Origin of the sequence: Mucilaginibacter calamicampi (assembly GCF_042676765.1) — a bacterium.
GTDB lineage: Bacteria > Bacteroidota > Bacteroidia > Sphingobacteriales > Sphingobacteriaceae > Mucilaginibacter > Mucilaginibacter calamicampi.
Genome location: NZ_JBHTHU010000020.1, coordinates 115,344 through 171,759 on the forward strand (window position 1 = coordinate 115,344; position 56,416 = coordinate 171,759).

General features: G+C 42.6%; 59 protein-coding genes (1 of these 59 running past the window's edge). 32 read left to right on the plus strand and 27 right to left on the minus strand.

The features are described from left to right. Positions 1-203: 203 nt before the first annotated feature. From ACFQZS_RS15370 to ACFQZS_RS15390, 5 genes are all read right to left on the minus strand, one after another. A complete protein-coding gene (locus ACFQZS_RS15370; RefSeq protein WP_377101799.1) occupies positions 204-752 on the minus strand; it encodes an NUDIX hydrolase in 549 nt (182 codons plus the stop codon). Then, a complete protein-coding gene (locus ACFQZS_RS15375; protein ID WP_377101800.1) occupies positions 752-1,150 on the minus strand; it encodes a hypothetical protein in 399 nt (132 codons plus the stop codon). Before ACFQZS_RS15375 ends, ACFQZS_RS15370 begins: the two co-directional genes overlap by 1 nt. A 114-nt stretch (positions 1,151-1,264) precedes the next feature. Next, a complete protein-coding gene (locus tag ACFQZS_RS15380) occupies positions 1,265-2,074 on the minus strand; it encodes a TPM domain-containing protein (RefSeq protein ID WP_377101801.1) in 810 nt (269 codons plus the stop codon). A gap of 10 nt (positions 2,075-2,084) precedes the next feature. Then, positions 2,085-2,519 carry a TPM domain-containing protein gene (locus ACFQZS_RS15385; RefSeq protein WP_377101802.1) on the minus strand — a complete coding sequence of 145 codons (435 nt, stop codon included), beginning with the start codon at positions 2,517-2,519 and terminating at the stop codon, positions 2,085-2,087. Between the two features lie 89 nt (positions 2,520-2,608). Continuing rightward, a complete protein-coding gene (locus ACFQZS_RS15390) occupies positions 2,609-3,187 on the minus strand; it encodes a LemA family protein (RefSeq protein ID WP_377101803.1) in 579 nt (192 codons plus the stop codon). A 161-nt stretch (positions 3,188-3,348) separates the two neighbouring features. Here ACFQZS_RS15390 and ACFQZS_RS15395 point away from each other — a divergent pair, with 161 nt between their 5' ends. Beyond that, complete coding sequence (locus ACFQZS_RS15395) at positions 3,349-4,026, plus strand: DUF1345 domain-containing protein (protein WP_377101804.1); 678 nt, start codon at positions 3,349-3,351, stop codon at positions 4,024-4,026. A 290-nt stretch (positions 4,027-4,316) separates the two neighbouring features. Here the strand turns inward: ACFQZS_RS15395 and ACFQZS_RS15400 are convergent, their stop codons facing one another. Beyond that, complete coding sequence (locus tag ACFQZS_RS15400; RefSeq protein ID WP_377101805.1) at positions 4,317-5,609, minus strand: MFS transporter; 1,293 nt, start codon at positions 5,607-5,609, stop codon at positions 4,317-4,319. 92 nt (positions 5,610-5,701) lie between these two features. Between ACFQZS_RS15400 and ACFQZS_RS15405 the strand changes: the two genes are divergently transcribed. After that, the gene (locus ACFQZS_RS15405) at positions 5,702-6,112 is read left to right on the plus strand and encodes a hypothetical protein (RefSeq protein ID WP_377101806.1); all 411 of its coding nucleotides are present in this window, start codon (positions 5,702-5,704) and stop codon (positions 6,110-6,112) included. A 12-nt stretch (positions 6,113-6,124) separates the two neighbouring features. On the opposite strand, the gene accC is transcribed toward ACFQZS_RS15405, so the two are convergent. Next, positions 6,125-7,603: an acetyl-CoA carboxylase biotin carboxylase subunit gene (gene accC / locus ACFQZS_RS15410; protein ID WP_377101808.1), complete on the minus strand. Its 1,479-nt coding sequence runs from the start codon at positions 7,601-7,603 to the stop codon at positions 6,125-6,127. Between the two features lie 155 nt (positions 7,604-7,758). On the opposite strand from accC, the gene ACFQZS_RS15415 reads away from it, so the two are divergent. Then, positions 7,759-7,956 carry a hypothetical protein gene (locus ACFQZS_RS15415; RefSeq protein WP_377101810.1) on the plus strand — a complete coding sequence of 66 codons (198 nt, stop codon included), beginning with the start codon at positions 7,759-7,761 and terminating at the stop codon, positions 7,954-7,956. Positions 7,957-8,026: 70 nt separating this feature from the next. On the opposite strand, the gene ACFQZS_RS15420 is transcribed toward ACFQZS_RS15415, so the two are convergent. Then, entirely contained in the window at positions 8,027-8,569 is a 543-nt protein-coding gene (locus ACFQZS_RS15420) for a c-type cytochrome (RefSeq protein ID WP_377101811.1), read from the minus strand. A gap of 157 nt (positions 8,570-8,726) precedes the next feature. On the opposite strand from ACFQZS_RS15420, the gene ACFQZS_RS15425 reads away from it, so the two are divergent. Genes ACFQZS_RS15425 through ACFQZS_RS15435 form a run of 3 tightly spaced genes read left to right on the plus strand, consistent with a single transcriptional unit; the run spans position 8,727 to position 12,740 of the window. Continuing rightward, positions 8,727-9,089, plus strand: coding sequence for a BlaI/MecI/CopY family transcriptional regulator (locus ACFQZS_RS15425; protein ID WP_377101812.1), 363 nt, complete (start codon positions 8,727-8,729; stop codon positions 9,087-9,089). Between the two features lie 5 nt (positions 9,090-9,094). Further along, positions 9,095-10,852 (plus strand): M56 family metallopeptidase, encoded by a 1,758-nt coding sequence (locus ACFQZS_RS15430; RefSeq protein ID WP_377101813.1) that lies wholly within the window; start codon positions 9,095-9,097, stop codon positions 10,850-10,852. Positions 10,853-10,904: 52 nt separating this feature from the next. Continuing rightward, the gene (locus ACFQZS_RS15435; RefSeq protein ID WP_377101815.1) at positions 10,905-12,740 is read left to right on the plus strand and encodes a M56 family metallopeptidase; all 1,836 of its coding nucleotides are present in this window, start codon (positions 10,905-10,907) and stop codon (positions 12,738-12,740) included. A 285-nt stretch (positions 12,741-13,025) separates the two neighbouring features. Here ACFQZS_RS15435 and ACFQZS_RS15440 read toward each other — a convergent pair whose 3' ends face one another. After that, positions 13,026-14,111: a DNA topoisomerase IB gene (locus ACFQZS_RS15440; protein ID WP_377101816.1), complete on the minus strand. Its 1,086-nt coding sequence runs from the start codon at positions 14,109-14,111 to the stop codon at positions 13,026-13,028. 109 nt (positions 14,112-14,220) lie between these two features. Here ACFQZS_RS15440 and ACFQZS_RS15445 point away from each other — a divergent pair, with 109 nt between their 5' ends. From ACFQZS_RS15445 to ACFQZS_RS15455, 3 genes are all read left to right on the plus strand, one after another. After that, positions 14,221-15,255, plus strand: a complete 1,035-nt coding sequence (locus tag ACFQZS_RS15445) for an aldo/keto reductase (protein ID WP_377101817.1) — start codon at positions 14,221-14,223, stop codon at positions 15,253-15,255. A gap of 150 nt (positions 15,256-15,405) precedes the next feature. Next, a complete protein-coding gene (locus ACFQZS_RS15450; RefSeq protein WP_377101818.1) occupies positions 15,406-15,786 on the plus strand; it encodes a VOC family protein in 381 nt (126 codons plus the stop codon). A gap of 426 nt (positions 15,787-16,212) precedes the next feature. Beyond that, positions 16,213-16,563 carry a DUF6686 family protein gene (locus tag ACFQZS_RS15455; RefSeq protein WP_377101819.1) on the plus strand — a complete coding sequence of 117 codons (351 nt, stop codon included), beginning with the start codon at positions 16,213-16,215 and terminating at the stop codon, positions 16,561-16,563. A gap of 101 nt (positions 16,564-16,664) precedes the next feature. Here ACFQZS_RS15455 and ACFQZS_RS15460 read toward each other — a convergent pair whose 3' ends face one another. Both ACFQZS_RS15460 and ACFQZS_RS15465 read right to left on the minus strand, forming a co-directional pair. Next, positions 16,665-16,871 (minus strand): hypothetical protein, encoded by a 207-nt coding sequence (locus tag ACFQZS_RS15460; RefSeq protein ID WP_377101820.1) that lies wholly within the window; start codon positions 16,869-16,871, stop codon positions 16,665-16,667. 245 nt (positions 16,872-17,116) lie between these two features. Continuing rightward, on the minus strand, positions 17,117-18,127 hold the full coding sequence (locus ACFQZS_RS15465) for a threonine aldolase family protein (protein WP_377101821.1): 1,011 nt from the start codon (positions 18,125-18,127) through the stop codon (positions 17,117-17,119). Between the two features lie 43 nt (positions 18,128-18,170). On the opposite strand from ACFQZS_RS15465, the gene ACFQZS_RS15470 reads away from it, so the two are divergent. Next, complete coding sequence (locus ACFQZS_RS15470) at positions 18,171-18,863, plus strand: hypothetical protein (RefSeq protein ID WP_377101822.1); 693 nt, start codon at positions 18,171-18,173, stop codon at positions 18,861-18,863. Here the strand turns inward: ACFQZS_RS15470 and ACFQZS_RS15475 are convergent. Then, on the minus strand, positions 18,860-20,074 hold the full coding sequence (locus ACFQZS_RS15475; protein WP_377101823.1) for a BaiN/RdsA family NAD(P)/FAD-dependent oxidoreductase: 1,215 nt from the start codon (positions 20,072-20,074) through the stop codon (positions 18,860-18,862). The genes ACFQZS_RS15470 and ACFQZS_RS15475 overlap by 4 nt on opposite strands. Between ACFQZS_RS15475 and ACFQZS_RS15480 the strand changes: the two genes are divergently transcribed. Genes ACFQZS_RS15480 through purE form a run of 6 tightly spaced genes read left to right on the plus strand, consistent with a single transcriptional unit; the run spans position 20,073 to position 23,858 of the window. After that, positions 20,073-20,693 carry an NADH-quinone oxidoreductase subunit A gene (locus ACFQZS_RS15480; protein ID WP_377101824.1) on the plus strand — a complete coding sequence of 207 codons (621 nt, stop codon included), beginning with the start codon at positions 20,073-20,075 and terminating at the stop codon, positions 20,691-20,693. The two genes, ACFQZS_RS15475 and ACFQZS_RS15480, sit on opposite strands and share 2 nt — an antisense overlap. After that, positions 20,686-21,165, plus strand: coding sequence for an NADH-quinone oxidoreductase subunit B (locus ACFQZS_RS15485; RefSeq protein ID WP_377101825.1), 480 nt, complete (start codon positions 20,686-20,688; stop codon positions 21,163-21,165). The genes ACFQZS_RS15480 and ACFQZS_RS15485 overlap by 8 nt, the downstream gene beginning before the upstream one ends. Next, positions 21,165-21,638, plus strand: coding sequence for a hypothetical protein (locus tag ACFQZS_RS15490; protein ID WP_377101826.1), 474 nt, complete (start codon positions 21,165-21,167; stop codon positions 21,636-21,638). Before ACFQZS_RS15485 ends, ACFQZS_RS15490 begins: the two co-directional genes overlap by 1 nt. A gap of 50 nt (positions 21,639-21,688) precedes the next feature. Next, positions 21,689-22,828, plus strand: a complete 1,140-nt coding sequence (gene purK / locus ACFQZS_RS15495; protein ID WP_377101827.1) for a 5-(carboxyamino)imidazole ribonucleotide synthase — start codon at positions 21,689-21,691, stop codon at positions 22,826-22,828. Positions 22,829-22,843: 15 nt separating this feature from the next. Further along, positions 22,844-23,359, plus strand: a complete 516-nt coding sequence (locus ACFQZS_RS15500; RefSeq protein ID WP_377101828.1) for an STM3941 family protein — start codon at positions 22,844-22,846, stop codon at positions 23,357-23,359. Positions 23,360-23,366: 7 nt separating this feature from the next. Next, positions 23,367-23,858 carry a 5-(carboxyamino)imidazole ribonucleotide mutase gene (purE, locus tag ACFQZS_RS15505; RefSeq protein ID WP_377101829.1) on the plus strand — a complete coding sequence of 164 codons (492 nt, stop codon included), beginning with the start codon at positions 23,367-23,369 and terminating at the stop codon, positions 23,856-23,858. Positions 23,859-23,869: 11 nt separating this feature from the next. On the opposite strand, the gene ACFQZS_RS15510 is transcribed toward purE, so the two are convergent. Continuing rightward, complete coding sequence (locus tag ACFQZS_RS15510) at positions 23,870-24,304, minus strand: hypothetical protein (RefSeq protein WP_377101830.1); 435 nt, start codon at positions 24,302-24,304, stop codon at positions 23,870-23,872. Between the two features lie 76 nt (positions 24,305-24,380). Continuing rightward, positions 24,381-24,944, minus strand: coding sequence for a YqgE/AlgH family protein (locus tag ACFQZS_RS15515; RefSeq protein ID WP_377101831.1), 564 nt, complete (start codon positions 24,942-24,944; stop codon positions 24,381-24,383). 121 nt (positions 24,945-25,065) lie between these two features. Here ACFQZS_RS15515 and pdxH point away from each other — a divergent pair, with 121 nt between their 5' ends. From pdxH to ACFQZS_RS15535, 4 genes are all read left to right on the plus strand, one after another. After that, a complete protein-coding gene (gene pdxH, locus ACFQZS_RS15520) occupies positions 25,066-25,713 on the plus strand; it encodes a pyridoxamine 5'-phosphate oxidase (protein WP_377101832.1) in 648 nt (215 codons plus the stop codon). Next, on the plus strand, positions 25,710-26,207 hold the full coding sequence (locus ACFQZS_RS15525) for an NADH-quinone oxidoreductase subunit C (protein ID WP_377101833.1): 498 nt from the start codon (positions 25,710-25,712) through the stop codon (positions 26,205-26,207). Before pdxH ends, ACFQZS_RS15525 begins: the two co-directional genes overlap by 4 nt. A gap of 65 nt (positions 26,208-26,272) precedes the next feature. Then, positions 26,273-26,647 (plus strand): four helix bundle protein, encoded by a 375-nt coding sequence (locus ACFQZS_RS15530; protein ID WP_377101834.1) that lies wholly within the window; start codon positions 26,273-26,275, stop codon positions 26,645-26,647. 91 nt (positions 26,648-26,738) lie between these two features. Next, positions 26,739-27,902 carry an NADH-quinone oxidoreductase subunit D gene (locus ACFQZS_RS15535; RefSeq protein WP_377101881.1) on the plus strand — a complete coding sequence of 388 codons (1,164 nt, stop codon included), beginning with the start codon at positions 26,739-26,741 and terminating at the stop codon, positions 27,900-27,902. Positions 27,903-27,960: 58 nt separating this feature from the next. Here ACFQZS_RS15535 and ACFQZS_RS15540 read toward each other — a convergent pair whose 3' ends face one another. Next, complete coding sequence (locus ACFQZS_RS15540) at positions 27,961-29,055, minus strand: trypsin-like peptidase domain-containing protein (protein WP_377101835.1); 1,095 nt, start codon at positions 29,053-29,055, stop codon at positions 27,961-27,963. A gap of 15 nt (positions 29,056-29,070) precedes the next feature. Beyond that, positions 29,071-29,643 (minus strand): RNA polymerase sigma factor, encoded by a 573-nt coding sequence (locus ACFQZS_RS15545; RefSeq protein ID WP_377101836.1) that lies wholly within the window; start codon positions 29,641-29,643, stop codon positions 29,071-29,073. A 197-nt stretch (positions 29,644-29,840) separates the two neighbouring features. On the opposite strand from ACFQZS_RS15545, the gene ACFQZS_RS15550 reads away from it, so the two are divergent. Beyond that, positions 29,841-30,029 carry a hypothetical protein gene (locus ACFQZS_RS15550; RefSeq protein WP_377101837.1) on the plus strand — a complete coding sequence of 63 codons (189 nt, stop codon included), beginning with the start codon at positions 29,841-29,843 and terminating at the stop codon, positions 30,027-30,029. 133 nt (positions 30,030-30,162) lie between these two features. Next, the gene (locus ACFQZS_RS15555) at positions 30,163-30,345 is read left to right on the plus strand and encodes a hypothetical protein (RefSeq protein WP_377101838.1); all 183 of its coding nucleotides are present in this window, start codon (positions 30,163-30,165) and stop codon (positions 30,343-30,345) included. A gap of 67 nt (positions 30,346-30,412) precedes the next feature. Here the strand turns inward: ACFQZS_RS15555 and ACFQZS_RS15560 are convergent, their stop codons facing one another. Then, the gene (locus ACFQZS_RS15560) at positions 30,413-30,868 is read right to left on the minus strand and encodes a PA2169 family four-helix-bundle protein (protein ID WP_377101839.1); all 456 of its coding nucleotides are present in this window, start codon (positions 30,866-30,868) and stop codon (positions 30,413-30,415) included. Positions 30,869-30,953: 85 nt separating this feature from the next. Further along, positions 30,954-31,118: a hypothetical protein gene (locus ACFQZS_RS15565; protein WP_377101840.1), complete on the minus strand. Its 165-nt coding sequence runs from the start codon at positions 31,116-31,118 to the stop codon at positions 30,954-30,956. 151 nt (positions 31,119-31,269) lie between these two features. On the opposite strand from ACFQZS_RS15565, the gene ACFQZS_RS15570 reads away from it, so the two are divergent. Together ACFQZS_RS15570 and ACFQZS_RS15575 are read left to right on the plus strand one after the other, a co-directional pair. Then, positions 31,270-32,766 (plus strand): ATP-binding cassette domain-containing protein, encoded by a 1,497-nt coding sequence (locus ACFQZS_RS15570; protein WP_377101841.1) that lies wholly within the window; start codon positions 31,270-31,272, stop codon positions 32,764-32,766. Positions 32,767-32,892: 126 nt separating this feature from the next. Next, positions 32,893-33,639: a QcrA and Rieske domain-containing protein gene (locus tag ACFQZS_RS15575; protein WP_377101842.1), complete on the plus strand. Its 747-nt coding sequence runs from the start codon at positions 32,893-32,895 to the stop codon at positions 33,637-33,639. A gap of 3 nt (positions 33,640-33,642) precedes the next feature. Here ACFQZS_RS15575 and ACFQZS_RS15580 read toward each other — a convergent pair whose 3' ends face one another. Both ACFQZS_RS15580 and ACFQZS_RS15585 read right to left on the minus strand, forming a co-directional pair. Further along, complete coding sequence (locus tag ACFQZS_RS15580) at positions 33,643-35,421, minus strand: cytochrome-c peroxidase (protein WP_377101843.1); 1,779 nt, start codon at positions 35,419-35,421, stop codon at positions 33,643-33,645. Between the two features lie 63 nt (positions 35,422-35,484). Next, positions 35,485-36,963: a hypothetical protein gene (locus ACFQZS_RS15585; protein ID WP_377101844.1), complete on the minus strand. Its 1,479-nt coding sequence runs from the start codon at positions 36,961-36,963 to the stop codon at positions 35,485-35,487. Between the two features lie 219 nt (positions 36,964-37,182). Here ACFQZS_RS15585 and ACFQZS_RS15590 point away from each other — a divergent pair, with 219 nt between their 5' ends. Beyond that, positions 37,183-39,462, plus strand: coding sequence for a GH92 family glycosyl hydrolase (locus ACFQZS_RS15590; RefSeq protein ID WP_377101846.1), 2,280 nt, complete (start codon positions 37,183-37,185; stop codon positions 39,460-39,462). 11 nt (positions 39,463-39,473) lie between these two features. On the opposite strand, the gene ACFQZS_RS15595 is transcribed toward ACFQZS_RS15590, so the two are convergent. The 3 genes from ACFQZS_RS15595 to ACFQZS_RS15605 form a co-directional block, all read right to left on the minus strand. Next, a complete protein-coding gene (locus ACFQZS_RS15595; protein WP_377101847.1) occupies positions 39,474-40,196 on the minus strand; it encodes a hypothetical protein in 723 nt (240 codons plus the stop codon). Between the two features lie 45 nt (positions 40,197-40,241). Then, on the minus strand, positions 40,242-41,300 hold the full coding sequence (locus tag ACFQZS_RS15600) for an AAA family ATPase (protein ID WP_377101848.1): 1,059 nt from the start codon (positions 41,298-41,300) through the stop codon (positions 40,242-40,244). Between the two features lie 348 nt (positions 41,301-41,648). After that, a complete protein-coding gene (locus ACFQZS_RS15605; protein ID WP_377101849.1) occupies positions 41,649-42,878 on the minus strand; it encodes a 3-deoxy-D-manno-octulosonic acid transferase in 1,230 nt (409 codons plus the stop codon). Between the two features lie 214 nt (positions 42,879-43,092). Here ACFQZS_RS15605 and ACFQZS_RS15610 point away from each other — a divergent pair, with 214 nt between their 5' ends. Genes ACFQZS_RS15610 through ACFQZS_RS15625 form a run of 4 tightly spaced genes read left to right on the plus strand, consistent with a single transcriptional unit; the run spans position 43,093 to position 46,911 of the window. Beyond that, positions 43,093-44,082, plus strand: a complete 990-nt coding sequence (locus tag ACFQZS_RS15610; RefSeq protein WP_377101850.1) for a UDP-glucuronic acid decarboxylase family protein — start codon at positions 43,093-43,095, stop codon at positions 44,080-44,082. Positions 44,083-44,084: 2 nt separating this feature from the next. Beyond that, positions 44,085-45,116 (plus strand): UDP-glucose 4-epimerase GalE, encoded by a 1,032-nt coding sequence (galE, locus tag ACFQZS_RS15615; protein WP_377101852.1) that lies wholly within the window; start codon positions 44,085-44,087, stop codon positions 45,114-45,116. Then, entirely contained in the window at positions 45,113-46,165 is a 1,053-nt protein-coding gene (rfbB, locus tag ACFQZS_RS15620) for a dTDP-glucose 4,6-dehydratase (RefSeq protein ID WP_377101853.1), read from the plus strand. Before galE ends, rfbB begins: the two co-directional genes overlap by 4 nt. Continuing rightward, complete coding sequence (locus tag ACFQZS_RS15625) at positions 46,165-46,911, plus strand: tyrosine-protein phosphatase (protein ID WP_377101855.1); 747 nt, start codon at positions 46,165-46,167, stop codon at positions 46,909-46,911. The genes rfbB and ACFQZS_RS15625 overlap by 1 nt, the downstream gene beginning before the upstream one ends. Before the next feature lie 107 nt (positions 46,912-47,018). On the opposite strand, the gene ACFQZS_RS15630 is transcribed toward ACFQZS_RS15625, so the two are convergent. Next, complete coding sequence (locus tag ACFQZS_RS15630; RefSeq protein ID WP_377101856.1) at positions 47,019-48,257, minus strand: ABC transporter permease; 1,239 nt, start codon at positions 48,255-48,257, stop codon at positions 47,019-47,021. 159 nt (positions 48,258-48,416) lie between these two features. Here ACFQZS_RS15630 and hemH point away from each other — a divergent pair, with 159 nt between their 5' ends. Continuing rightward, positions 48,417-49,442 carry a ferrochelatase gene (gene hemH / locus ACFQZS_RS15635; protein WP_377101857.1) on the plus strand — a complete coding sequence of 342 codons (1,026 nt, stop codon included), beginning with the start codon at positions 48,417-48,419 and terminating at the stop codon, positions 49,440-49,442. A gap of 375 nt (positions 49,443-49,817) precedes the next feature. Here hemH and ACFQZS_RS15640 read toward each other — a convergent pair whose 3' ends face one another. The 3 genes from ACFQZS_RS15640 to ftcD form a co-directional block, all read right to left on the minus strand. Next, positions 49,818-51,713, minus strand: a complete 1,896-nt coding sequence (locus ACFQZS_RS15640; RefSeq protein ID WP_377101859.1) for a DNA topoisomerase IV subunit B — start codon at positions 51,711-51,713, stop codon at positions 49,818-49,820. Between the two features lie 94 nt (positions 51,714-51,807). After that, positions 51,808-52,437, minus strand: a complete 630-nt coding sequence (locus tag ACFQZS_RS15645; protein WP_377101861.1) for a hypothetical protein — start codon at positions 52,435-52,437, stop codon at positions 51,808-51,810. A 137-nt stretch (positions 52,438-52,574) separates the two neighbouring features. Further along, entirely contained in the window at positions 52,575-53,606 is a 1,032-nt protein-coding gene (ftcD, locus tag ACFQZS_RS15650) for a glutamate formimidoyltransferase (RefSeq protein ID WP_377101863.1), read from the minus strand. Between the two features lie 242 nt (positions 53,607-53,848). On the opposite strand from ftcD, the gene ACFQZS_RS15655 reads away from it, so the two are divergent. After that, the gene (locus ACFQZS_RS15655; RefSeq protein WP_377101865.1) at positions 53,849-55,993 is read left to right on the plus strand and encodes a carboxy terminal-processing peptidase; all 2,145 of its coding nucleotides are present in this window, start codon (positions 53,849-53,851) and stop codon (positions 55,991-55,993) included. A 90-nt stretch (positions 55,994-56,083) separates the two neighbouring features. Continuing rightward, positions 56,084-56,416, plus strand: the 5' end (the start) of a protein-coding gene (locus ACFQZS_RS15660) for a ligase-associated DNA damage response exonuclease (protein ID WP_377101866.1). The gene runs 780 nt beyond the window's last position; only the first 333 of its 1,113 coding nucleotides appear in the window; its start codon is at positions 56,084-56,086; its stop codon lies beyond the right edge, outside the window.

Genomic DNA, 56,416 nt, shown 5'->3' on the forward strand with positions numbered 1-56,416 from the left:
CTAACGCTCGAAATGACAATTTCTGTGCATCCAAACGACACGCTTAAATAGGCGGGTTAAATGTCATCTCGAACGTAGTGAGAGATCTATACACAAGCCCGTCCTGTGGCTCAGCAGTGTATGGATTTCTCTGTCGCGCCATCCACAAGCCTCCCGCTGCTCCATCGAAATGACAATTTTTTTTAAGCTTAGTTATATATTCGTCACTTCCCCATTTTACCCAGGGCGTAAAACAAAGATGTACAATGCAAAGCTTGGGCTATCTTATTATCGGCCAAAAGCTGTTTAACTTCATCAATCGTGTATTCTTCAATGATAAGTTCTTCGTGGTCATCTAATTCCTGTTCCTGCACCTTTACCCCACCGGTGGCGAGGTAGCAAAACGTTTTGTTATTAGCGGTTGAGGGGTTGGCGTAAATGGTACATAACGGCTCCATGCTATCAAAACGGTAGCCGGTTTCCTCCAGCAATTCGCGGCGCATGGCATCTTCAGGCTTTTCATCGCCATCAATAACACCACCCGGAATTTCAAGAGAAACAATGTTTGCAGCATGGCGGTACTGACGCACCATTAGTATTTTACCCTCCTGAGTAACAGCTACTGCATTTACCCAATTAGGGTACTCTAAAACAAAATATTCAGGAACAATTCTGCCGTCGGGCATTTGGCACTTATCGGCACGTAAAGTGGCCCATGGGCCTTTATGTACATACTGTGAACTCAGGAGCGTCCACTTCAAATTATCACTCATTAACTGATATTAAAATACTTATAAATGGCATTTCGTTTGGTAATATTATCGAAAGTTTGAAAGCGATATTTTTGTTCTAAAACATCAAAAATAGCCATCACTTTTTTAAGCAGCGCTTGCGTGGCTTCGTCATCCTTAAACGGCTCAGCAAAAACATACAATATCTGACTTAATGCATTTAATTTTGCTGAGCTGTATTTGTCTGATTTAATAAGGTCTTCAAATTCATCCTGATTTAATGCCAGAATTGTTTCCAGTTCAGTTTTGTATTCGTTTCCAATCGCTTTTTCAAATTCCTTTTTATATTCCTGATGAGTACGGTCAACTTTGATCCCGAAAATCCTGGCTATTATGAGCCCGGTTTTCTCTATCTCATCCATTACTATATCCCGGTACATAATTATTTATTGAGTGATTTAGTGAATGAGTGATTTAGTGAATGAGAAAATGGTTAGATCAACAATAACTATTCACTCATTCACTAAATCGCTCATTTACTCATTAAAAAAACCCTACCAACTGCCGCCCGAGCCGCCGCCGCCGAAGCTACCGCCGCCGAAACCGCCGAAACCACCGCCGCCGCCAGAACCGCCGCCACCGCCGGAGAAACCTCCCCAGCCGCCACCGCCGCGATTGTTGCCGCTATTCATCATAGAACCGGCCAGCATCCACCAAAAAGCGCTTGAGCCACCACGACGGCCAATTACCTGGCCGCCACCACCGCCGCCTTTACGGAATATGGCTATCAGTATAATTATTATTATAGCTACTATAATGCCTATTCCTGAACCGCCGTCTCCATTACCATTGTGTTTTACACGCGCGGGTTTCGCATCAGCTTTGTATTCGCCTTTGTTGTACTTTATAATGGCATCCGTACCGGCATTCAGTCCGCCATAAAAATCACCCTCTTTAAAGCGCGGGTTCATTTCTTTTACGCGGATCTGCTGCGTAATTATATCAGGCAACTGCCCTTCCATGCCATAACCGGTTTGGATGGATAGTTTTCTGTCATCCTTAGCTACCAGTATCACTATGCCGGTGTTCTTGCCCTTATGCCCTACTCCCCAGCGGCGGCCTAACTCTGTAGCGTACTCGTTTACATCATGGTCGCCAATGGAATGCATCATCACCACCGCTATCTGGATGGATGTGGAGTCATCAAACGCAACCAGTTTGTCTTCCAGTCGCTGCTTTTCATCAGCCGAAAGGGTGTTGGTAAAATCGGTTACCAGTGTGCTTGATTTTTCAGGATAATCCTGCGCGAAAGAAACCAGGCCCATCAAAAGCAGACCAGAAAATATTAAAAGTTTTTTAAACATGGGTTTACGTTTATTCGCCGTCCATAAAAGCAACATCGTCTGATACCTCGTTCACATCATCGGGCGCGCAAGGGAAAAATGCACCCAGCTTTTCGCCGGCACGTGTAATTCCTGTTACTATTCCTTCAATTAAATTGCCGTGCTTAAACTGTTCCAGCATCTCGTTTTTGGTGGTATCCCAAAAATCAACCGGAACCATTTTATTTATCCCGGCGTCGCCAATAATGGCAAACTTACGATCAACAGTGGCCAGATAAATAAGCACGCCATTACGCAGCCTGGTCTTATCCATATCCAGCTGATAAAAATATTTGGCGGCGCGGTCAAGCACTTCATCCTTACAGGTTTTTTCAACGCAGATGCGTATCTCGCCCGAGGTGTTTTTTTCAGCCTTAGCTATAGCATCTTTTATCTGCTGCTGCTCGTCGTCGTTAAATAGGCTCATGGGTGTAATTAGTGAATTAGTGATTGAGTGAATTAGTGATTGCTGAATGCCGATATGAACATTCACAATTCACTCATTCACTCAATAAATTAAAACTTCACAGTTGGTGCTTTGTCTGATCCGGCTTCGGCCTGGAAGTAACCCTTCTCTGTAAAGCCGAACATTTTGGCAGTTAGGTTAGCAGGGAACTTACGTATTTTGGTATTGTAATCCTGCACAGCATCGTTAAAGTCTTTACGTGCTACGGTAATACGGTTCTCTGTACCTTCTAATTGAGCCTGTAAGCCCATAAAGCTTTCGTTTGCCCTTAATTGCGGATATGATTCAGAAACAGCTAACAATCGGCCCAAAGCTGAACTTAACTGACCCTGAGCTGCCTGAAACTGTTGAATTGACTCAGGAGTTAATTTTGTTGGATCAACCTGTACCGAGGTAGCTTTAGCGCGGGCCTCAATAACCGCTGTCAACGTACTTTTCTCAAAATCTGCAGCGCCCTTTACGGTGGCTACCAGGTTAGGTATCAAATCGGCGCGGCGTTGGTACTGGGTTTGTACAGCGCCCCATTTGCCTTTAACATTCTCGTCTAATTGCACCATGCTGTTATAGCTGCACGAGCTTAACGACATTGCACCTACTATTACTAATATTGCTGCGAGTAATTTTTTCATTTTTCTTAGTTTATGTTTTTTAATTTAGATTGCAAAAGGTGTACCGTTGTTACAAATTGTACAAAACCTGCCACATCGGCGTATTATTGTAAATATAACAAGTTTATTTAGTTCATGTTTCATACTATCAACCATAAACCATGAGCTAACAATCACTCAACATGAGCGCCAAACAAAACGAACGCCAACTATTTTTCAGGCTTGATGCGCATTACCGCTTTTTGATAGCGCTGATAGTGGCCATAGCTGCATTCTTTGTAACCCGCAGCAGCCAGTCTACGCCCGCAGCTATTTTAATGGTATGGATAGCGTTTGCCTTTACGGTTATTGTTATGGATTGGATCATCATATTTACATCTGATCCAAAGGAAGTGCGGAAAAATGCCAAGCTGGAAGATTCTAACCGTACGTTTATTTTCCTTTTCGTTATTGCTTCGTCTATAATGAGTTTGGGCGCTATTATATTTCTATTGCTATCGGCCAAAGGTAAAACCGGCGAGGGTGTGGCTTTTCCGGTAATATTAGCTTTAACATCGGTACTGGTTTCGTGGTGGCTGGTGCATACGCTGTTTACGTTGCGTTACGCCCATTTATATTATGAACCGGAGCATGCCAACAAACCTGTTGGTGGCCTGGATTTTCCCGGCGATGAACAAGATCCCGATTACCTTGATTTCGTCTATTTTTCCTTCGTTATCGGTATGACGTTTCAGGTGTCTGATGTAGAGATCTCCTCGCGCCGCATACGGCGGCTGGCGCTTTTTCATGCCCTTATAGCTTTTGCTTTTAATACGGCTATTGTGGCGTTGAGCATTAATATTATTTCGGGACTGGTGTAGTGAGCCGCCTCTAAATCTATCCCAAATGTCTTAAAGTTAAGAAGGTCGTCGAAAAAACAGGTGCGTCATAGACGCAAAAGGTCGGTAGAAATAAGTGGAAAGATAATCCTGCATGCCGTAGGTATGCCCCCTAAGTTGCGTACCTACGGCACGCTTTTCTCTGCTTGTGTTTTTTCTACCGACCTTTAACTCCTACCGGAGTTTCTTAAATTAATGACATCGAAATCTCCTCTGGGGAGGGGCGGACTTTCACCTGCTATTGATATTAAGTCTTTCTACCGGGGGAAGATTTAGGAGGAGCTTTCTTCTATCTTAGAATACTTCTTCGTATCCTTCATCATTACGTAGATAATTAACGACACCAGTATACACCCCGTAACATACCAATAAAACCAATCCTGATGACCTTTATCCTTAAACAACAACGCTACCGGTTCCGCAGTTCCGCCGAATAATGAAACTGCTATGCCATAAGGAAAGCCTACCCCAAGCGCACGTATGTTTGCCGGGAAAAGTTCTGCCTTTACCACAGCATTGATAGAGGTGTAGCCGCTTACAATTACCAGGGCAGTCATTATCAATGCAAAGGCAACCCAAAAGTTGTTGGTATGGCTAAGTGTTGTAAGTATGGGCACGGTTGCCCCAGCCCCCAATATGCCGAATGCAATAAGCAAAGGTTTGCGGCCTATCCTGTCAGACAACGCGCCAAAAGCAGGTTGCAGCAGCATAAAAAACACTAATGTTAGGGTGGATATCAACGTAGCATCGCTTTTGCTGAAGCCGGATGTGATAACCAGAAACTTCTGCATATAAGTAGTAAAAGTATAAAAGGCTAAAGTGCCGCCCATGGTTAAGCCTATAACAGTGAACACGGCTTTTGGATGTGCGGCCAACGCCCGCAAGGTGCCACGCGCTTGGGTTTCCTTACTATTCGTATCCAGCGTTACCGACTCCTGCAAACTCCGCCTTAAATACATAACGCTGACGGCCAAAACCGCGCCTATGGCAAACGGAATGCGCCAACCCCAGCTATGCAACTGTTCCTCGGTTAAAAAGGCACGTTGTAATATTACCAAAACACCCAGCGCCAGCAGTTGCCCCATTATTAAGGTTACATACTGAAATGACGAGTAAAAGCCGCGGCGTTTTTGTGTTGCCATTTCGCTTAAATATGTGGCGCTTGTGCCGTATTCACCACCCACGCTTAAGCCCTGTATAATACGGGCCAGTACCAATAGCACGGGTGCTGCAACGCCTATCCTATCGTAACCGGGAATTATGGCGATGATAAACGAACCCACACTCATCATTAAAACCGAGGCTGTTAATGCTTTTTTACGGCCTTTTTTGTCTGCGTAAGTGCCCATTACCCAGCCGCCTGTAGGTCGCATTAAAAAACCGATAGCAAATATTCCGGCTGTGTTAAGCAGTTGCACCGTTTGGTTTTGCGATGGGAAAAAAGCACCCGAGAAATATAGCGCGAAGGCCGAGTAAACATACCAATCATACCACTCCACCAGGTTACCTAATGAGCCGCCAATTATTGACCGCAAGCGTTGCGAGGTATTTAGGGCTTCGGGCATCAGTGTTTAGTGGTATTATTAATAAATATATCTTTAAAAAACTGCTTTCTTAAAAGAATAATGTAATTTAGGTAAACTTAAATCTAAATGCTATGCAAGGTATTTCATTCTCTCGCATTAATATCAAAACTTATAACGCCATTTTGTGTGTAGTGCTGCCCTTGGTTTTACTGATACTCCTGGCAGAATATATCCCTGCATTAATGAATAAGTTCAATGTTAAGTGGATTTTCAGTCTTGATTTTCTGCGGTTTATACTTGTAATATCATGCTATACGCTTCCGCTTACGTATTTTTTAAGCAAGGGCTATGAACTTGCAGATTTTAATAAAGCCACCTGGGGTAGTACCGTTTTAGGGTTTATTATTTGCTGTGTAGCGTTGTTACCACTGTCATTTATTTTGTTGGTGCTGTTTGCTAAGATCAGCTTTTTTATACCGATGGCTTTTACAGCGGCAATTATTTTTATCTACTTCCGCTCGCTTAAACGCGTAACGGTGTAACAAGCGGCAAGTCTATATTTCTTTTCGATTTTTTACCCATGCCGTTACTTCTGACGATGCAGCCGCTACCCTATTTTGCGGCTTACTTAATAAGCGCTCCATAATCAGCGCGGCTATCATAGCTTCCTGCTCATTATCTTCATTAAGCACCTCGGGCGTAAAATACTTTTTAACAAAATGCGTATCAAAATTACCACTGCGGAATGCTTCGTGCTGCATTACAAATTTACCAAAGCTTAAGGTTGTGGTAATCCCGGTAATAATGTACTCGTCAATGGCGCGGATCATCCGCTCAATGGCCTCCTCGCGGTCTTTACCATAGGTAACCAGCTTGGCTATCATCGGGTCGTAATAAATAGGGATCTCCATGCCTTGCTCAAAACCATCATCTACCCTAACGCCCGGTCCTTTGGGCGTTACATAAGTTTGCAAGGTGCCAATATCCGGTAAAAAATTATTGGCGGGGTCCTCGGCATAAACACGTAACTCTACAGCATGCCCGTTTATTTTCAGGTCATTTTGTGTAAAACTGAGCGCTTCTCCGCTTGCAACACGAATCTGCTCTTTAACCAGGTCAATGCCGGTTATCAGCTCGGTAACCGGGTGCTCTACCTGCAGGCGGGTGTTCATCTCCAGAAAATAAAAGTTGAGCTGTTCATCCATGATAAACTCCACCGTACCTGCACCGGTATAGTTTACAGAGCGGGCCACATCTACCGCGCACTGTCCCATCCGTTCCCGTATCTGCGGCGTTAAAACTGATGATGGTGCTTCCTCTACCACTTTTTGATGGCGGCGTTGTACAGAGCAATCGCGCTCAAATAAATGTACAATATTGCCATGTGTATCACCCAAAACCTGTATCTCAATATGTTTAGGTGATGAAACGTACCGTTCAATAAAAACAGAACCATCGCCAAATGCCGAAGTAGCTTCGGATACAGCCAATTGCATTTGTTCCTCAAAATCCTCAACCCTGTCAACAATACGCATGCCTTTGCCGCCACCGCCCGCCGCAGCCTTTATCAGGATAGGGAAACCCACTTCTACGGCGCGTTGCTTAGCTTCGTTAACATTGGTTATGGCTTCCTCGGTGCCGGGCACCATGGGGATGTTATATTGCATAGCGGCCGCTTTTGCTGATAGTTTATTACCCATCACCTCCATAGCCTCGGGCGATGGACCTATCAATATTAATCCCGCATTGCGCACGGCGCGGGCAAACGCGGCATTCTCGCTTAAAAAGCCATAGCCGGGATGTATGCCGTCTGCGCCTGTTTGCTTACACGCTGCAATAATTTTATCAATAACCAGGTAAGATTGGTTAGACGGGGCCTCGCCAATAAAAACGGCTTCGTCGGCATATCGAACATGCAAAGCATTTCTATCCGCGGCAGAATAAACGGCAACCGTTTTAATATTCATCTCGCGCGCGGAACGCATTATTCTTAACGCGATCTCGCCGCGGTTAGCAATTAAAATCTTCTGCATAGCCATAAATGTAACAGAATTGTTGTATTAATCTAATTTGTTAAAAGGCGATATTGAGGTCCCCGTTAGCATAACCATAAAAAATATTTACAATTTAATAAAACATTTAAAACAAGTTCTCCGTATTAAACAAAAAGCGATTACAACTTATAAGAATGGATAATCTTACAAACCGTACAGATAGCGTGCTTAAAACAAAGGAAGACCTGCAAAACTTTGTTTTAGTTGCCTTTGTTTTGTTTATTTTGTTTGTTAAATGTTATATGCTAATTGTAAACCCGACAGTTGGCAATACGGCAACCACCCAAAGAAATGCAGAGGTAGTAAAAACCCACGCGACCAATAATATTTAAAACCATAAACCTATTTAAACAAATAAGCTCCCCGGAAAACCCGGGGAGCTTATTTGTTTAAAGGCTTTGCTTATCCTTGTCTGGGGGCACCAGCCGGTGCGCCACCCATTGGCGGTGTGCCTGCCGGTGCACCACCTGCCGGCGGAGCGCCTTGCGGCCTGGCACCCGGACCACCAAAAGCGGGGCGTTTTGGCACAGTCAATTCAGGTTTTGATTTACCATTATGGCAGGTGTAGCAATTAACGCTTGTTAATTTAACCATGCCTAACGAGTCTTTGTCGCCTGCTTTAAAGAATTTTTTATTGATGGTTACCATCATTTTATACATATGGCGGGCCATTTCTTTCTCTGGTTTAGCATCGCTGGCATAATCAGTCCTGTTAGCCGCTTCATCGCGGGCGTGGCAATAATTACAACGTACACCTAATGATGATGCCCACTCATCCATTATTTTACTAACCTGCTGGCGGGTTAGTTTTTTTGGCAGCACTTTTAAGTTGCTTGGTGGTGGTTGTGGCGGGCCTTGTGGCTGTTGCTGCAATGTCATTGATGCTAAGACTGTAACAGCAAGAAACAAGCTGGCTATAACGGTAATTTTTTTGTTCAGGCGCATATTGTCATATTTAAGTCATTAAATGTAAGTACTTCAATTGAATGTTGCAACGGTTATTATAAAATCATTAAAAAGTTACAAAACTAAATTGTTAAAAAGTGTAAAAAAATTTGGATTATTACGAATTACTCGTAGATTTACGAAACAATCGTAAAAAATGGAGAAGTTATCACAACAGGAAGAGGAAGCAATGCAGGCCGTTTGGCAATGCGGTAATGGTTTTATAAAAGATTTTTTAGATCAGATGGCAGAACCAAAACCCCCATACACCACCCTGGCATCAACTATTAAAAACCTGGAGCGGAAAGGCTTTTTAAAGAGCGACAAATTGGGTAACTCCTACCAATATAAACCCCTTATAAAAGAGGAGGAATATAAAAAGAAGTTTATGAATGGCTTTGTGAGCGATTACTTTGAAAATTCATACAAAGACCTGGTTACCTTTTTTGCTAAGGAAAAAAAGATAAGCGCCAGCGAATTGAAAGAGATCATCAACATGATAGAAAATCCTAAAAAATAGCCGCCATGCCAGAATTATTCACGCTGCTAATAAAAGTAAACATAGCCTTGGCGCTATTTTGCCTGGGCTATTACCTGGTGCTGCGCAAGCTAACATTTTATACGCTTAACCGCGTTTACCTGGTTGGGGGTATTATATTCTCAAGTATTTACCCGTTTATTGATCTGTCGGTATTTGCGCAACGGCATCAGGATATAGTGGCACCTGTACAAAATGTAGTTATAATATGGCAGGCACCGGCTGAGCATTTTATAAAGCAGGCCGCTTATTGGAACTGGCTGGAGGTTTTGTTCTGGACCGGAGCAGCTTTATTTACCATTCGATTGTTGTTTCAATTGGTATCGCTGTATAAAATATATAGCCGCTCAACCAAACGGGAGATAAACGGACAAATTATTCGGGTTGTAAATGGCGATATCAGTCCTTTTTCTTTTTGGCAAAGCATTTATATCAACCCCGAAAAGCTAAGTGCCGGCGACCTGAACAACATTATAGAGCACGAGCAGGTGCACGTTAAAGAGTGGCATACCCTTGATGTTTTGTTAACAGAGATAAGCGTGATATTTTATTGGTTCAATCCGGGCATTTGGATGATGAAAAGGGCAGTGCGCGAGAACATTGAGTTTATAACCGACCGCAAAATATTGCAAAAAGGAATGGATAGCAAAGCCTATCAATACAGCTTGCTTAACGTAACCTTTAACCAACCGGCACCTGCTATTACCAGCAATTTCAATTTTTCAACCTTAAAAAAGAGGATAATGATGATGAACGCTAAAAGATCTTCAAACCTAAACCTTACCCGTTACGCGTTTTTAATGCCTGTAGTAGTGGTGTGTCTGTTTATTTTCAGTCTTTCTAAAGCCGAAACGGTAAAAGCCAGTCCTACTTTTAAGGCAGTTTCTGCAGCGGTAGAAAACATTAAAAGCATCGTTTTTAATGCAGACACTACCCCGGTTAAAAAAGCAGTAAAACAGACCAGCCCGACTAAAAAGGCAAATGCTGTTGGAAATAAAAGTGTAGCTACTCAAACAGCCTCAAATTTAACTCCTTCAATAAACATAAGAAACCTGGTTTCATCCGACTCTGTAGTATACGTAATTAACAACAGGATAGCTACAGTACAGATCTTTAATAAATTAGATTTTAACGAAATTGAATCAATAAATATAATTAAAGGTAATGCCACTGATTTTCTCTCAAAAATTTCGGACGCCGGTACCGCTCGGAGAGGTAACGCGAATGGCGCTATTGTAGTTACTTTAAAGAACGCGCTTAATGGTGGAGCATCATCGCTTAAGTATACCGATGGATATGGTAATGTTAGTAACGGCGTTGTAGCCAGAGCAGCACGCCCGGCCGATACCACCGGCCTTACAATTAGAGGAGCAACATTGCGCGATGACGCACCGTTGATAATAGTAGACGGAAGAGAAAGATCATCCATTAATTCTATAGATCCGAATGATATTGAAACCGTAAGTGTATTTAAAGACGCCCGTGCAATAAATGCCTACGCCTCTTATGGTGAAAGAGCCAAAAACGGGGTTATAGTTATTACAACTAAAAATGGGAAGTATAGCAACGGGGATTTATATGACAAGCTTATTGTAGTTGACGGAAAAATTGAGACAGAAAGAAGTTTGAAAGAAATAAGTGCCGACCGGATTGAGAGTTTTACATTGCTAAAAGGGGCCTCTGCTGTGCCGCTATATGGCGAAAAAGCCAAAAATGGCGCTATCATCATTACTACCTATAAATAGGTAGTTGATCAGTGATTGGATAATCAGTTGTTACGTATAAATTATAATTACCATGCCTGAGTTTTTCGCCATTCTGATAAAAGTAAACATAGCCCTGGTGCTGTTTTGCCTGGGTTATTACCTGGTGCTGCGCAAGCTTACCTTTTATACGCTAAACCGCGCTTATTTAGTAACGGGTATTTTAGTATCAAGTATGTATCCGTTTATTGACCTGTCTGTATTCGCGCAACGGCATCAGGATATTGTGGCTCCCGTGCAAAACGTGATAATAGTTTGGCAGGCCCCCGCCCGGCACTTTATACAACAAGCCGCTTACTGGAAATGGTTGGAACTACTTTTTTGGACCGGCGCTGTGCTGTTTGCTTTGCGACTGCTGTTTCAATTGACATCGTTATATAAGATCTATAACAGATCAACGCCTACCAGTATAAACGGGCAAAACATTCGTGTTGTAAAAGGCGATATCAGCCCTTTCTCGTTCTGGAAAAGCATTTATGTAAACCCCGAAAAACTAAGCGCAACCGACCTTAAAAATGTGTTGGCACATGAGCAGGTACACGTGGATGAATGGCATACATTGGATATTTTATTGACCGAGATAAGCGTGATATTCTACTGGTTCAACCCCGGCATATGGATGATGAAACGGGCCGTGCGCGAGAACATTGAGTTTATAACCGACCGTAAAATATTGCTGAAAGGGATGGATAGCAAAGCGTATCAATACAGCCTGCTTAATATAACTTTTAACCAGCCCGCCCCCGCCATTACCAGCAATTTTAATTTTTCAACCTTAAAAAAAAGAATTATGATGATGAACGCTAAAAGATCCTCAAAAATAACACTTACCCGCTACGCGTTCTTGGTGCCGCTGGTTATGGTAAGTTTGTTCGCCTTCAGTCTTTCAAAAGCCGAAACGGTGAAAACCAACCCGGCTTTTAAAGCTGTTGCGGATGCGGTGAAAACTATAAACAATGCGGTGTTAAACAACGATACCGTACCGGCAAGCACCCGCACGGTAACAGGCACTGTTACTGTAAAAAAAGGAACCAACGGCACAACAAAAACTATCACCCTAAAAGGCACCGGTGTTAACAACCTTACCTTTACTATAGACAGTCCACGAATTGAGCGCCAAACAGTAACCGTTACCGGCAAAAGACCCGGTCAAAGAGATTCTGTTATTACTTTCACTATTGGAGGTGAGCCATTGGGAAATTTCGATCCTATTGCGTACAACTTGAGGACAACACAGTTTAAAAACGCGGATGTTGTTTACAGGATGAATGCTGAAGCCAAGGCGCTGCAAATGCATGGACTTACTTTTACCTCAGCACGCGACTCTGCAAATAGAGCAAATTACACAACCGAGAAAGTAGTAACCGGTTATGGGATATCTTCAGCCGGCAAAAACATAACCGAGAAAGTAGTAACCGGTTATGGAACATCATCAGCCGGCAAAAACTTAACCGAGAAAGTAGTAACCGGTTATGGAACATCATCAGCCGATAAATACATGAGCCGAACAACCAAAAGCTTAACGGGCGATACCCTCAATAATAAAAGGATTGCTTATGGCAACAATTTAGCGTTATACAACTCTGCCGCGGAAAACCTGCTTGGCAAAACGTACAACTACCTTCCGGGCCAGGCAGTTCAAGAAGCTAATGGTTTGTGGCACGTAATAACTACTGATGCTAATGGCAAGCAAACCACGCCTGTTCAACCGCTTTATGTAGTGGATGGTAAAGAGGTTAATCAAAAAGACCTTAAATCTTTCAATGGGTCTGTAGTTTATTTATCCGGCAATACAGCTACCGAAAAATACGGAGAAAAAGGTAAAAACGGCGTATTGGTTATTACCACAAATAAAGACAAACAGAAATAAAAAAATTTTATGTAACCTTTTGTGTCACAACGTAGTCTTATCGCCACTTGGTTTAAAATCAATGACGATGAAAGGCTCAAGTAAAAGGTTGCTGATTTGCTGACCACAAATTAACGACAAAAAGAAAACCCGCCGAAAGCGGGTTTTTCTTTTTATCACCCCTCACATAAATAAAAGTTGTCATTGCGAGGTACGAAGCAATCGCGAACTAATGTAGTCCGCTTTTCTCCTTGCGATTGCTTCGTACCTCGCAATGACAAGATTGACGGTTTATTAGTTTGGAGTTTAACTTGCCACCGCCAGTTTCTCTTTTTCCAACAGGGCCAGCAGCGCTTTTTCGGCAACATTTAATTCTGATGCTTTTATATCCTGGTGCTCATCAATTTCCTTAATGTAATTAAACAGTGTGCCCTCCTCGTAGCTTTTTATTACTGTGGGGTGCACGTAGTACTTTTTACAAACCGTGCGAGTGTTGCCTAAATTAATGGCTACCTCATCCAAAACACTTACTATTTTCTTTTTGCATTCGCTTACGGTTTCAAATTCGCCTGCTTCTTTAAAAGCATACAGCGCGCTTACACTGCCTGCCCAGGTGCGGAAATCCTTAGCCGTAAAGTCCTCGCCGGTTATCTGCTTAAGGTAATTGTTTACATCGCCTGATCCTATAACACAACGGGTTCCATCCGCATTGTAATACTGAAAAAGATCTTTACCCGGAATGTCCCTGCACTGCTTAACCAGGCGTGCCAGCTTGCGGCTTTGCAGCGCTATTTTATGCATTACGCCTTTTTTGCCTTTAAATTCAAATTTAAGCTGGGTGCCGTCAATTTTAACGTGCCTGTCCTGCAAAGTAGTAAGGCCGAATGATCCATACAGCTTTTTGTACGACTCGTTCCCTACCCTTATACTGGTCAGCTCCATTAAACGCACTACCAATGCTACCACCTTATCATGGTCAAGATTAGGGCGGGCCAGGTCCTTGTCTACCTGCATTCTTATTGATGGTAAATGCGATGCAAAAGTTTGCAGCCTATGGTATTTTGATTGATTACGAATACTGTTCCATGCGCTGTGGTAGCGGTATTGCTTGCGGCCCGCGGCATCAACACCGGTAAATTGCAGGTGGCTGTTTTCAAAAGGGGATATCCATACCCGCGTGTAGGCCGGAGGGATAACCATGGCGTTAAAGCGCTGTATTTGCTCCTTATCCTTTACAAGTGTTCCTTCCGCATCATAATAACTCCAGCCCTTACCGGCTTTTTTACGTGTGTAACCAGGGTTAGAGTCGCTCACATAGCGCAATCCAACGGCTTTGGCGGTTATTTTAGGGTCGCGGCCTATTTTTTCTAATTTCTTTTGTAAGCGATTCATAACATGCTAACAACAGCCACCATAGTTTTAAGTTTGACCTTTAACTAACCATTTTATTAGAGAATTTTCCGAATTTTAGTTTTTATCTTCACAACAAATTATCTGATTTATGAAATACAATCTCTTAGGAAACACAGGCATTTATGTGTCTGAAATTTGCTTTGGTACCATGACCTTTGGCGGCAGCAACGGTGGCGTATGGACCAATATGGGCAACGTACAGCAGGAAGAAGTTAACACCATGATGAAAACCGTAGTAGACGCGGGAATTAACTACATTGACACTGCCAATATTTACTCTTTTGGCGAATCAGAAACGCTATTGGGTCAGTCTATAATTGATCTGGGCCTTAAACGTAACGATCTGGTTATTGCTACCAAGGTGCGGGGCCGCATGAGCAAAGGCGTTAACGATGTTGGCTTAAGCCGTTTAAACATTTTTCAGTCTGTTGATGCCAGCTTAAAGCGTATGCAGATAGACCATATTGATCTGCTATATGTGCACGGCACCGACCTGAAAACACCAATTGAAGAAACCGTACGCGCGCTGAACGATATTGTAATGACCGGCAAGGTGCGCTATATATCCATTTGTAACTGGCCCGCCTGGATGGTAATGAAAGCACAGGGCATAGCCGACAAATACGGCTGGAATAAATTTGTAGGCATGCAGTATTACTACTCGTTATCCACCCGCGATATTGAGCGCGAGGTTGTACCATTGTCTATTGACCAAAACATGGCCATTATGCCATGGAGCCCGCTGGCAGGTGGTTTCCTATCGGGCAAGTTTACCCGCAGCGACGCTACCGACAGCGATTCGCGCCGCGCCAAGTTTGATTTCCCGCCGATAAATAAAGACAGGGCCTATGATATAATTGATGTGCTGACCGAAATTGGCAAACAGCACGGCGTATCAGTAGCGCAAGTAGCATTGGCATGGGTACGTTTGCAAAAAGGCGTTACCAGCACCATTATAGGCGCTAAAACTGTTGCGCAACTGAATGACAATATAAACTCTATAAACGTGGCCTTATCTGCTGAGGAACTTAAACGCCTTGACGAGATAAGCGCACTGCCACCGGAATACCCGGGCTGGATGGTTATAAGGCAATCTGCCGACAGGGAACCGCCTGTTCAGTAGGCAGTTTTTAGGTGGCAGTTGGCAGGTCCAGGTCACGTAATATCAATTTGTTATTCTGAGCGATAACATATTATCAATAGCGATGGGTTTGAAACCCATCGCTATTTTTTTGTCCAAAAAACCTAAATTGCATTGCTAAACGTCTATCCCATGTACAAACCCGAAAACTACAATTCCCTTTCTCCCTACCTTATTGTTAACGGCGCGCAGCGCCTTGCCGATCTGTTAATAACAATTTTTGACGCTAAAGAGCTGCGAAAGTATAATCGCCCGGATGGCACTGTTATGCATATGGAAGTATTGATAGACGATAGCGTATTGATGATAAGCGATGCTACCGCCGACTATCCGGGTCAAAAAACCATGCTGCACCTTTACGTGCCAGATGTTTTGAAAACATTTAAACTGGCTATTGAGAACGGCTGCGAGCTGATTGAAGAACCGGTAAACAAAAACGGCGACCCGGATAAACGCGGCGCTTTTTATGATTTTGCCGGCAACTATTGGGCGGTGAGCACGCAAATGGAATAATAGCTATCTTAGCGGCATGACAGCATTCACGCAGATCCTCCGCGCCATATTCATTGTTTTTTTATGTGTAAACCTGTTTACGTGGTTTACAACCTATGCCTTAGGGCGCGCTGTACCGGGAAAAACCGACATGTTTTTTGGGTCGAATGGGATGGTGTTGCTGGGGTTGGTTATTTTGTTTAATTATTTGCATAATAAGAATAAGACACGGAATGGTGCGGGAAAGTAACCCGCTTAGCACTTTTTTTACTATCACAATTTCAACTATAGTGGCCGGAAGCCATAACATTTACATCTTTCCTTCAGATTTTATTTTTATTTGGATTTATTCTAAATAAGGCCTTACTTTGTTTCGTTCTCTTTAAATAAGAGTAAAAAACTAAAGTCCTGCCTGCCGCTGTTTAATGCGGAAACGCTTAAACGGGTATGGCAGGCACTATTTACACTATGTGCGAAACGGTTATACTCAGTAAAATTGGTGCTACTATAATAAGTCAATGCATGGATTGTAAGATCCTTACCTTGTGGACACGCACCCTTTTACTTAACTTTTCGCCTGAGCAATTTATAAGTTTTAAGAATTTTACGGCTAATCTGGAGGTGGATCTAAGCCTGTTCCCTTTTCCGGATGGTGAAGAGCGCCTGGTGTTACGTACACCGCACAGCGATATTTGTATGACGTTCAGTATTGACGATTGGGACAACTTTCAGCAAGCGATGGAAGAAGCCCGCTATATGATGGAGGTTTATAACTTAATAACAAAACCCGGAGAATAGCTTGACAGCATTTCAGGTTGCTTTACTGTGTTGGTTATAAATTACAAACGGCTCTGTTCGTAGTCTTCAGGGGAGACTATATACCTGTTAGACCAAACCTGTTAATTGTACGCAACAATAAATTCAATTGCCGTTAATGCAATTATGGCAAAAAACAAGCAAGCAAATACTATTAATGCCTTTTTCAGTTTCTTTTTATCACTATTCTTCAACCACAACATCAGGTTTGAGAACACTATAAGCATGCTTGGAATAATTATAAGAACTTTTACTATTGTCAATATGGTATAAATCGCAGTTTTATTCATTGTAATTACTTTTTGGTTTTTTCCACGCTGACGCTATTGGTTTAGTGGGACAAAAAATACCTGATCTTCAAAACATTGAATACCAGATAATTAACATAATTTTACAGCTAACTTTCCTGACGAATAAGTAGTCTCACTTTGTCCCAACCCAAAACTGCAAACTACTAACTGCCAACTCATTATTGAAAATCTTGTCCCACTTTGTCTCAACTTGTCTCACTCGCACGCGGGACAAAACGCGCACATCAAAGCGCCTTGAGGGCGTTAACTGCATACTCCACTTGTTCAGGGTGTACATCCAGGTGCAGCACAAAACGTATGCGGTTAGGCGCGGTAGCCATGGCCTTGATACCCTTGCCCGCCAGCCGCTCAATTACCGCAGAGGCGGGTTGAAGGGTATCAAACAACACAATATTGGTCTCGGCCGGCAAAACACCGCTCACCCAGGGGCACCGGCCAAGCGCTTCAGCAATTATGGCGGCATGCTTGTGGTCAATCTTTAAACGCTCAACGTGATGATCTAAGGCATAGATACCAGCTGCCGCCAAAAAGCCCGCCTGCCGCCATCCCCCACCCAACACCTTGCGAATACGCTTCGCCTGTTTAATAGTATCCGCATCCGCCAGCAACACCGATCCCACCGGTGCCCCCAACCCTTTTGATAGGCACACGGAGATGCCATTAAAGTAATGGCCATAGTCGGCCGCGCTATCGCCGGTATGGGTCAGGGCGTTAAAGATGCGGGCACCGTCTAAATGCAGTTTAAGTCCGCGCGCCTGGCATAGTTCAGCAATGGGTTTTATCTGCTCCAACGTGTAGCAGCTACCTCCCCCACGATTACTGGTATTCTCCAAAACAACCAAACTGGTGCGCGGGTAGTGTATGTTATCGGCATTGATCTCTGGCGCTATCATGTCAGCTGTTATCAACCCACGGTAACCATTAACCAACCTTGCAGACGCGGCCGAGTTAAAAGCTATACCTCCACCCTCGTAACGGTAAACGTGGGCGGTTTGGTCGGCTATCAGTTCATCCATAGGCCGGGTAAAGCATTTAATGGCAATCTGGTTGGTCATGGTTCCTGATGGGCAAAACAAACCCGCCTCCATTCCAAATAAAGCGGCGGTCTTTGCCTCCAATTGGCTAACGGTTTCGTCTTCGCCAAACACATCATCGCCAACCTTGGCGCTCATCATGGCCTGTAACATACCCGGTGTAGGTTGGGTAAGGGTATCGCTTCTTAAATCAACGGTCATACTATATTAAATATGCCTAAAATTACGTTATTTGTGTTTTAGTATGATACGCCATATTACACCCATTTTATTATTGAGCCTGCTAAGCTTTAGTGCCATTGCCCAAAAATGGCAGCAGGGCTATTTTTATGATAAGCGGGGTGTAAAAAATGTGGGCTACGTAAACCAAACTCCATCGGGCAAGGGGCCTATAAAAAACGAGGCCTTTATTGAGTTTAAGGAATACGAAAAAGACAAGCCCATGAAACTTAGTGCCAGCGACATGAAATCGTACGTGGTTGGCCGGGATAGTTTTGTTGTTTCCGTTTCACTTACAGACGATTGGGCAAGCGAGCAAATGGACTTTATACGCGTAGCCATAAACGCACCCTTGAAATTGTACATGGCAAAGGTAGGCAACATAAACGCCAGGCAAAAGGCAGTCTCTGTAAACCCGGCCCTGAGCACAGGCTACGGTAGCGGGGGTTTGGGTGGCGGCTTAGGTGGCGGTGTATCTATCAACTTAGGCCGTAACCGCGGTGGCGGGGGTACGCATATAGCCTACCTATACGGCGAAAGCACCAACGGAATGAAAGCCATTACAGAAGAGAACTTTATTGATGTGATGATTGAGGTGATGGGCGACGAACCCGCTGCAGTTGAGCAATTACGAAGTGGCAAAGTAACGCTTCGCGATATGGAGAAGATAATAGCTTACTACCACAAGCTGGAAGATGAGCGCGCGCGTCGCCGCTAAATATTTTGGGCTATTACAAACCCGCTTGCCCAGGCCCACTGAAAATTATAACCACCCAGCCATCCGGTAACATCAACGCATTCGCCGCCAAAGAACAGGCCCGGTATTTTTTTAACTTCCAGTGTTTTTGAGTACAGTTCCTCAGTCGATACACCTCCGCGCATTACCTCGGCCTTATCATAACCCTTATCGCCGGCAGGCTTTACCTTAAAATTGTGGATGAGGTTATGAATGCTCTCCAGATCAGTTTTACTTAACGATGCCAGGTTCTTTTCAACCGGCAAATGGTTGCTCAACGCCTCAACAAACTTGCGGGTGTAAAAGGTTGTAAGAAAATTCAAAAGCATCTTTTTGCCGTTGACCGTGCGCTCCTCTTGTATAAGTTGGGTAATATCCTGATCAGGCAACAGATCGATATAAATAAACTCGCCCGGCCGCCAATAGGATGATATCTGCAAAATAGCAGGCCCGCTCAAGCCCCAATGGGTGAACAAAATGTTCTCGTCAAAGCTGGCCCTGTCATTCCACACCCGGCAAAAAATACTGTTGCCGGATAGCTGCTCATACCAGGGTTGATCTTTCCCGGTAATGGTTAGCGGTACCAGCGCCGGCGCTGTATTAACAATATTCAGGTTGAATTTACGCGCGGTGCGCAGGCCAAAATCTGTAGCGCCCATTTTAGCTATGGGCAGGCCGCCTGATGCTATAACCACCCTTGGCGCGGTTAGTTCTGCTTCCTCGCCATAGCTTTCGTAAACTATCTTAAAACCCTCGGCTGTTTGCTCAACTTGTTTTACGTCGGCATTGCATTGAATCTGCTGACCAAGATCGTGACATAGATCAGTAAACACTTTTACTACATCGCGTGCCTTATCGCTTTGCGGAAACAACTGACCCAACGTTTTTTCTTTGCCCGTTATGCCATAGGTTTCAAAAAAACTAATGGTGTCGTCCACAGTCCACTGCGCAAAAGCCGACTTTACAAAATGTTCGTTCTCGCTTATAAATTGCTGATGCGATGCATATAAGTTAGTGTAGTTACAGCGCCCACCACCACTGATCAATATCTTCGCGCCCACCTTATCGTTTTTCTCCAAAATAAGGGTTTGCTTACCTAAAAAACCAGCCTGAACTGCACACATCAAACCACATGCGCCTCCGCCGATAATTATAGCATCAAAATGGGTTTGTTTTATTAATTTTGCAGACATGGGTGAAGTTTCGCAAATATCAGAATTTGGCAAGATACTTATCTTTTTAATTGCGGGAATAATTATGGTTTGCGTTGGCTTCCTGGTTAACCGTATTTTATCTACCAATAAACCTAACCCAATTAAGCTATCCTCCTACGAATGCGGCGAGGAGCCAACCGGCAATGCCTGGCTGCCATTTAACTCACGTTTTTATGTTATCGCGTTGGTTTTCTTGTTGTTTGATGTGGAGATGGTATTTATTTTCCCCTGGGCAACGGTGTTCGGTAATCACGAAATTATTGCGGCCGCACCAAATTGGGGATGGTTCTCTTTAGCCGAGATGTTTATATTTTTGGGTATATTAATATTAGGTTTGGTTTACGTTTGGGTAAAAGGCGATCTGGATTGGATAAAACCCAACCCTACTGTGCCAACTACCAATGTAAGTATTCCGGCAGCATTGTATGAAAAAGTTAATCGGCAGCAAAGTGCTTACACCGTTAAAAAGTTTGAGGTAGCACCTGCTGTTGTTTCTGCCGTAGTTGCTGCCCCGGTTGCTGAACAGTCATCAGGCGATGCACCCGTAAGAAAGCCCATGTTTAAACCAAGTTTTAAAAAACCGGCAAGCGATGAGTGATATCAGCAACGAAGGCGGTGGTTTTGTAGTAACCAAACTAAATGATCTGCTTAACTGGTCGAGGTTATCTTCCGTATGGCCATTGCAATTTGGTATTGCCTGCTGCGCCATTGAAATGATGGCTTCATATGCTTCAACTTATGATCTGGAACGTTTTGGCGTCTTCCCTCGTGCATCTGCGCGCCAGGCGGATGTTATCATCATAGCCGGAACAGTTACTTTTAAAATGGCCGAGCGCATTAAACTACTATATGAGCAAATGCCCGAGCCAAAATATGTTATCTCTATGGGATCGTGCTCTAATTGTGGTGGGCCGTATTGGCAGCATGGCTACCATGTGGTTAAGGGTGTTGATCGGGTAATTCCTGTTGATATATACGTGCAAGGCTGCCCGCCCCGCCCAGAAGCTTTGATAGGTGGTATATTAGAGCTTCAAAAGAAAATAGAAGGCGAACAATTGATCAACCTATAATGCCGAATTTAACCGCATACAGAAAGAACGCCTTAAAAAACATCCTTTGGGTGGGCTTTTTGGTAGGCTCTTTAGATGGACTTGCGGCACTATTGCTTAACTACAACGTGGGTCCCGCGCCTATTTTCAAGTTTATTGCCAGCGGCGCATTTGGTCAGGATGCATTTAAAGGTGGCGCGGAAATGGTAGTTGCGGGTATTGTATTTCACTACCTTATTGCCTGGTTGTTTGCAACAGCATTTTACATGCTTTATCCTTTTAGCTTGTCGATTTTAAAAAACAAGTACGTTGTTGCCAACGTTTACGGCGGCATAACCTGGCTGGTTATGAATATGATAGTGGTGCCGTTAAGCAAAATAGGTCCGCACAAATTTGAAGCGTTTGCTGTTATAAAGGCCTTATTAGTTTTGATTATCTGTGTTGGGTTGCCGATTGCGCTGATAGCGGATAAGAAGCTGCATGCAGACAGATAGCAGAACACCTTAGGCTTTTTAACCTATTTTGGGTAAACTTGCAGTTGCAAATGAAAACATTTTACGGAGACCTTAAACTGGGCATTTTGGGCGGCGGACAACTGGGCCGCATGCTGATACAACAGGCTATTAATTATAACGTTACGGTTAAAGTGCTTGACCCTGATCGCGAGGCGCCTTGCCGCAAACTGTGTGATGAGTTTGTGGTTGGTGCACTAAACGACTACAATACCGTTTACAATTTCGGCAAAAAGGTTGACCTGCTTACCATTGAGATAGAGAAGGTAAATGTTGATGCGCTTGAGCAGTTAGAAAAAGAGGGTGTAGTTGTGTACCCGCAGGCACGCGTTATAAGGCTTATACAGGATAAAGGTTTGCAAAAGCAATTCTTTAAACAAAATGATATCCCAACCGCGCCTTTCCAGGTGATCTCTTCGCCGGCTGAACTGGAGCAAACAACAATGCCCTTTCCTTACATTCAAAAATTAAGGCGCGATGGCTACGATGGGCGCGGAGTTTATAAAGTAGTGGATGAATCTTACCTGAAAGATGCTTTTAAAGAACCGAGCTTAATTGAGCAATGGGTAGATTTTGAAAAGGAAATAGGCGTTATTGTAGCACGTAATGAAAGCGGCGATATCAGCGCCTTCCCGATGGTGGAGATGGAGTTTAATCCCGATGTTAACCTGGTGGAGTTTCTGATAACACCCTCTACCCTGCCGTTTGAAATACACCAGCAAGCTGAAACAATTGCTAAAAAAATAGCCGACGACCTGAAAATTGTAGGTTTATTGGCCGTTGAAATGTTTTTAACCAAAGACGGGCAGATATTGGTGAACGAACTGGCACCGCGCCCCCATAACAGCGGGCATCAAAGTATTGAGGGCAATGTAGTATCACAATTTGAGCAGCATTTACGGGCGATATTTGATCAACCTCTGGGCGACACCGCCTGTCTTAACAACGCCATAATGGTAAACGTTTTAGGCGAAGAAGGCCACGAAGGACCGGCGGTTTATCAAGGCATTGAAAAGATATTAAAATGCCCGGGCGTATATGTACATTTATATGGCAAAGCCTTAACCAAGCCTTTCCGTAAAATGGGGCATGTTACTATTATTGACGCAGATAGAGAGAATGCTATTGAGAAGGCAAGGTTTGTGCAAAAAACATTGAGGGTTATTAGTTAGTAAGTTTTTAAGAATTTGATTGAACTAAAATTTTACAAATCATCGCTTAAAGCACTTAAGTTGTTGCTGTTGGCTTCGCCCTTTATAGCTTTTAGCCTTTTCGATATTGTAAATCATGCTAACACAATGCCTTTATGGTTTGCGTGGTTCAGCCTTTGTTTTTTTGGACTTGCCATACCTGTAGCTTTGTTTCATCTGTTCGACCGCAGACCGCAGATCATTATTAATGAACTTGGTATTTTTGATCGCATGGCGTATAAAGAAATGGTAAATTGGGAATTAGTTCAAGACGCCTATCGGGCCGATATTCACGGTCAAAAATTTATATGTATTGTATTAGACGAAAAAGCGATTCCGTTACTAAAAGGAAATAAAAATCTAAAAAATTTATCCAAAGCAATGGGCTTTCAAGAAGTGAATTTATCTTTAGGGCAGTTAAAAAAAAGCGATCAGGAAAAGATTGAATGGCTGATAATAAATTTGATGAACGCAGATCCTTTGAAAAGAAAACAGTTAATGCTTGATAACTAAACACAACATGACCCAACCAAAAGTAGGAATTATAATGGGCAGCAAATCGGATCTTCCGGTTATGCAGGATGCCGCAGATGTTTTAAAAGCGTTAGGTGTTGAATATGAGATAACCGTGGTATCTGCCCACCGCACACCCGACCGTATGTTTACCTACGCCCGCGAAGCTGCAGGGCGTGGTATTAAGGTAATTATTGCCGGTGCCGGTGGTGCGGCGCATTTACCGGGTATGGTGGCATCATTAACTCATTTGCCTGTTATTGGTGTTCCGGTAAAGTCAAGTAACTCTATTGATGGCTGGGATTCTATCCTTTCTATCCTCCAAATGCCTAATGGCATTCCGGTAGCAACAGTAGCGCTTAATGCCGCTAAAAACGCGGGCATATTGGCTGCGCAGATCATATCAACCGCTGATGAAACAGTTGTAAAGAATCTTATCGCCTTTAAAGAGGATTTGAAGAAAAAGGTGGAGGAATCGGCTGAAGAAATGGGGAAGTAATTACCACCCGTCTAATCAAACTTAATAACCTGCGGCCCCGATATCCGATATACATGGCAACTACATCCCCCTGATATTTTATAAGTGGCGGTTTTTGTTTGCCCATTTGTTGGATTAGTTGCTGTTACAACTATGTCATCACCTTCGCTTGACAATTTGCTGCGCATACCGTCGTGAACAATCATATAGTCACCTGCATCGTTAATTTTTGCACTTGTTACGGTCAAATTTTCTTTGGTTCGCTGATTAACTACAGTAAAATCTTTTACTGTAATCACATTTCCATCCTTATCCTGAAACTGCACAGTTATTGAGGCAAAGTTCAGGGTGCACATCTTGGCAGGGCAATCTATTACCTCGGTTTGTCTTTTTTTACAGCCTAAACAACAGGCTATCATCAATAATATAAATATCTTTTTTGTCATGGCAGATGATTTGTTGAACATGTTTTACTGTGAAACGGTAAAATATGGTTCTACGCTACACCACCATCAACTAATACACCACTAACCCCGCGAACGCTTAATTCAGCTGTGGATTCTCCGGAAAATTAGCAATATGCGCAAAGCGCTGCCCCATGCTAATTATAACCTGTTTCCACATTTGCTGATCGTTGCTGTTAAACAACATTTCGCTGTTAAATTTATCTGTTACCAACCAGCTGTTCTCTTGTATCTCTCCGGATAGTTGTTCGGGTGTCCAGCCTGAATATCCCATAAAAAACTTTATCTCTGTTTCGTTCAATTGGTAGCTGCTTACTAACTCTTTTACCTGTTCAAAATCGCCGCCCCAATAAATTCCGTCAGTTAACTCAATACCGCCTTCAATTTTCTCAGGCGCACGATGTATAAAATGCAGGGTATTTGCCGCTACCGGTCCGCCGGTAAAAACCGGGATCTCTGAATAGGAAACATCAGGCAAAACATCGCCCAATAAATAGTCGCTTTGATGGTTCAGGATAAATCCCATCACACCAATATCGGCATACTCGGTCAATAAAATAACCGATCTTTTAAAGTTAGGGTCCATCATAAAGGGCTCTGATATTAGCAATCCGCCCGCTGTTGGTGTAACTGAATTTAACATAGTCTTTATTTTTATATAATATAGACGCAATTAACAAGCCAAAAGTAAATTATTGCCTAAACTATATTTTGCTGTACAATATTAAGTATTAGGCCTTAATTAATTTGTAAGTTTGCGTTTAATGAACCGCGAAGAACTACAAAATTTAAGGCAGGATTACAGCGCCGCATCGCTGTCTGAAAAGGACAGCGACGCTAACCCGATTAAACAATTTGATAACTGGTTTAATGAGGCGGTAGCCGCAAACGCGCTTGAGCCAAACGCCATGACGCTATCCACCGCTACTACAGATGGGCGGCCATCTGCGAGGATAGTTTTATTGAAGGATTACAACCCGGATGGTTTTTCGTTTTACACCAATTACCTGAGCCGAAAAGGCCGCGAAATAGCTAAAAACCCTATGGGCGCGCTTACTTTTTTCTGGGGCGAGCTGGAACGCCAGGTACGCATAGAGGGTACTATAGAAAAACTAAGCAAGGTACAATCCGACAGGTATTTCAACTCAAGACCCAAAGGTAGCCAGATAAGCGCTGTTGTTTCGCCACAAAGCCAGGAAATTGGCAGTCGCGGCGAGTTGGACAGCCGGATGGTGAAAATGGAAAATGAGTACAAAGACAAGGATGTGTTAAAACCTGCACATTGGGGTGGATATATTTTAAAACCCCGTGTAATTGAGTTTTGGCAGGGACGGCCAAGCCGCCTGCACGATCGTATTGTTTATAAAAAAGTTGACAATAAAACCTGGAAAAAAGTACGCCTGGCACCATGAGTTTTGAAAATATCAAACAAGTAATAACGGATAAGTTTGGTGCAGCGGCAATAGTTGGCGAAGAAACCGGGGGCCTGCAACCCGCGCTGCTGATAGCACCCGATCTGATAGCTGATGTTTGCCTGGAGCTGCGCAATAATCCGCTAACTTATTTCGATTTCCTATCATGCCTTACCGGCGTTGATCATGGTGAAGAAGACGGTCGCTTTGAAGTGGTTTATCACCTATCATCCATCCCCTACCAATTACAGCTTACCTTAAAAATAAGCAAAATACATAACAGGGGGAGCGAACAATTACCATCATTCAAAAGCGTGGTAGATGTTTATCGCACAGCCGATTGGCATGAGCGCGAGGCTTACGACCTGGTAGGGATATTTTTTGAAGGGCACCCTGACCTGCGCCGTATTTTATTACCGGATGATTGGGAAGGGTATCCGTTAAGGAAAGATTATACAAATGCTGAGTATTATAAAGGGATAAAGATTGATTGATTTAATATAGATTGATTTCGGAGTTCGGATGTTCGATTTCGGATTTGTATTGATTTGTTATTTATATGGATAAAACTGAGCTAAAACGCAGATCGCAAAAATTTGCAGTTGACATAATCAGGTTTACTGGAAACTTGCCAAATAGCCGTGAACTCAATGTTTTATGTAATCAAGTGATAAGGAGCGCAACTTCTGTTGGTGCTAACTATCGGGCAGCCTGCAAAGGTAAATCAACAGCCGATTTCATAAACAAAATTGTAATCTGTGAAGAGGAAGCAGATGAATGCATTTACTGGCTTGATTTGATGATTGAAGCAGATTTGGTGCGCCCAACAGTGATGGCGCAGTTGAGAAATGAAGCAAACGAACTAACTGCTATATTTACAGCAATAGGCAAAACAGCAAAAGAAAACCAAAAATTAAAAAATCAAAATAAATAAATCCGAAATCGAACATCCGAAATCCGATATAAAAGTGACAGAAGCACTACAAGCATACCACGAAAAAATTTCCACAGCTGCTGTAGAAGACATGGTGCTCAACATGGGGCCGCAGCATCCGTCTACGCATGGGGTTTTGCGGTTGGAGTTGATAACTGATGGCGAAATTGTTAAGGAGTGTATCCCCCATATGGGTTACCTGCACCGCTGTTTTGAAAAACATGCCGAACGACTTACCTATCAGCAAACCATACCGTTTACAGACAGGATGGACTACCTGGCGTCAATGAATAATAGCCACGCCTGGGTAATGGGCGTAGAGCGTATGTTGGGCATCGATAAGGATATTCCTAAACGGATAGAATACATTCGCGTGCTGGTTTGCGAGCTTAACCGTATCGCCTCTCACTTAATTGCAGTTGGCACATACGGTATTGACATTGGGGCCTTTACACCCTTTTTATGGTGTTTTCGCGACCGCGAACATATAATGGGTATGTTGGAGTGGGCCTCAGGTTCGCGCCTATTATATAACTATATATGGGTTGGCGGTTTGTTTTACGATCTGCCGGTAGGGTTTGAAGAACGTTGCCGTCAATTTGTTGATTATTTTAAACCCAAAATGGTTGAGCTGAATGAGTTGCTCACCAATAACCAGATCTTTATCAGTCGCGCCGCAAATGTTGGGGTATTGCCGCTTGATGTAGCCATAAATTATGGCTGCTCCGGACCAATTGTCCGGGCATCCGGCTTAAAATATGATCTGCGCCGGATAGACGGCTATTCTGTTTATCCCGAACTGGATTTTGACATCCCGGTAGGCAAAGGCGAGATGGGCAGTCTGGGCGATTGCTGGGATAGATATAAAGTACGTATTGATGAAATAGGCGAATCTTTAAAGATAATTGATCAGTGTCTGGACCGTTTACAAAAAGATTTAAAACGCACACCTGAGTTTGACCCACGCGCCAAACTACCGCGTAAGCTTGTTCCCAAACCACAGGATTATTATGTGCGTTGCGAAGGCCCCCGGGGCGAATTAGGCTTCTATTTCATCCACAAACAAAATAAAGAGCTTAGCAAAGACGGATCAACACGTATGATGGATACCGAGGTGCCTTTCCGTGCTAAAGCGCGGGGGCCGGGCTTTAATAATTTATCAGTACTTCCGGCATTATCAAAAGGTGTAATGATAGCCGATCTGGTGGCCATAGTAGGTTCTTTAGACTTTGTTTTAGGCGAAGTGGACCGCTAAAACAAAAAGAGACGCTTCTGATACAGAGGCGTCTCTTTTGTTTATTACTTAAAAAAAGCTATTGCGCGTATATTTTCACCATAAAGGTAAATTTCTTTACCTTTTCTATCTTATCTACCGAGCTTAAACCGGCAAGCGAGTTCTTTTTGCTAAGCGTGATCTTTTTGCTTAATGAGTCTTCAGGAATGTTGCTGATTGCATCCAGCAGATATTTTGATTTAATGGCATAATGCGCACCTTCAAACTGCGATTGTTTGGCATCAGTTATGCCTACAACATTTCCTTTGCTATCTAAAAGCGGGCTGCCGCTATTACCGGGGTTAATAGGAATATCAATTTCATAGTGTATGCTATCACCACGAAAACCTGATTTAGATGCAAGGTAACCATTACGATAAACCGCTGTGCCACCCGGATAGCCGTACGTAAACAATTGTTCAGCAATTGAGCTTTCTGCACGCCTTATAGCGTAAGGAATAGTGCCCAGATTGGTAAAAGACTCATCCACTATTTTAAGGATGGCAACATCATGCTGCGGCTCGGTATACAAAACTTTAGCTTTAAATGATTTACCTTCTTCATTTTGAACATAAACCGAATCCGCATCTCTTACAACGTGATAGTTGGTAGCAATAAGGCCGTCAGATGTAATAGCGAAGCCTGTACCCGTACTGCTGTAACGATCAGCAGGTGTTGCTTTTTGCGATTTAATATCCCTGATAGAAGCTTTTAGGTTAGCGTTTGATCTATCCAATTGATCAACCTTACGATTAAGCGCTTCTATGTTGTTCCTGCTTTCAAATTTACCGGTAGCAAATAATATACTTAACGCAGCAAATATGGCCACAGAAGCAGCAACAGATATCTTGGAGTGATGATTGCGCCACATACGCACCACCCACGATGGATGCGCCATAAGGCTTTCCTTCAGATCATGCACATCTATTTCCTGGTGTATGGCGTTTAAACGGTTTTCAAGTTCAACACGTTCGCTGTATTGCTTAAGCAAGCCGGCAAAAAGCTGATGCTCCACAACTTTCGCGTCAAATCCGGCGTCAGCTTTGCGCTTTGCCTCAAATTCCTTACGCTCAGTGGCATTCATTTCGCCACTGTAGTAACGCTCAATATTTTCTAAGAGTTGACTCTCGCTCATCTTTTTACCCTCCGTTTATTGTTGCTGAAAAAACAACTTTTTCAGCCTTTGCAGGCATTTATATTTTTGTGTTTTAGCATTATCAGCATTAGTGTAGCCAAAACGTTCGCAGATCTCCTGCATTGATCTGTTATGTATGTAAAAATCTTCCATAATGGTTTTGCAGGGTTCACCCAGCAATTGCAATGCGCTTTCCATCTTTTTGAACTGAATATCCCGGTCGGCATGCCTTTCAGACTCATCTTCCTCCACCGGAAGAAATTCCTGAAAATCCTTAATATCGCCGCCATAACGGTTTATCTGGTTCAGTCTTTTTAACCACAAACGCCGGCAAACCGAATAGATGTAAGTTTTAAGCTTACTGCTCAGCTCAAAATCGCCTGCTTTAACCTTATTATAAAGAACAATTATAGCTTCCTGATAAATATCCTTTGCATCGTCCTCGTCGCCGCTATTATTTACAATCAGCTGTAATATCATCGGAAAATACGCAACGTAAAGCTTTTTTAATGCTGTTTCAGAGTTGTTGAGTATACCAAGAATAACTTCGCTGTCTGTTGGCGTTGAATCTTTTAGCTCTTTATTCACTACTTAATACCTTTTATATAAAATTGTAACCCAACGCGGGCGATAAAAAAATAAAAGTATAAATATTATTACAATGTGCTATGCAGATTAAGCACCGGATTTTTCTTTACTCCAATTTTGTTTTTCTGAAAAAGACTGGGTTACCTTTTTTTCTTAAAGGTATTAACAGTTACATATAACTTAAAAACATTTCTATTATGAAAAACTTATTTAAACTGGCTTTCGTAGCCCTGGCTTTGGCTACTACTGTTTCTGCATGCGATGGTAAAGGTGATAAAGGTGCTGACACTACTGTAGTTGAGTCAAACGTTACTGTTGATTCAAACGTAACCGTTGACTCTAATGTGACTGATACTGCACATGCAGACACTGCTGCTAAAATGTAATTTTTATTTTTTAGCGCTGATTATTAGCATTTTTTAAAGGGTAACCTGCTTTTTTTAAAATAAGTGGGTTACCTTTTTCTTTTTGCTGTATTAAGAGCAAAACTATATAGTCACTTTTAAAATTTTAAAAAAAATGAAAAACTTAAAAATCGCTTTCTTAGCATTAGCTATCGCTACTTCATTCGCTGCTTGTAAAGGTTCAGAAGAAAAAGTTGCTGATTCTCCAGCTGTTGATTCTCCTGCTGCTGCTGATACTTCAGCTGCTGACACTGGCGCTGCTGATACTGCTGCTAAAGACACAGCTGCTAAAATGTAATCCATTTTTAGCTAAACAAAAAAGGCCTCCGAGTTTGTCGGAGGCCTTTTTTGTTTTTAGGCAGTTGTTAATTCACTGTGCTATCGCGTAACGCTTTTATCTCGTCATGCGCGGCTTGTAGAACTACAAGCTGGTCATTCAAAATATCCCTTACATAAGCAGGCAAATGCTCCTCTTCCAATGCGCTTTTGTAAGCTTTTAAAATAGCGTCCTCGCCAAATTCGCAATCTTCTAAAATAGTGTGCTCGCTGTGGCCGGTAAACTTGGCACGCACATCTAACCAAGTACGGTGCAATGTGCCGCTAACGCTTGTTCCTGTTTCAGCATCCTGTCCCAGGGCTTCTACTTCTTTAGCTAATTGCATTTTTAAATGATGACTTTCGCCTATTTTTTCTGTAAAGGTCGCCTTTAGTTCAGCATCGTCCTCTACATCTTTTAAGGCATTCTCAAAACCTTTTATGCGGTCGTTATTGATCTCTATCAGATCATTCAAAATCCCAACTGTTTCCTTTGTGTTTTCCATGATATTTAGATGTTTTTATTAAATAACCTTAGTATTTGCAAACTGTTTTAACTTTTAAAATATTTATTTTCTTATTTATAAATATTTATTTCGATCGGAATTTAGACAGTAGCCATATTATCAAAATAACAACAACCACAACAGCAACAATTCCGGTTACTGCACCGGCTTTAAATATTCCGGTTATAACGTCGCATCCGCTTAGCGTTGCTACAAATAAAATAAGGATGGGTAGGCTTAACTTTTTCATAGGTCTAAATTTTAGCAAACACATTCAAAAACCACGCCTTTTTAACGGCTACGTTTAAAACCTGTTTCCGCATAAAATTTATTGTAGGGTTATCACTACAGTTTGTTTTATTATTAGCTTATCAACGATATATGACTATTTTTACGGCCCTATGCAACCACTATTTTCTATTACGCATGCTACCGTAAGGCTGTTTAACAACACGGTGTTCGCCGATCTGAATTTCACTATCAATAAAGGTGAGCATTGGGCTATTGTGGGCGAAAGCGGATCAGGTAAAAGCGCGCTGCTGCAAACCATTGCAGGGAATTTAAATGCCGCCGGGGGAGTTTTGCATTACCATTTTTTTGAAGATCACATCAACCAACACCCCGATCAGAAAGGTTACATTACCCATCACAAACTGATAGCGATGGTTGAACCGAGGCATCATTTCAGAAATCTATCCAACACTACTGAATTTTATTACCAGCAGCGCTATAATTCGTCAGACTCTGAAGACGCGCTTACTGTTTCAGAATATTTAAAATCTGTAAAACCCTTAACAGATAGTAACACCTATTGGAGTTTTGAAAAGATAACCTCCGTTCTAAAACTCGAAAGCCTTAAAGAAAAACAGCTCATTAAACTCTCAAATGGCGAGGGCAAGCGCTTGCGCATTGCCGCCGCGCTGATGAAAAACCCTGTTTTATTATTGTTGGATAGCCCATTAACCGGTTTGGATATAGAAACGCGGCAGGAGTTTAATAATATTATAGCGGAAATAGCGGCATCGGGCATTACTATAGTAATGGCTACCGCGCCGAATGAACTGCCCGATATTATTACCCATGTAGCAGTGCTACAAAATGGCACCGTCAACTGGCAGGGGCCTAAAAACAAGTTTGAAACAAACTTTGCTGCGTTACCTCCTAACACCAGCATTGATAAGAACGAGATAAAAGCACTTTTAAATCTAACTCCTGCAGCAACCTATGACGTTATAGTCAGCATGAAAAATGTGACTATAAAATATGGCAAAAATGTAGTATTGGATAACATAAACTGGGAGGTAAGGCCAGGCGATAAGTGGGCTTTGCTGGGGCACAACGGCGCGGGCAAATCAACTTTGCTGAGCCTGGTTAACGGCGACAATCCACAGGCTTATGCTAACGATATTGTATTGTTTGACAGAAAACGCGGCAGCGGAGAAAGTATATGGGACATCAAACAAAAAACAGGATTCGTGTCGCCCGAGTTGCACCAGTATTTTCCAACAGACAGCAGTTGCCTGCAGGTAATTGAGTCGGGTTACTATGATACGCTCGGCTTGTTCAGGCCAAGCAACCCAAAGCGTGCCGAAACAGCATTGCGCTGGATGAAGGCCTTAGAAATTGACAAGTATGCACGTGTACTGCTAAAAAACATCCCGGCCAGTGCTCAGCGACTTTGCCTGCTGGCCCGCGCGCTTATAAAAAACCCGCCCTTATTAATTTTTGATGAACCATGCCAGGGAATGGACACCCACCAGGTGCAGCATTTTAAAGCCCTTGTTGATACCATTTGTAGTTTAAGTAATGTTACGCTGATCTACGTTACCCATTACCGGCACGAAATACCCGATAGTGTTGATAAGGTATTAAAATTGGAAAAAGGGAAAGTGGTTTAGGCTCAGCCTGATAAAATTGTCCGGCGGATTTGAAGTTAAAGTTATCTGTAGGCTAACCTTGTATTAATATTCGCCCGTTATTTTAAGGCCATATCCAACTATGCACACGTAGGGGGACCGCTTTAAATGAAAAGAGACGAATTTATTGCCAGCCTAACCCTTGCGGGTGGTGCATTATGCATGGGGTGTTTGCTGGCTTGCAGCAAAAAAAATGAGCCCGAGCCTGAGGATGCGAACATCCTTTTAAAAATAGATCTAAGCAGTAATTTGATTGATCTGGGGCAAAGTAAAATTGAAAAAGGAGTAATTGTTGTAAGAGCCGGTAGCGGTTCAGAAGCGTATTCATTCCGCGCGGCAGAAGCGGCCTGTGTTTTTTCCGGCGACAGCATTCAGTTTAACAGGCAAACCAACCGGTTTTCATGTCCGGCGCATGGTAGTATATTCGATCTTGAGGGCAGGGTATTGAGCGGTTCGGCAAAAGCTAATTTGAAGATGTACACCATCAAAATTTCAGACAATATTCTTTTAGTTTATGGCCCGGGTACGATAGAACCTTTATCAGAACCGGTCAATTTTAATGTAGACCTTACTGCCGAACTAAAAAACGTTGGCGAGTTTAAGCGGGTAAAAGATGTAATAGTTTTACGTACCGGCACCGCTGCAGCGGCCGATTCATTTGTCGCGCTTAGTTCTGTTTGCACCCACCAGGGATCAACCATTGATTACAAGCCCCTGCAAAATCAGTTTGTATGCCCCACGCACGGAAGCACCTACAGCCTATCCGGCGAAGTTGTAAAAGGGCCTGCTCCGCTTGCGCTAAAAAAATACAAAGTCACCCTATCACTAAATACCCTTAACATTTCTGAAGCCTGAGCGCTACTTTACTCCCTCATCCGTCAACGATTTTAGAAAGGCAATGATGTCATTCTTCTCTTTAACGGTAAGGTTAAGCTTATCGGCAGGCAGCGTTTGGTTATCCAGATTAATACCAATACCCGCACCGCCGCCCAGATCATAAAAGTCTATTACTTCCTCCAGGTTTTTAAAAGCGCCGTTGTGCATATAGGGTGCAGTTAAAGCGATATTCCTTAATGTCGGCGTTTTAAACGCATACTTTATCTCACTGATCTTGCTATGGAAAGAGCGACCTTCATCAGGGTCAACCACCGGGTGTTTAGCACGCGGATCGGCAGGTACGCCTAAAACTTCGGCCTCGGTGTTGGCAAAAACAGGCGGGGCCGTACCATTAAAAAGCGGTGTAAAATGGCAGGTACCGCATTTGGCTTTACCCATAAACAGGTTAAAACCGTTGATCTCATCCTTACTAAGTTTTCTGCTATTACCCCTCATATATTGATCAAAGCGCGAGTTAAATGGCGCAAGTGAGCGCACATAACTTGCCAGCGCGATCATTACATAGCGTGGCCGAATAACGCTGTCCATTCCCGGGAAGGCCGTTTTAAACTGTTTAAAATACTCCGGCTTTTTTTCAAGCCGATGCGCCGCGTCTTCTACCGACGCATGCATCTCATCCTTGTTAGCAATAACGTCTGTGGCCTGGCCCTCAAGGGTCTTTGAACGCATATCGTAAAACTGATTATTCTGCAAACCGGCGTACATCAGCGTTGGCGAATTACGCTTAACAAACTTTCCCTGTGTTAAAGCTACGCTTTTTGGCAATCCATCGGTAAAGGCCAGTTGCGGCTGATGACAATTGGAGCAAGCACGCGTAGCGCCCGATATAACCGGATCAAAAAACAACAATTTACCCAATGCTATCTTTCTGGCGTCGGGAATGGCTTCGGCGGTATTTACAAAGTGTTTAACATTAAAAGCGTTCTTATCAAAAAGCGTAGCGGTGCTGTTGTGTAATGCCAGTTCTGTATTTAAAGGCTTAATGGCAAGTTGGTTTTGCCAGTTTAATATGCCGCGACTAACAACGTTGGCGTGCCTGATGATAAACTCCGCTCGATCAAATTTGTCAAAATCCGGCGATTTACCAATGTATAGTATGGCCGCGTTAATTTGCTCTTGCAGGGTTGGGTTCTCACCAAATAATTTCAAAACGTCTGCAATAGCAGCTAATGATATTGCAGCTTCTTCTACCCCCGTTTTACATATAGGCGTATCAAACCCCGATATGCCCAGCCCAATTATCCTGAACACCTCCAGCTTGCAGGCATCTAAAATATGCGCTTGCGTAAACTCGGTATCATTTAGTATTACACGTAATCTTACAAGGCTTGACTTGAAGGAATTTATTTCTCTTACCAGATCAGTTTTAGCAGCCTTATCATACGGATAAATATACTCCTCAATTACCTGTAATCCCGAAGGCTCAAAAACTTTGGTCTCTTCTATTTCTATCTCTGGCAGTGGTGCTCCGTTTAGTTCCCTTGAAGTGGTTGGGGCGTAGTATTCGCTAAACCATTCCATTTTTTTATAGGCTATTCTTGTATTTAAAAAAGCCTGCTGCAGGTTAGCCTCTGTGCTGTTGGCGGCAGCCAGTAATTGTATTGTGCTATTATCAAGCGTGTCCAGCTGTTTTAGCAGATGAGCTTTAACATCTTTATTAACGTCGCTGCTTTTTAAAGTACAATAAGAAAGCAATACAATAAATAAGAATAGTATAAATGGAACTGTTTTTTTGAACATGTTATAAAAAAAAATGCAGGTCCCCATTTTAATGAGCGACCTGCTAAAAAGTGATTGCTGTTACTATTTTTCTAAACCGGTAAGTATAACTACCTGGCCGCCTTCTTTGTTGGTTGTTAAACCACCACCATCGGCATTTAAAAATTTGTTGTCTGTCCAGGTATGCGGGTGTACGTTAACCACAAACGTGTTGGGTTTGCCGGTAACGTCAGATATATCATACATAGCGCCGTATTCCCAGGTGCTTAAACGGGTATCGTTAGCAACATTATATTTTGAATTGAACGCGGTTTCTGTACGGCGGTGATTCATTTCAAGCATCGGCTTTAAAGCTTTGGTTGCTATGTTATATTGCCAGATTCTGCCGTCATGTTTAACAGCTGAGTAGAAAGAGTCGCCATCTTCCTGTATGTAAACAAAGTTTTTGGTTACGCAAATGTTGTCAGGATTTACAAGGCTGTTACCCGGATCAATACCACCGTCAACCAATGGCGTTAACTTACCTTTTAACGGATCAGTAGCATCAAGCTCCAGTTTGTAAACTCGGCCCCACATGGTCAGGCCCGGAGCCGGGTTAACCCTGTCAGGGCTAACGCCTGTTGCAGTAAAGTATAGGGTTCTGCTGGCAGCACCGCCGCCTTTACCGTAGTCAAGATCTTCTACGCGTGCAAACTGAATAGCGCTTTTTGCAACCGTTTGTGAAGCAAGTTGTGCACCGGTGCTGGTTTTAACGTCGGTATATTCTACAAATTCAACATCGTAAGCAGAATTTACAGCCATGTCTGTTTCAACAACGTTCAGATCTTTTCTGCGTAGCATATATAATTTGCCGCCATTCAAATCGCCGGTTGCACCAAGATATAAATTAACCTGACCCAAACCCTGGCGGCTGCTTTCGTCCTCGCCAATAAAGATGGCGGTTTTGCCTGTGTAAGCGTCTTTAGGAAGTGGCACCGCGTTTTCAGCGCTGCATTTACCCAGAGCGGTAAGTGTTCTGTTAGCTTTTTTGTTATAAACCGGGCCAAGCGGGTCAATAGCATGTATCATTGATTCACCATCAGTTTCGCCTGCTGTAAGGAAAACCGGACCAAAACCATAAGTACCCTGGTCTACCAAGGTAGCAGAGCAAAGGCGCATTTTACCACCTTCAGAATCAACAATATATTCACCTTTTACAGGTTTTAGATTTTTGTCAAGGTAAACGCGTGATACTGAAAACAATATCTCGTGGTTATTGATCATGATATAACCATCGCTGTTAGGGTCTTTCATTATACCTGCACCGTCTGGCTGCGCGCCAAATACAAAATCAGGAGAACCCGCAAGCACATCATCGCTGCTGATAAGGGTAGTGATCTTAACGTTTTCAAAACCCGATAAGGTTTTTACCAGTGAAGGGTTAACAGAATAATTTGGCAGCTCCGTTACTGTGGGCTCGGGCTCCTCTTTGTTGTCGCTTTTGCGGCAGGCTACAAAAGTGACAGCCATTAGCGTGGCCAATGATACGGCCAGGGTAAATTTTGTGCGTAAATTGTGTTTCATACTTTTTTGTTGGTTGCCACAAAAGTATTTTGGCCGCGTAAAGTGTGCGTGAACCCGACTTTAACTTTGTATTATAAAAAGCGCACATATTATTAATATAGATTAAAACATGTTGCCTTATTGTTAAATTCCACTTCATTAATACATCCTGATCCTATCGCCCTATTAATCCTGCAGATCTTAGTTTATATTTACACCACATTAACTGATCGCATCCTGATGAAGCAATTCATATTTTTATGCATGGCCCTTTCGGGCTTTGTCGCCACCGCTCAAACCCGCCTTATTCAATATGTTAAACCCATTGTAGGCACCCAGCGTATGGGGCATACTTTTCCGGGTGCAACGGTTCCCTTCGGCATGGTGCAGCTAAGCCCAGAAACAGATACCATTAGCTATGAGCTGAACGGAAAATACAACCCCGATGTATATAAATATTGCGCGGGGTATCAGTACGAGGATAAAACAATAACAGGTTTTAGTCATACCCACTTTAGCGGTACAGGCCATTCAGATCTGGGCGATATTTTGTTGATGCCCACCATCGGTAAACTTAAATTGAACCCCGGCAGATCTGATCAGCCCCACAGCGGATACCGCTCGCCCTTCTCGCATCAGAACGAGATCAGCGAAGCCAATTATTACAAGGTAAAATTGGATGAATACAACATAACTGCCGAGATGACCACCAGTACCCGCGTGGGATTTCATCAGTATACCTTCCCTAAAACTGATAGCGCGCATATTATATTAGATATGGTGGCGGGCATTTACAATTACCCCGATAAAAACGTGTGGACCTACCTGCGGGTGGTGGATGACACTACCGTTATTGGTTTCCGCCAAACCAATGGCTGGGCACGCACCCGTACCCAATATTTTGCCATTGCATTTTCTAAAGCTTTTATTGCGCATGGCTTCGCCAATTATACGTTGCGTAATGTGTATGGTGGTTTTTGGGGCAGGTTTGACCAAAGAAACAATTTCCCCGAGATTGCCGGTAAACAGATAAAAGCCTATTTCGATTTTAAAACTAACGAGGGCGAAAAAATAAAGATCAAGGTTGCTTTATCACCTGTAAGTATGGAGGGCGCGCTAAACAATATGCGCGCCGAGGTACCCGGCTGGGATTTTGAAAAGGTAAAAGCAGACGGGCAACAGCAATGGGAAAAAGAGCTGCATAAAATTGAGATAAAAGGGAATACGATAACAAAAGAGAACTTTTATACCGCCCTATATCATACCCTTATTAACCCAACGGTTTATATGGATGCAGACGGGCAATATAAAGGCCTTGATCAAAACGTGCACCGTGCCGAAGGCTTTACCAATTATACCACCTTTAGTTTGTGGGATACCTACCGCGCGTTACACCCGCTGTTTAACATTATTGAACCCGAACGCAATGCAGATATGGTGCGGTCTATGCTGGCGCACTATCAGCAAAGCCCTGAGCATTTTTTACCGGTGTGGTCAAACTCGGCTAACGAGAATTGGTGCATGAGCGGGTATCATAGTGTTTCTGTAATTGCCGACGCGGTTATTAAAGGCAATGCACCTTTTGATGCCAATGCAGCTTTGGATGCTTGTGTAACCACAGCGCGGGGCCGTAAGTACATGAATATTGGTTTATATATAGATAAAGGCTACATCCCTGATGAACGCGATGGCAATTCGGTATCATCAACTTTAGAATACGCTTATGACGATTGGTGCATTGCCCAAATGGCCAAAAAGTTAGGCAATACCGCCATTTATGAAGAGTTTAGCAAAAGGGCACAGAACTATAAAAACGTTTACAACCCGGCAACCGGCTTTATGCACCCCCGCCTGGCCGATGGTACTTTCCGCAAAAAGTTTGATGCGCTAACGACAATAGGCCAGGGATTTATTGAGGGCAACGCGTGGAACTACACCCTGTTTGCGCCACATGACCCCGCCGGACTAATAAAACTGATGGGCGGCAACAAACGCTTTGTCGGTTATCTTGATTCGCTTTTTACGATGCACCTGCCTGATAAATTTTTTGAGGAGACAGAAGACATTACCCGCGATGGCATTATCGGCAACTACGTGCACGGCAACGAGCCATCGCACCATGTGGCTTATTTGTATAACTGGACAGATAAACCCTGGAAAACACAGGAGCGCATCCGCATGATATTGCCTAAAATGTATAAACCTACACCTGATGGTTTGGGCGGAAATGACGACACCGGGCAGATGAGTGCCTGGTATATTTTCAGCTCACTTGGTTTTTATCCGGTAGCGCCGGGATCTGATCAATACGCCGTCGGCAGTCCGGCAGTTGATGAGGCTGTTGTTCAATTAGGCAAGGGCAAAACGCTTAACATCAAGGTAAATAATCAGAGCGAAAAAAATGTGTATGTGCAAAAGTTGTTATTGAACGGCAAAGAGATTAAGACACCATTTTTAACTCATGCTGATTTAATGGGCGGTGGCGAGCTTACTTTCTTTATGGGGCCGAAGCATAAGTAATTTACGAGTATTTATTCGTAATTGTATTTGTAAAACTTTAAACTTCCCGTAGTCAAATCTAACATCGCTACCCCTCCTCGCATTCCTATAAAAACATCTTTATCGTTAAGTACTGCAAGTGAGTTTGGATATAAACCATCCCAAAATGCCTTTTCAACAACAAGCTGTTTTTTGAAATTGGACACTGTATAAAAATTATCATAGGTAGCTATCAAAAATTTGTTATTAAAAATAGTGAATGCTAAAGGAGCATCCCCAAAATCAATAAGCTTTGTAGTACTAAAACCATTTTTAGCTGGTATTAACTGGAACAATGCGCCCTCACTGATACTTAGATGAGCTAAACTTTCAATAAAATATATCTTATCCCTATATCTGAAGATAAATTTGATATTTCCTTTATGAACTTCAATGTTCTTTTTCTTACCGTCGTTGGGCTTAAATAATAATTGTCCGCCCCATTCTCCATTGTCTATACCAACTAAAGTTCCGTTTGATAATTTGAGGTTGCAATTAGTATTTTCATTACCCTTCTTAATAATTGTAAGCTTCCCTTTATTTATAGCTACCTCAAATTCATTGTTAGAGTGATTAAGTGAAACCGCTACTTTACTTGGATATTTTGGCAGGTCAATCTGTGTAAAATTGGATTGAAGTTCAAAAAATGTTTGAGCTTTGCTTGTATTCAGGCAGAAAATAGCAGAAAAAAAAAGTATAGTGAGTTTAGGGGGCATAAGTGAGTTTGACCAATGCACTAATTTAAATAAAAAACATCTATTCTAATTATACCTCTTCACCGTAGCTATACTTATTTTCAAATTATCGGCAATTTGCTTTTTAGTAAGACCCTGTCGGCTTAGTTCAGCAATTTGCAATTTATGTTCTTCGGATATGCCAATACCCGGTTTTTGCAAATGGTTGATCTCTTGATCGTAGCCTAAAAACTCAAGGTTTAAAAAGCTTACATCTTGTTTAATTACAAAAAGGCAAACGTTATCGCCGCCATAATCATTAGCGGTGTTACGCTGCTTTATTTGCTTTAAATAACGCACGCCGGGTTGAATATGGCTTTGGCCTATGGCAAACGCGCTATCGGCAAAATTGATAAGCATTTTACTGCCTTGCAGGTCGTTAACGGTAATGGGGCGATAAACGTTGCGTTTGGGTGTATGTGCAAGCACCAGTACACTTAACTTATATTTTGCTTTTATCGCTTTCAAATTATTCATTAACGGTAAGGCCCCTGTGGTATTACCGGTTTGGCTGCCAATGCAGGTAATGTTATCTATTATTAACACCTGTGCTTTGGTATTCTTAATAGCGCTCTCAATATTGTCCCGCACATAAGCATCATACTGCTCATATAACAAAGGGTTGCTGCCTGCCGGATTAAATTCTGCCCTTATAAAATGATCTCCGAAATGATGTAAACCATATTCTCTATGCGTGTACCTCGCCCGGAATTGCGCTGAACTTAATTCAAAATCAATATACAATACTTTAAGCGCCTCGTTTACCTGGCTGCCAAACGGCTCCATCATGGTTTGCTTGGCAAGGCCGCTACCAATTTGTACCGCCAGAATAGATTTGCCCAAATTTGTGTCGGCAAATAAAATGCAAAGCTCATGTTCATGCCACAAGCTACCTATTAACTTGCGGGCAACAGGTTTGCCATAATCATCATTTAACCATTGGTCTGCTGTTTTAATTTTAAACAAGTCATTATCCGGGTTGCGCCGCAACTGGGTGCGCATAGAATTTTGCATACGCTGACGATGAGTGGTTGCCTGTACTTCAGCGCGAATTTCTTCAATAAGAGGTGGTTGGGTAAAGGTCATATCAATAATATTTGTACAATAATAAAGAAATTTCTTTAAAAATACAATAAAAATAAAGATTCTTTATAATTACTAGGGGGATAGGGAAATCGCTTTTAAAAATCAACCCATATTTGGCTAAAGCCCGCATCATTTTGATTCATCCGCCCCATAAATGGGGCGGCAATGAAATTTAAGTTAAAGCTCATTGCCGTTGGTTTCAACCAACGGGATAGGTTCTTGTGGATGAATTGGCTTTAGCCAAAACGTAAACACTTCTGTTTTTTAAAACAATTTCCCCGAGGGGGGGGCTCACGGGGGCTCACAGGGGTTCTTGGGGGTTCATGCAGACCCTGAGCCCCCCCTTTATCAACCGTTATAAGTTATAATAATATGCTTCGCTATCATTTCGGTAGCGCCAACATTTTGTTGCACGTAGTCTTGGGCCTTCTGCCCGGCGCTTTTCAAAGCATCCGGATCGTTCATCAGCTTAGCCGCTACGTTCTTTAACTCGTCTTCATTCGCAATGGCAAAACCGGCTCCTTCAGTTATCAGGTTGCAAGCCTCGTTAAAGCGCCGGTAATTCGGACCGAATATTACCGGCAAACCGAATGCTGCTGCTTCCAACGTATTATGTATCCCAGCGCCAAACCCGCCGCCTATATAAGCAATATCCGCATATTGATACAATGACGACAGCATGCCTATGTTGTCAATTACCATTGCCTGGTTTGCTTTAAGTTGTAGGTTTTGAGCTTTTAGGTGTGAGTATCTTATAGTTTCGCTCGCGGGCAATAGGTTTAACAGGTTGGCTATTTTATCCTCTTCTATCTCGTGCGGAGCAAAAATAAATTTCCAATCGGGGTACTGTTTTACCAGTTCAACCAGCAACGCCTCATCAGCCGGCCAGGAACTGCCTGCAATGAATAATTTTTGTCCATTTTTAAATTCATCAATAAACGGAATATTTTGGGGGTGTTGCGCATTTGTCCAAACGCGGTCAAACCGGGTATCGCCGCTAACTGTGGCATTGGTAATGTTTATCTCCCTCAGTAATTGTACAGAGCGCTCATCCTGCACAAAAAAATGGTTTACAAAGCCAAGGATTTTACGGTGCAGCCCTCCATACCATTTAAAAAACACCTGCCCCGGCCTGAATATGCCTGATATTATATATAATGGGACTTCGCGCTTATTCAGCTCAGCAAAAAAATAGAACCAATATTCGTACTTGGTAAAAACGGCTATAGCGGGGTCTATTTTTGCAATAAAATTGCCGGCGTTTGCGGCGGTATCTAAAGGCAAATAATAAACCGCGTTGGCCAATGGGGTATTCTTCCTTACTTCGTAACCCGATGGTGAAAAAAATGTGATAACAATTTCCTGATCCGGATGTTGTTGCTTTAGCTGTTCAAGTACGGGCCGCCCCTGCTCAAACTCGCCCAGCGAAGCAAAATGGAACCACAAGCTCCTGGTATGTTGTTTAACTACCTGTTTATTACGCCCGCGCACCCATAAAGCTGCCTTATTGTTGAATAAGGATGCCAGGCGAATAAGCATGTAATAAATACGAATGGCTATGTTATAAACAAACAGCATTAAAAGCTAAATTACTATTCTTAGTTTCACACGGATTAAAAAATTATTTTGAGCAGCGACTGATCTCATAAAAAACAGGGTTTCTGATCAAAATTAACAGTGCAAAATTAACTTTAACAGGCACATTTACTTATAAAATCTTTAACGTAAATAAGTACCTTAGCAGCAACAAAAATTGACTACCCACGTATAAAAAGTGACATTATAAAGCATTATGGCTCGCAAACGAATATTAATTACCGGCGCCGCCGGTTTTTTAGGGTCGCATCTCTGCGATAGATTTATTAAAGAAGATTTTCATGTTATTGCAATGGATAACCTGATAACCGGAGACCTTAGAAACATTGAACATTTGTTTAAACTGGAAAACTTTGAGTTTTACAATCACGATGTTTCTAATTTTGTACACGTACCCGGCGAGCTTCATTATATACTGCACTTCGCATCGCCGGCAAGCCCTATTGATTATTTGAAAATACCCATACAAACCCTTAAAGTAGGTTCGTTAGGTACACACAATCTGTTAGGCCTGGCCAAATCAAAGAATGCGCGGATGCTTATAGCGTCAACATCAGAAGTATACGGCGACCCAAGCGTTAACCCACAGCCCGAAGAATACTGGGGAAATGTTAACCCGGTGGGCCCGCGCGGTGTTTATGATGAGGCAAAACGTTTTCAGGAAGCTATAACCATGGCTTACCATACCTTTCATGGCGTAGAAACGCGCATAGTACGCATATTTAACACCTACGGCCCACGTATGCGCCTTAACGACGGGCGTGTACTACCCGCTTTTATTGGCCAGGCATTACGTGGCGAACCGTTGACCATGTTTGGGGATGGATCGCAAACGCGCTCTTTCTGTTATGTTGACGACCTGATTGAGGGTATTTATCGCTTGCTTTTTAGTGACTACCCACACCCTGTTAACATTGGCAATCCTGACGAGATCACCATCCGTCAATTTGGCGAGGAGATTATAAAACTTACCGGTACCGATCAAAAATTAGAGGGCAGGCCATTACCTACAGATGACCCTAAACAACGCCGCCCTGATATTACCAAGGCAAGGGCCATTTTAAACTGGGAGCCTAAAGTATCCCGCGCAGAAGGTTTAAAGATCACTTACGAATACTTTAAATCACTGCCTAAAGAAGTACTTGAAAAAGTAGAACACAAAGATTTTAAGCGTTATAGTAGATAATCATGAGCAAAATATTAGTAACCGGCGGCACAGGATATATCGGATCGCATACGGTTGTTGAGCTTTTAGAAGCCGGGTATGACGTTGTGATAATAGATAATCTTTCCAACTCATCCCGCGATGTATTAAACCGCATTGAAAAAATTACAGGCAAGCGCCCTGCTTTTTTCAGAACCGAAATGTGCAATTACGATGAGTTGGAGCATGTTTTTATAAAGCATCCGGATATTGATGCTGTTATACACTTTGCTGCTGTTTTGCAAGTATTTGAGTCGGTTACAGAGCCATTAAAATACTTTGAGAACAACCTGTATTCGCAGATCAACCTAATGAAATGCATGCGTAAATTCGGCATTAAGCCGCTTGTGTTTTCATCATCATGTACGGTTTACGGAAACCCCGAAACATTGCCTGTAACAGAAGCCACGCCTATACAAAAAGCGGCGTCGCCTTATGGTAACACCAAGCAAATGGGCGAAGAAATAATTGAGTTTACTACAAAGGCCGGGCATATTAACGCTATATCTTTGCGATACTTTAACCCGGTAGGTGCGCATAAAAGTGCGCTTATTGGCGAGGTACAGCACGGCATTCCGCATCACCTTATACCTTACATTACCGAAACAGCTTTGGGCAAACGCGAAGCGCTTAATATTTTTGGCAGCGACTACAATACGCCCGACGGCACCTGCGTACGCGATTACATACATGTAAGCGATGTAGCCCGCGCCCACATTAAAGCCGTTGAGCGGTTGTTTAAAGTAAACAAAGAACAAGGTTGGTATGATGTTTTTAATATAGGCACCGGCGAGGGCTATTCTGTATTGAACATGGTGAATGCTTTTGCCGAAGCTACAGGTATCAAGATCAACTATAAATTGGTTCCCAGAAGAGGTGGTGATGTTGAAGCGGTATACGCCGACACCACTAAAGCAAATGAGCAGCTTGAATGGGAAACCGTATATACCCTGCCAGACATGATGCGATCTGCATGGGTATGGGAGCAATCTTTAAAAGCCAACCCTATAAAATGAAAAAGATAATTATTACCGGGGGTGCGGGCTTTATCGGCTCGCACGTGGTACGCAGGTTTGTAAAAAACTACCCGCAGTATAATATCATCAACCTTGATAAGCTGACTTATGCCGGCAATCTGGCTAACTTAAAGGATATTGAAAACGAACCCAATTATAAATTTATAAAAGGCGACATAGTTGACATAGCTTTTATTAACCAGCTTTTTGGCTATGAAAAACCCGATGCGGTGATACACCTTGCTGCAGAATCGCACGTAGACAGGTCAATTGCCGACCCGGCAGAGTTTGTTTTGACCAATGTGGTGGGCACTGTTAATTTATTGACCGCCGCGCGCGAGACCTGGAAAGACAATTATGATAAAACGCGTTTTTATCATGTTTCTACAGATGAGGTTTACGGCAGTTTAGGCGAAGAAGGTATGTTTACCGAACAGACCGCTTATGACCCACACTCTCCTTATTCTGCATCAAAAGCGGGATCAGATCATTTTGTGCGCGCGTATCATGATACTTACGGCATGGATACTGTGATATCAAATTGCTCAAACAATTATGGTTCATATCACTTCCCCGAAAAATTAATTCCGCTGGCAGTAAATAACATCAAAAACAACAAACCGGTACCTGTATACGGTAAAGGAGAAAACATCCGCGACTGGCTATGGGTGGAAGACCATGCGCGCGCTATTGATGTAATTTTTCATAAAGCAAAAGCGGGTACAACCTATAACATAGGCGGCCATAACGAGTGGAAAAACATTGATCTGATAAAGCTGCTTTGCCATATAATGGATACAAAGTTGGGCAGAGCGCCGGGTACATCAGAAAAACTGATAACTTATGTTACAGATAGAGCCGGACACGATTTACGGTACGCTATTGACGCAACAAAATTAAAAACCGATCTTGGTTGGGTACCCGGTATTACATTTGAAGAAGGGCTTGAAAAAACGGTTGACTGGTACCTTCAAAATGAAGAATGGCTGAACGATGTTACTTCAGGCCATTACCAGCAATATTACGCCGACCAATACAATGATAGATAATGTTTAATTTTTTTAAGAAAAAAGAGAAACCTAAACAGGAACCCACATTTAACTACGAGTCTATCGCGGTAGATATGCATTCGCATGTTTTACCGGGTATTGACGATGGCGCGCAAGACGTTGAACAATCCATCATTTTAATAAAACGAATGATGGATCTGGGCATAAAAAAAATTATTGCCACGCCACACGTAATGATTGATTTTTACCGCAATACGCCCGAAACCATTGGCAACGCGTTAACGCTTTTAAAAGAAGAACTTGTTAAGCAAGGCATAGATATACAAATAGAGGCCGCTGCCGAACATTATTTTGATGAAACTTTTGAGCCCCGTATAGACGCAGGCAAATTGTTGCCTTTTGGCGACAACTACGTGTTATATGAATACTCTTTCATTAACCAACCTACCAATTGGTTTGAGGCTATGCGAAAAATGTCGCAAGCGGGTTATAAACCCATTTTGGCGCACCCCGAAAGATATCCTTACTTAACTACCGAAACCATGGCTATGATGCGTGGATGGGGTTGCAGCATGCAACTGAATACAGTATCGCTTGTGGGTTATTATGGTCGCGAAACAAAAAAAAGAGCCGAAGAAATGGTGGACCTGAAGCTTGTTGATTTTATTTCGAGCGATATGCACCACCCGCGCCATGCTGACGCGTTAAAAGATGCACTTACAACGCCCTACGTTGAAAAATTGCTCTTTGATAATTGCCAGCTAAAGAATATTAAGCTGTTGTAGATGGGCGAATATGCAGATGTGCTGATAAAATGTAAAGAAGTTTAATTTAAAACCTGATTGGATTTCCAATCAAAACAAATCCGAAATCGAAAATTCGAAATCCGAAATTATTCGTATCTCAGCGCCTCTACCGGATCAAGATTGGATGCCTTTTTAGCAGGATAAAATCCGGACGCTAACCCAATAAAGGTACAAATTGCAAATGCCGACAGCAGCCAGATCCATGGGATAACAAACTTGCCGCTAATGCCAACGGCAATAAGGTTACCAATGGCCATGCCCAATATCATACCGCCAATACCGCCGATAATACATATTACAACGGCTTCAATTAAAAACTGCTTACGTATTACGGCAGGTGTTGCGCCTATAGCCTTACGAACGCCGATTTCGCGGGTACGTTCTGTAACTGATACCAACATGATATTCATCAGTCCGATGGCTGCTCCAAGCAGTGTAATTATACCAATACCAAACCCGGCTATGGTCATGCCGGTTATCTGCCCTGACAGCTGCTGTTGAACAGAATCACTGCGTACAATCTCAAAATTATCTGGTGCTGCCACATTAAGACTGCGTATATTTCTAAACATAGACGTGGCCTCGCCGGTAGTAGCATCAAGCGCATCAGGGCCTTTAACCATTACAGCTATGGTAAATGAAGGATTAGTAGTTGTTGCAATTTGCTTGGCTTTTAAAATAGGTATAAGGCACAAACGGTCGCCACCGCCACCCATACCCGATCCTTTAGACGCGAATGCCCCTATTACCCTGTATTTGTTGCTACCTACATAAATAGACTTGTTTATAGGGTCAATTTTCTTAAATAGCTTTTCCCTCACCTCTTCTCCAATTATAACCACATTGGCACCATGCTGTAGCTCCGCGTCAGAAAAATTTCTGCCTAACGCCAACTTATAGCCGTTGGTCTGTACATAATTTTCGTTAGAACCGGTTATATTAACGTTAGGATTAGTTTTATTACTGGCATACTTGGCAAGGGCCGTTCCGGAAACATTCAGGTTGATGGCAATATTTACCGGAAATTTAAATTTATCCCTAAAGCGTGATGCCTGGCTGTAAGTTATAGCCGGATAGGTTTTTCTGCGGCCACCGCCAAAACGTATGCCCGAGCCACGATTTTGGATGGTGAACGAGTTAGCGCCCAAACTTGAGAATGCATCAGTAGTATATTGCTTTATACCCTCAACCGCGGTTAATATCCCAACAAGCGCCATAATACCTATGGCAATTATAAGCGCTGTAAGCGATGTGCGTAAACGATTACCCGCAATAGATTGCATGGCTATAGAAACATTCTCGCGAAAACTGGTTTTTACCGGCATGGCATAAATATAGAAAAACTAATTGTAAGACGATAAACCAGCCCCATTGTTACAGCAATTTTGATAAACAATTAGGTAAGCATTATCAGCTTTTTAATTGCTTTGTAATAAAAATAAGCTTTGAGGGCTTAGGCACTTTTTTTGTTATTTTTGCGGCTTATGGCAAAAAAAGGCATATTACTGGTTAACCTTGGCACTCCCGACAGTCCTTCTACTGCAGATGTGCGTAAATACCTTAACGAGTTTTTGATGGATGGGCGGGTAATTGATATTAACCCGGTTTCGCGCGCGCTTTTGGTAAGGGGGCTGATCGTACCATTCAGGGCGCCTAAATCTGCTAAGCTGTATAAAGAGATCTGGAGTGAAGAAACCGGATCACCGTTATTGCATTATAGTATTTTGCAGCATAAGGCTTTGGCCGAAAGACTTGGCGATGAGTACCAGGTTGAGCTGGCCATGCGCTATCAAAGCCCTTCAATTGAATCGGCTTTAGAAAGATTGAAGAAAAACCTGGTAAGCGAGATAAAAGTTATTCCATTGTTTCCGCAATATGCATCGGCAAGTACCGGTTCTGTGCATGATAAGGTGATGAAACTGGTAAGCGAGTGGCAAACTATACCTAATGTAACCTTCATCAATTCATTTCATGATGATGACCTGATGATTGCCACTTTTGCCCAAAACGCGCGTAAGTATCAGCCGGAAACTTACGACCACATTTTATTCAGCTTTCATGGCCTGCCGCAGCGTCAGATAATGAAATGCGACCACACCCACAACTACTGCCTTAAAGTAGATGGCTGTTGCGATACGTTGAATGATACCAACAAATTCTGCTATTCGGCACAGAGTTATGATACAGCACGCCTAATTGCTGAACAATTAAATCTTCCGAAAGAAAAATATACCGTTTGCTTCCAATCCCGCCTGGGTAACGACCCGTGGGTACAACCCTACACCAGTAAAGTAGTTGAGCAATTAGCCAAAGAAGGTAAAAAACGCCTGCTGGTGTTCTGCCCTGCATTTGTTGCCGACTGCCTGGAAACTGTTTACGAAGTTACAGTTGAGTATGGCGATGAGTTTAAAGCCTTGGGAGGCGAGCATGTACAATTAGTGGAAAGCCTGAATGATTCGCCAATGTTTATTGACGCGTTGGAGAGGATGGCGAGAGGGAAATTTAATTAACAACAATGAATCAGTATTTTAATGAGTTATACCTCGGATTAATTGGGTATAATATTTAATACTGTTTCTATCTGTTTCCCAATTAAAACTAATCCTTCGCTTTCAAATACAATTGTCCAACCGCAATTGGGATATTTGTCATGAAAGTTGCTTCGTTCACAAGTCAGCAATTTATCTCTGCCGTCAAAAGTAAATCGGACAATATATCCTTTTATACGATAGACCAGAGTGCCGTGCCCAAAACTGTAAGGAAGATACCTAAACTCTAGCAAATCAAAGTCGAACTTGTCTTCGAAAATTAGCTCTATATCGTTCTTAAATTGCTGAAAATTCATCTTCTCCAGGTTTTTTCCGTCGGATTTCTTAACAAAGAAACTACACAGCTATCGGCAACTCCTCCTCTTCTTCTTTATCCGCAATCATAGGATTCACCGTCTCATCATCCTTTTCAACCCTCAGGTTACCTATAATATGTTGCTGGCGCGCGGGCGTATTTTTACCCATAAAATATTCAAGCAAACCCTTTATGTTGGCATCTTTTAATATTACAGGGTCAAGGCGCATATCCTTACCTATAAACAAACCAAACTCCTCAGGCGATATTTCGCCCAAACCTTTAAAGCGGGTAATCTCCGGCTTTACACCCAATTTGGCAATGGCGTTGCGGCGTTCTTCATCGCTGTAGCAGTAAATAGTTTCCTTTTTATTACGTACCCTGAATAGGGGTGTTTGCAAAATAGATACATGCCCGGCTTTAACCAGGTCAGGAAAAAACTGCAAAAAGAAGGTCATTAGCAGCAAACGTATGTGCATACCGTCCACATCGGCATCGGTAGCAAATACTATGTTGTTATAGCGCAGATTATCAATACCATCTTCAATATTAAGGGCGTGTTGCAGCAGGTTAAACTCCTCATTCTCATACACTACCTTTTTGGTTAAGCCGAAACAGTTTAGCGGCTTACCTTTTAAGCTGAACACAGCCTGCGTCATCACATCGCGAGATTTGGTGATGGAACCCGACGCCGAATCACCCTCGGTGATAAACAAGGTAGTATCCTGTTTACGTTCGTGGTTATCGTCAAAATGAACCTTGCAATCGCGTAGTTTACGGTTGTGCAGAGATGCTTTTTTGGCGCGCTCGTTAGCCAGTTTTTTAATGCCCGCGATGTCTTTACGTTCGCGCTCAGATTGCAGTATTCTTGCCTTTAACGCTTCAGCAACAGCTGTATTTCTATGCAGGTAGTTATCAAGTTCTTTCTTAACAAAATCACCTATAAAGGTGCGGACAGACGGCCCTTCCGGACCAATATTTTGTGAACCTAATTTTGTTTTGGTTTGCGATTCAAATACTGGTTCCTGCACCTTAATGGCTATTGCCGCCACTATTGACGCGCGAACATCGGCAGCATCAAAATCTTTATCGTAAAACTCGCGGATGGTTTTAACCACCGCTTCGCGAAAAGCCGCCTGGTGCGTGCCCCCTTGCGTAGTGTGCTGCCCGTTTACAAACGAATAATATTCTTCGCCATATTGCTGTCCGTGCGTCATGGCTATCTCTATATCGTCGCCTTTTAGGTGAATAACAGGATAACGCAGGGTTTCTGAATTGTCAGTCTTTTTGGTTAGCAGATCATAAAGACCGCGTTCCGAAAAATATTTCTGTCCGTTAAAATTAATGGTAAGGCCCGAGTTTAGATAAACATAGTTCCATATCATGTTCTCAATAAACTCCGGGATAAAGCGGTAATGTCTGAATATGCTGTCGTCCGGGAAAAAGTTGATAGCGGTACCATTGCGTTGCGAGGTTTCTTTTTCGGCCTCGTCACGGATCAGTTCTCCCTTTTCAAACTCGGCTATTTTAGTTCTTCCATCGCGGTAAGATTGTACGGTGAACGAAGTTGACAAAGCATTAACCGCTTTAGTACCCACACCATTTAAGCCTACCGATTTTTGGAATGCTTTACTATCATATTTACCACCTGTATTGATCTTTGATACGCAATCAATTACTTTTCCTAAAGGGATACCCCGGCCATAATCTCGAACGGAAACTTTATGGTCACTTATGGTTATGTCTATAGTTTTACCGGCGCCCATAACAAACTCATCAATAGAGTTGTCAACTATCTCTTTTAGCAGAACGTAGATGCCATCATCATAAGCAGAACCATCGCCCAATTTACCAATGTACATGCCCGGGCGCAGGCGGATGTGTTCTTTCCAATCAAGCGACCGTATGCTGTCTTCACTATAATTAACCTCAGCCATATGCAGATATAATATACAAGCGCCAGAAAACGCTTACAGCAAAAATAAAATTTAGAGGATGAATAAGGACGTTAAATAAATTAACTTATTAACATTATTTATCTGCCTTTTCCGGCGATTTGAATTTCAGGCAGTTACTTGCTTCAAACATGTTCTTAAAAAACTCAGGCCCCTTGTTGTTAGTAAGGCAAATGCCAAATACGCTGCCTGTGTTGTACTTAGCCAGAACTATCATTAACGCGTATTTATAATGCTTGGTAACGGGCGAATCTTTAAGGTTAACAAGATAAGTTTTGCCAACATCGGCATTATATCGGGTTAAAATGAAACTGGGGATAGGGCGCGTAAGCCAATCATTATCATCAGAAAAAGCTAAGGCCTGTTGCTTTATGATAAACGCGTAGGCAGAATCAACGTTTATTTGTTGATGATTATCTTTTAAGAGTGCCTTATTTTCTTTTATAGAATTAACGCGCAGCCATATTTCAAAATCCTTTTCGGGAAGTTCCATGGCGTAGTTGAAACTAAATTCACGATTGTTTACCGCTTTTATTTCTTTAAAACCCGCCGGAAATGTAAACGCTAAGCCCGATTTTTTTAACGCCTTGTCAAAAGCGGCAAACTGCATGCTGTTATCTAAACGTGCAGTCTGTGCGTTTGCCCAAAATAGCGGGCAAATTAAAAGTATCGTTAATATAAAACGTTTAAATTTTAGGGTATTCATTTATAGTTTAACAGCAACGTATAAGCTGCGGAAATTTCATCAACTAAGATGAGTTAAATTTTATTTTAAATATAAAAATTAAATAATAAGATTATTTTTAAACCTGAGCGATAGCTAAATTTCAATAAGATTGTTACCTAAGCTTTGGCTCCTTCATTCAAATTATTAAGCAAATAGTCCAATATACGTTTTTGCGGGTAAAATTGTTTCACAGCGTTTAACCCCATTGTATTAATGGCAAGCTGTATTAACTGCTCTTCCGGCAAATTGTCCATTTGCTGTTTTTTGGCAAAATACTGGCCCGCTTCCTTCATGGCGCTAAGCGGAATAAGACCTATCAATTCACTACCGGTTGCCTCGGTACCGTAAGCTTTAGCCCGCTCAGCAACGGTTTCAAAAACTTGGTGTATCGGACTAAGCGTAATATCAGTAATATTGGTTGACACCTGCGCACACTTATACTCTTCCATATACCAGCCTATAGCTTTTACGCCTTTTAATAAACCCGGAACGCGTTTCTTCCCTTCCTCATTAATCCGTAACCTACCCGATTCACGTACATCAGCAGCAATTTCTGCAGCTAAATTTACCGACTTAGTATTAAGGTTAACGTTATAAGCTATTAAAAAATTACGCGCGCCTATAACGGTGGCACCTGCTTTCGCATTCATTTCTGCGGGGCCAAAATCCGGCTGCCATGCTGGTTGCTTTATCTTTTCAAAAAAACCCTCGTACTCGCCCGATCTGATCACAGAAAGATTACTCCGGGCCTTATCCGCCTGCGAATACTCATATAAGTAAACAGGTATTTTCAATTCGGCACCCACCCTGGCGGCCAATAGTTTTGCATAAACATCAACCTGTGCCAGTGTTATATTGCTTACAGGCACAAGCGGACAAACATCAGTAGCGCCCATCCGCGGATGTTCGCCCTTTTGCGTGCGCATATCAATAAGTTCCGTAGCTTTCCTTATGCAATTAAAAGCAGCTTCAACAACAGCGTCGGGCTCGCCGGCAAAAGTTATAACGGTGCGGTTAGCATCGTGGCCGGCGTCAATGTTTAGCAGATTAACGCCTGCCGTCTGGTTTATCCCGGCAGCTATTTGCGTTATTACATCAGCATTAAGGCCCTCGCTAAAGTTGGGTACACATTCAATAATTGGTTTCATTACCTGTGCAATTTATAGGTTTGATGTAACATCTGCAGCCAAAATTTGTCTCTATATAACAATAAAGTAAAAAACCTGTTGTTATAATAAAATAGCAAAACATTATTGTAATATTGTTATTCTCAAATCAGAGGCAGACAATTAAGACTGTCTTTTTTTGTTTATATTTAATTAGCCTGCAATTAGGCACAAGTATTGTATTGATGTTTTATTTAGTTCCTGATTTTAAGAGAGTAAAGGATATGTTTAAAAGATTTTATTTCGTTTTGGCACTTGGGGCCGCGCTAGCGTGTAACGCTGCGCCATCAAAACCTGCTAAGGTTAACGGCTCACTAAATTTAGAGCCTACCGAAAATCAAAGTAATGCTGTTAAGGCTGTGGCCTCGCTCATATCGCAATACAATTACAAAAAAGTAGCGCTGAACGACTCCCTGTCGCTAATTATATACGATCACTTTTTGAAAAGCATGGACGAGGGCCGCGTTTACCTGTTGGCATCAGACATTGCTGATTTTGACAAATATAAAACCCGGTTTGACGACGACATTAAGAGCGGCAATCTGAGCAACGTGTTTTATATGTTTAACGTTTTTCAGAAAAGATACAGCGACAAGATAAACTATTCGCTGGCGCAGTTAAACAAAGAATTCGATTTTAAAAAAAATGAAACATTTGCATACGACCGCGAAAAGCTGCCATGGGCATCGCAGGCACAGTTAGATGCCTACTGGACACAACGTGTTAAGTTCGATCTGATTAATTTACAACTGGCTAAACCTGATGAAGCTAAAAATAAAGAAACACTGAAAAAACGCTACGAAAACCTTATTTCTCAAAACAATAAATTGGAAAGCGATGATGTTTTTCAGTTGTTTATGGATGACTTTACTGAGGCGATAGATCCACATACCAACTACTTTAACCAGTTTAACAAGGCGCAGTTCAAATTAGAAATGTCGCGCTCACTGGAAGGTATTGGTGCAACACTCAGCGAAAAAAACGAGTACGTTATTATACAATCGTTAGTAGCGGGCGGCCCTGCTGATAAAACTCACCAGGTTAATGCGGGCGACAGGATAGTAGCTGTAGCACAAGGTAAAACCGGCGAATTTCAGGACATAGTAGGCTGGCGTACATCAAACGCTATTAAATTAATACGAGGTGCAAAAGGCACCGTTGTAAGACTAAAACTACTTCCCGAAGGTAAAGCGGTTTCTGACCCTACCAAAACAGTAGAGATCGTTCGCGAGAAGATCGTATTAAATGATCAACGCGCACAGAAATCAATTCAAAACTACCAGCAAAATGGTAAAACTGTTAAGATCGGTATTATTAACATCCCGGCATTTTATGTTGATTTTGATGCAGCCCGTTCCGGCGTTGCCGACTACCCAAGCACTACCAGGGATGTAAAACTGTTGTTAGATTCGCTTAAAAAAGAAAACGTTGACGGTATTGTTATCGACCTGCGCACAAATGGTGGTGGTTCATTAACAGAAGCCATATCGCTTACCGGCTTGTTTATAAAAGATGGCCCTGTTGTGCAGGTACGCGACACTAAAAACGAAGTTGAAGTAGACAAGGATGAAGATCCGGGCATAGCCTATGCTGGCCCCTTAGCCGTTTTGGTTGACCGTTTCAGCGCTTCAGCATCAGAGATCTTTGCCGGCGCTATACAGGATTATGGCCGCGGCGTAATACTTGGAACCCAAACCTATGGTAAAGGCACTGTTCAGACACAGATTGATCTAAACAGATATATTAATTCTACGCTAGGCAACAGGATCAATTCAATTGTTGGCAATGTAACCGGGCGTAATAACGCCACCCCAGAGATAGACTACGGTCAGCTTAACCTTACAATCGCCAAGTTCTATCGCATCAGCGGAGGATCAACCCAACACAAAGGCGTTATTCCTGATATCCAGTTCCCGTCATCCATACCTTTGGATAAATATGGTGAGGACACTGATCCATCTGCTTTGCCTTTTGATGTTATAGCTAAAAGCCAGTATACTAAGGTGGCCGATATTAACACCGTGCTACCCCAGCTTAGCCAATTACACCAGGCACGCATGAAAAACAGCGTAGTATACAAAAACCTGTTAGCCGATATTGAAGAATACAAGAAAAAAGCTGCCGAGAACACCATGATGCTAAATATTGACGTATTGAAAAAACAGCGCGACGAGGACGAGCAAAAAAGCTTTGACAGGAACAATGCGTTACGCGTAGCCATGGGTCGCCCGGCGTTGAAAAAAGGGGAAGCGAAACCTAAAAAAGAAGACCTGGATGCTTTAAAATTAGAGGCAGGTCAAATATTGGTTGATTACATTGGCATTGCTACCGATAAAGTAGCTAAGGCCCACACGCCTGCTATGCGTTAAAATAATTTATTATTACATTGAAAGCCCTTCCGGTTATCCCGGAAGGGCTTTTGCGTTAAAACCAATTGCTTAAAAAGGAGTTATTGCTATATGGCAAAACCGCTGATTGAGTTTACCGACAATGGCATTTACTGCCCGCAAGGCAAATTTTATATAGACCCATGGAAACCGGTTGATGATGCGGTAATAACCCACGCGCACAGCGACCACGCCAGGTGGGGGAATAAGCGTTATCTGGCTCATCACCTATCCAGGGAAGTATTGCTTTACCGTCTGGGCGATATCAGTCTTCAAACCATTGAATATGGCGAAAAGGTAATGAAGAACGGTGTAGAAATATCACTTCATCCTGCAGGGCACGTTATTGGCTCGGCACAGGTGCGGATTGAGTATAAGGGCCAGGTTTGGGTGATATCAGGCGAT

Coding starts and splice junctions, on each gene's coding strand:
- rfbB (WP_377101853.1), top strand. CDS start 45,113: ATGAAAAAGATAATTATTACCGGGGGTGCGGGCTTTATCGGCTCGCAC.
- ACFQZS_RS15645 (WP_377101861.1), bottom strand. CDS start 52,437: ATGAATACCCTAAAATTTAAACGTTTTATATTAACGATACTTTTAATT.
- galE (WP_377101852.1), top strand. CDS start 44,085: ATGAGCAAAATATTAGTAACCGGCGGCACAGGATATATCGGATCGCAT.
- ACFQZS_RS15605 (WP_377101849.1), bottom strand. CDS start 42,878: ATGCTGTTTGTTTATAACATAGCCATTCGTATTTATTACATGCTTATT.
- pdxH (WP_377101832.1), top strand. CDS start 25,066: ATGAACCGCGAAGAACTACAAAATTTAAGGCAGGATTACAGCGCCGCA.
- ACFQZS_RS15435 (WP_377101815.1), top strand. CDS start 10,905: ATGCCTGAGTTTTTCGCCATTCTGATAAAAGTAAACATAGCCCTGGTG.
- ACFQZS_RS15565 (WP_377101840.1), bottom strand. CDS start 31,118: ATGAAAAAGTTAAGCCTACCCATCCTTATTTTATTTGTAGCAACGCTA.
- ACFQZS_RS15380 (WP_377101801.1), bottom strand. CDS start 2,074: ATGTTTAAAAAACTTTTAATATTTTCTGGTCTGCTTTTGATGGGCCTG.
- ACFQZS_RS15515 (WP_377101831.1), bottom strand. CDS start 24,944: ATGTTAAATTCAGTTACACCAACAGCGGGCGGATTGCTAATATCAGAG.
- ACFQZS_RS15560 (WP_377101839.1), bottom strand. CDS start 30,868: ATGGAAAACACAAAGGAAACAGTTGGGATTTTGAATGATCTGATAGAG.
- ACFQZS_RS15625 (WP_377101855.1), top strand. CDS start 46,165: ATGTTTAATTTTTTTAAGAAAAAAGAGAAACCTAAACAGGAACCCACA.
- ACFQZS_RS15425 (WP_377101812.1), top strand. CDS start 8,727: ATGGAGAAGTTATCACAACAGGAAGAGGAAGCAATGCAGGCCGTTTGG.
- ACFQZS_RS15575 (WP_377101842.1), top strand. CDS start 32,893: ATGAAAAGAGACGAATTTATTGCCAGCCTAACCCTTGCGGGTGGTGCA.
- ACFQZS_RS15630 (WP_377101856.1), bottom strand. CDS start 48,257: ATGCCGGTAAAAACCAGTTTTCGCGAGAATGTTTCTATAGCCATGCAA.
- ACFQZS_RS15385 (WP_377101802.1), bottom strand. CDS start 2,519: ATGAGCCTATTTAACGACGACGAGCAGCAGCAGATAAAAGATGCTATA.
- ACFQZS_RS15400 (WP_377101805.1), bottom strand. CDS start 5,609: ATGCCCGAAGCCCTAAATACCTCGCAACGCTTGCGGTCAATAATTGGC.
- accC (WP_377101808.1), bottom strand. CDS start 7,603: ATGCAGAAGATTTTAATTGCTAACCGCGGCGAGATCGCGTTAAGAATA.
- ACFQZS_RS15480 (WP_377101824.1), top strand. CDS start 20,073: ATGGGTGAAGTTTCGCAAATATCAGAATTTGGCAAGATACTTATCTTT.
- ACFQZS_RS15555 (WP_377101838.1), top strand. CDS start 30,163: ATGAAAAACTTAAAAATCGCTTTCTTAGCATTAGCTATCGCTACTTCA.
- ACFQZS_RS15415 (WP_377101810.1), top strand. CDS start 7,759: ATGGATAATCTTACAAACCGTACAGATAGCGTGCTTAAAACAAAGGAA.
- ACFQZS_RS15510 (WP_377101830.1), bottom strand. CDS start 24,304: ATGTTCAACAAATCATCTGCCATGACAAAAAAGATATTTATATTATTG.
- ACFQZS_RS15430 (WP_377101813.1), top strand. CDS start 9,095: ATGCCAGAATTATTCACGCTGCTAATAAAAGTAAACATAGCCTTGGCG.
- ACFQZS_RS15585 (WP_377101844.1), bottom strand. CDS start 36,963: ATGAAACACAATTTACGCACAAAATTTACCCTGGCCGTATCATTGGCC.
- ACFQZS_RS15485 (WP_377101825.1), top strand. CDS start 20,686: ATGAGTGATATCAGCAACGAAGGCGGTGGTTTTGTAGTAACCAAACTA.
- purK (WP_377101827.1), top strand. CDS start 21,689: ATGAAAACATTTTACGGAGACCTTAAACTGGGCATTTTGGGCGGCGGA.
- ACFQZS_RS15405 (WP_377101806.1), top strand. CDS start 5,702: ATGCAAGGTATTTCATTCTCTCGCATTAATATCAAAACTTATAACGCC.
- hemH (WP_377101857.1), top strand. CDS start 48,417: ATGGCAAAAAAAGGCATATTACTGGTTAACCTTGGCACTCCCGACAGT.
- ACFQZS_RS15600 (WP_377101848.1), bottom strand. CDS start 41,300: ATGACCTTTACCCAACCACCTCTTATTGAAGAAATTCGCGCTGAAGTA.
- ACFQZS_RS15655 (WP_377101865.1), top strand. CDS start 53,849: ATGTTTAAAAGATTTTATTTCGTTTTGGCACTTGGGGCCGCGCTAGCG.
- ACFQZS_RS15640 (WP_377101859.1), bottom strand. CDS start 51,713: ATGGCTGAGGTTAATTATAGTGAAGACAGCATACGGTCGCTTGATTGG.
- ACFQZS_RS15370 (WP_377101799.1), bottom strand. CDS start 752: ATGAGTGATAATTTGAAGTGGACGCTCCTGAGTTCACAGTATGTACAT.
- ACFQZS_RS15525 (WP_377101833.1), top strand. CDS start 25,710: ATGAGTTTTGAAAATATCAAACAAGTAATAACGGATAAGTTTGGTGCA.
- ACFQZS_RS15465 (WP_377101821.1), bottom strand. CDS start 18,127: ATGACCGTTGATTTAAGAAGCGATACCCTTACCCAACCTACACCGGGT.
- ACFQZS_RS15490 (WP_377101826.1), top strand. CDS start 21,165: ATGCCGAATTTAACCGCATACAGAAAGAACGCCTTAAAAAACATCCTT.
- ACFQZS_RS15580 (WP_377101843.1), bottom strand. CDS start 35,421: ATGTTCAAAAAAACAGTTCCATTTATACTATTCTTATTTATTGTATTG.
- ACFQZS_RS15420 (WP_377101811.1), bottom strand. CDS start 8,569: ATGCGCCTGAACAAAAAAATTACCGTTATAGCCAGCTTGTTTCTTGCT.
- ACFQZS_RS15375 (WP_377101800.1), bottom strand. CDS start 1,150: ATGTACCGGGATATAGTAATGGATGAGATAGAGAAAACCGGGCTCATA.
- ACFQZS_RS15530 (WP_377101834.1), top strand. CDS start 26,273: ATGGATAAAACTGAGCTAAAACGCAGATCGCAAAAATTTGCAGTTGAC.
- ACFQZS_RS15445 (WP_377101817.1), top strand. CDS start 14,221: ATGAAATACAATCTCTTAGGAAACACAGGCATTTATGTGTCTGAAATT.
- ACFQZS_RS15570 (WP_377101841.1), top strand. CDS start 31,270: ATGCAACCACTATTTTCTATTACGCATGCTACCGTAAGGCTGTTTAAC.
- ACFQZS_RS15450 (WP_377101818.1), top strand. CDS start 15,406: ATGTACAAACCCGAAAACTACAATTCCCTTTCTCCCTACCTTATTGTT.
- ACFQZS_RS15540 (WP_377101835.1), bottom strand. CDS start 29,055: ATGAGCGAGAGTCAACTCTTAGAAAATATTGAGCGTTACTACAGTGGC.
- ACFQZS_RS15550 (WP_377101837.1), top strand. CDS start 29,841: ATGAAAAACTTATTTAAACTGGCTTTCGTAGCCCTGGCTTTGGCTACT.
- ACFQZS_RS15595 (WP_377101847.1), bottom strand. CDS start 40,196: ATGCCCCCTAAACTCACTATACTTTTTTTTTCTGCTATTTTCTGCCTG.
- ACFQZS_RS15475 (WP_377101823.1), bottom strand. CDS start 20,074: ATGTCTGCAAAATTAATAAAACAAACCCATTTTGATGCTATAATTATC.
- ACFQZS_RS15395 (WP_377101804.1), top strand. CDS start 3,349: ATGAGCGCCAAACAAAACGAACGCCAACTATTTTTCAGGCTTGATGCG.
- ACFQZS_RS15610 (WP_377101850.1), top strand. CDS start 43,093: ATGGCTCGCAAACGAATATTAATTACCGGCGCCGCCGGTTTTTTAGGG.
- ACFQZS_RS15590 (WP_377101846.1), top strand. CDS start 37,183: ATGAAGCAATTCATATTTTTATGCATGGCCCTTTCGGGCTTTGTCGCC.
- purE (WP_377101829.1), top strand. CDS start 23,367: ATGACCCAACCAAAAGTAGGAATTATAATGGGCAGCAAATCGGATCTT.
- ACFQZS_RS15455 (WP_377101819.1), top strand. CDS start 16,213: ATGGCAGGCACTATTTACACTATGTGCGAAACGGTTATACTCAGTAAA.
- ACFQZS_RS15390 (WP_377101803.1), bottom strand. CDS start 3,187: ATGAAAAAATTACTCGCAGCAATATTAGTAATAGTAGGTGCAATGTCG.
- ACFQZS_RS15460 (WP_377101820.1), bottom strand. CDS start 16,871: ATGAATAAAACTGCGATTTATACCATATTGACAATAGTAAAAGTTCTT.
- ACFQZS_RS15440 (WP_377101816.1), bottom strand. CDS start 14,111: ATGAATCGCTTACAAAAGAAATTAGAAAAAATAGGCCGCGACCCTAAA.
- ACFQZS_RS15470 (WP_377101822.1), top strand. CDS start 18,171: ATGATACGCCATATTACACCCATTTTATTATTGAGCCTGCTAAGCTTT.
- ftcD (WP_377101863.1), bottom strand. CDS start 53,606: ATGAAACCAATTATTGAATGTGTACCCAACTTTAGCGAGGGCCTTAAT.
- ACFQZS_RS15535 (WP_377101881.1), top strand. CDS start 26,739: ATGGTGCTCAACATGGGGCCGCAGCATCCGTCTACGCATGGGGTTTTG.